Raw genomic sequence first — 57,671 nt, 5'->3', positions numbered from 1 at the left:
AATCGCTTCATGATGGCCGCAGTGGCTGCAGATATGCACGCTCATATTCTCCACTACCCCCAACACCGGCACATTGACCTTCTCAAACATCACAATGCCTTTACGTGCATCGATCAGAGCGATGTCCTGCGGCGTGGTCACTACAATTGCACCGGTAACCGGCACGTTCTGCGCCAGTGTCAGCTGAATATCGCCAGTGCCTGGCGGCATATCAAGAATCAGATAATCCAGCTCCGGCCACAGGGTTTCATTCAGCAGCTGCATCAGCGCCTTACTGGCCATCGGCCCGCGCCACACCATGGCGTTATCATCGGTCACTAAATAGCCAATTGAGTTGGTCGCCAGCCCGTGCGCCATAATCGGCGCCATATGGGTACCGTCGGGCGAGGTAGGTCGCTGATCTTCAGTGCCCAGCATATTGGGTACCGAAGGCCCGTAGATATCGGCATCAAGAATACCAACCTTCGCTCCTTCAGCGATTAACGCCAGCGCCAGATTGACCGCGGTGCTCGATTTACCGACGCCGCCTTTGCCGGAACTTACCGCAATAATATTTTTCACCCCGTTGACGCCAGCGTGGTTTTTCACCCGTTTCAGGGTGGCGATATTATGGCTTAAACGCCAGTTAATCGCGCTGGCGCCGGTTATCCGCAGTAAATCAGCGCTGCTGCGCTCCTTTAATACGTCAAACCCGCTCTGCCAGGCAAACGGCATGATCAGTTCGATATGCAGCGTGTTATCCATCAGCGCCACATGGTGCAATGCTTTCAGTTTGGTCAGAGTGTGTTGCAGCGTCGGATGTTCAAATGCGGTCAACACGCCCATCACCATGGCACGCAACCTCTCCGGCGTGTGCTGACCCTGGCTTCCTGAATTCATCCCGGCTCCTTGATAATCTGGTGGTAAATGTTGTTGCTGTTGCTAAGCATACCAGATGTGGCTGTAATGGCATGGCAAGCCATGGAAATTTAAGCTTTCCCCCCGACAGCTCAAACCCTTTGTTTACGCAGGGTCGGCCTTTCGGTTACCATCTAAAGCCCTTTTTAAACCAGAAGAAAGCAAGTTCTACTATGACTCAAGTCGCGAAAAAAATTTTGGTAACGTGCGCACTGCCGTACGCCAACGGTTCTATCCATCTCGGCCACATGCTCGAGCATATCCAGGCAGATATTTGGGTCCGTTACCAGCGAATGCGCGGCAATCAGGCTTATTTCATCTGTGCGGATGACGCACACGGCACGCCAATTATGCTGAAAGCACAGCAGATGGGCATTGAGCCAGAGCAGATGATCGCCGAAATGAGTCAGGAACATCAGACTGACTTCGCTGGCTTCAATATCAGCTATGACAACTATCACTCGACGCACAGCGACGAAAACCGTGAGCTGTCATCGTTGATCTATGGCCGTTTAAAAGAAAATGGTTTTATTAAGAACCGCACTATTTCACAGCTGTACGACCCGGAAAAAGGCATGTTCCTGCCGGATCGTTTCGTCAAAGGCACCTGCCCGAAATGTAAGGCGGTCGATCAATATGGCGATAACTGTGAAGTCTGTGGTTCGACTTACAGCCCAACCGAACTGATTGAGCCGAAATCGGTGGTTTCCGGTGCCACGCCGGTAATGCGCGATTCTGAGCACTTCTTCTTTGATCTGCCGGAATTCAGCGCCATGTTACAGGCGTGGACCCGTTCAGGTGCGTTGCAGGAGCAGGTCGCGAACAAAATGCAGGAGTGGTTCGAATCGGGCCTGCAACAGTGGGATATCTCCCGTGATGCGCCTTACTTCGGTTTTGAAATTCCTGATGCGCCGGGTAAATACTTCTACGTCTGGCTGGATGCGCCAATTGGTTATATGGGTTCATTTAAAAACCTGTGTGACAAGCGTGGCGACATCGATTTCGACGCGTTCTGGAATAAAGATTCCGATGCCGATCTCTATCACTTTATCGGTAAAGATATCGTCTACTTCCATAGCCTGTTCTGGCCAGCGATGCTGGAAGGCAGCAACTTCCGCAAGCCAACCAACCTGTTTGTGCATGGTTATGTGACGGTTAACGGCGCGAAAATGTCAAAATCGCGCGGCACCTTTATCAAGGCCAGCACCTGGTTGCAGCATCTTGATGCCGACAGCCTGCGTTACTACTACGCAGCGAAGCTCTCTTCACGCATCGATGATATTGATCTGAATCTGGAAGATTTCGTCCAGCGCGTGAATGCCGATATCGTCAATAAAGTGGTCAATCTGGCGTCACGTAATGCTGGCTTTATCAGCAAACGTTTCGGCGGCAAGCTCTCTGCTGAACTGGCGGATCCGGCGTTGTATAAAACCTTTACCGATGCCGCAACCAGCATTGGCGAAGCCTGGAACAGCCGTGAATTCAGCCGTGCGATCCGCGAAATCATGGCGCTGGCCGACCTGGCTAACCGCTATGTCGACGAGCAGGCGCCGTGGGTAGTGGCAAAACAGGAAGGCCGTGATGCTGACCTGCAGGCTATCTGCTCAATGGGGATTAACCTGTTCCGCGTGCTGATGACCTGGCTGAAACCGGTCGTGCCTTCGCTGGCCGAGCGCGTTGAAGCCTTCCTGAATGTGGAACTGAGCTGGGAAGGTATCCATCAGCCGTTGCTGGATCACGATATCGCCGGATTTAAAGCGCTGTACAGCCGTATCGAAATGGACAAAGTTAACGGCCTGATCGAAGCCTCGAAAGAAGATGCGGCCGCCGCTAAACCTGCCGTGACCGGTCCGCTGGCGGACGATCCGATTCAGGACACCATCAATTTTGATGATTTTGCCAAAGTAGATATGCGTATTGCGCTGATTCAGAAAGCAGAATTTGTTGAGGGTTCTGACAAACTGCTGCGTCTGTCACTGGATTTAGGTGGCGAAAGCCGTCAGGTCTTCTCCGGTATTCGCTCCGCTTATCCGGATCCGGCGGTACTGGAAGGTCGTCTGACTGTGATGGTGGCCAACCTCGCGCCGCGCAAAATGCGTTTCGGTATTTCTGAAGGCATGGTGATGGCAGCTGGTCCTGGCGGCAAGGATATCTTCCTGCTCAGCCCTGACAGTGGCGCACAGCCTGGTATGCAGGTTAAATAATCTTCGGTGAATTGCAGGCGGCGAAAACGCCGCCCTGCATGAGATTTTACCCAGGGGCGGCGTTTTCGCCGCCCGCTAAACTGTGACCGGTAGCACACCTGAAAATTTCATCGTATGATGAAGGCTTATAAAACAGGAGCCTGTCATGCTCAGCGTGCTATCTGTCGGCTGGCGTTATCTTCGCGCCTTCGCCATTATCTACCTCTGTCTCTATGCCGGAAACGGCCTTTCTGCCCTGCTGCCCATCACTATCCCTGGCAGTATTCTCGGCATGCTTATTCTCTTCGCGCTGCTGGCATCGCAAATTGTACCGGCGAAATGGGTAAAACCCGGCTGTCATCTGCTGATCCGCTATATGGCGTTGCTGTTTGTGCCGATTAGCGTTGGCGTGATGAGCTACACCGATATTCTCAGCGCCCAGTTTGGCCCGATTGTCGTCTCCTGCGTTGTCAGCACGCTGGTGGTGCTGGTGATTGTCGGCGTCTCATCCGAACGCATGCATAACAAGGCGCTCAGCAAGGAGAGCAAAGGTGACTGATTTCTGGTGGTCGCTACCCCTGACGCTGCTGGTGTTTTTTGCCGCGCGTCGGCTGGCGGCGAAGACGAAAATTTCGCTGCTCAATCCGCTGCTGGTGTCGATTGCGGTAATTGTGCCGATTCTGCTGCTGATCAATATGCCTTATGCGCGCTATTTTGCTGGTAGCGCAATCCTGAACCAGTTACTGCAACCGGCGGTGGTCGCGCTGGCGCTGCCGCTGTATGAGCAGATCCACCAGATTCGCGCACGCTGGAAATCGATTATCAGCGTCTGCTTTATTGGCAGCATCACCGCGATGATCTCCGGCACCGCCATCGCGCTGTGGCTGGGTGCCACGCCAGAAATCGCCGCGACCCTGCTGCCGAAATCAGTGACCACGCCGATTGCAATGGCGATTTCCGCGTCACTGCAAGGCATTCCGGCGATCAGCGCGATTTGCGTGTTGCTTGCCGGACTGCTTGGCGCGATATTCGGCCATATGATCTTGAATCTGCTGCGGATACGCAGTAAAGCGGCGCGCGGGCTGGCGATTGGTAATGCCTCGCACGCACTGGGCACCGCGCGTTGCGCCGAGATCAATTTTCAGGAAGGCGCCTTCAGCTCGCTGGCGCTGGTGATTTGCGGGATTATTACCTCACTGCTGGCGCCGTTTATCTTCCCGTTGCTGATGCGGATATGGGGCTAAAACTTGCGAGAGATCTCGCAATTTGAAATTTACTTTCATGGATTGCATTGATACAGCGATACAGATCACATATAACCTGCTGATAGCACCGTAAAATCGGTGGTCAACGACGCCAATAAGAGGCATTCAATGCATCCACGTTTTCACACCGCCTTTGCAGCCCTGACGCCCGAATTGCAGGTTGCGCTTAATCCGATTCTGACCGCGAGTGATTTCAGCGCCAGCTTTACTGCGCAACATATCGCCACCATCCGCCAGCAAACTGGACTGGATGAGGATGCGCTGGCCTTTGCCCTGCTGCCGCTGGCAGCGGCCTGTGCAGTTGCGCCCCTTTCCAGCTTTAACGTCGGCGCGGTAGCGCGCGGCAACAGCGGCAGCTGGTATCTGGGCGCCAATATGGAGTTTGTCGGCGCGACCATGCAACAGACGGTGCATGCCGAGCAGAGCGCTATCACCCATGCCTGGCTTAAAGGTGAAACCGCACTGCAAGCCATCACGGTGAATTACTCGCCCTGCGGCCACTGCCGCCAGTTTATGAATGAACTTAATAGTGGCACCGCGCTGCGCATCTGTCTGCCTGAGCGCGAACCGGCCACGCTGGGTGATTATCTGCCGTATGCTTTTGGTCCGCGCGACCTGGCGATTGAAACCCTGCTGCTGGACCCGGTCAACCATGGTTACACCCTGAGCGGTGATCCGCTGGAGCAGCAGGCGATAGCTGCCGCCAACCAGAGCCATGCGCCTTACAGCCATGCCCATAGCGGCGTGGCAATCGAAACCAGCAGTGGCCATATCTTTGCGGGTCGTTATGCGGAAAATGCCGCGTTTAACCCGAGTCTGCCGCCGTTGCAGGCGGCGCTGATCCTGTTAAATATGTTTGGCGAAAGCGGCATGCAGATTAAACGTGCGGTGCTGGCGGAAAGTACCGGCGCAAAGCTGAGACAACATGAAGCCACTGAGGCTACCCTGAAAGCATTAGGTTGCGATAATTTCCGCGCAATAGCGTTGCAAAAAACGTAACGGTTGCCACATTACCTCGAGAAAGTTCGCAGCTTTTGTTTTCAATAGTTAACAAAGGCTGTACTTCTGCGTGAATTCTCTTAGGATCCCTGGTCACAACATCACGAGCCAGGGGCTATTTTTAAATGGAACTCGAGTACGAGAGTAAAAGACCGCTATATATTCCTTACGCCGGACCTATTTTGTTAGAGTTTCCGCTGCTGAATAAAGGCAGCGCATTCTCAATCGAAGAACGTAATGACTTCAACCTGAACGGTCTGTTACCCGAAACCGTTGAGAGTATCGAAGAACAAGCTGAACGCGCCTGGCGTCAGTTTCAGGATTTCAAAAACGACAACGACAAACACGTCTACCTGCGCAACATCCAGGACACCAACGAAACACTGTTCTACCGCCTGCTGGACAACCATCTCGAAGAGATGATGCCAATCATCTATACCCCGACGGTCGGTGCTGCCTGTGAGCACTTCTCCGAAATCTATCGTCGCGCCCGCGGCCTGTTTATCTCCTATCCGAACCGCGCCAATATCGAAGATATGCTGCAGAACGCCACCAAACAGAACGTGAAGGTGATTGTGGTTACCGATGGTGAACGTATTCTCGGTCTCGGCGATCAGGGTATCGGCGGCATGGGTATTCCAATTGGTAAGCTGTCGCTGTACACCGCCTGTGGCGGCATCAGCCCGGCATATACCCTGCCGGTAGTGCTGGATGTTGGCACCAACAATCAGCAGCTGTTGAATGACCCGCTGTATATGGGCTGGCGTCATCCGCGCATCACTGGCGAAGAGTACGAAGAGTTTGTCCATGAATTTATTCTGGCGGTAAAAAGTCGCTGGCCAAACGTGCTGCTGCAATTTGAAGACTTTGCGCAGAAAAATGCCATGCCGCTGCTGGAACGTTATCGCGATGAAGTCTGCTGCTTTAATGATGATATTCAGGGCACAGCGGCGGTCACGCTGGGTACGCTGATTGCCGCCAGCCGCGCGGCGGGCAGTAAATTACGTGAGCAGACGGTGGTGTTCCTTGGCGCCGGTTCCGCCGGTTGTGGTATCGCCGAGCAGATTATCGCCCAGATGAAATCAGAAGGTCTGAGTGATGAAGAAGCGCGTGGCCGGGTGTTTATGGTTGACCGCTTTGGTCTGCTGACCGACAAACTGCCAAACCTGCTGAATTTCCAGGGCAAACTGGTACAGAAAAGCGAAAAACTGAGCGGCTGGGATGTCAGCACTGACTCACTGTCACTGCTCGACGTGGTGCGCAACGCGAAGCCCGATATTATGATCGGCGTTTCAGGTCAGCCAGGCCTGTTTAGCGAAGAAATCATTCGTGAAATGCATAAGCACTGTCCACGCCCGATTGTCATGCCGCTGTCAAATCCCACCTCACGTGTTGAAGCGACACCGCAGGATATTCTGGCCTGGACTGACGGTGCTGCGCTGGTCGCTACCGGTAGCCCGTTTGCGCCGGTGAGCTGGAAAGGGAAAACCTATCCGATTGCCCAGTGCAACAACTCCTATATCTTCCCGGGGATTGGCCTTGGTGTACTGGCATCGGGCGCAACCCGTGTGACTGACAGCATGCTGATGGCGGCAAGCCGTGCGCTGGCCGACTGTTCACCGCTGGTCAATGATGGCGTTGGTGCGGTGCTGCCGGAAGTGAAAGATATTCAGGGTGTTTCCAAGCTGATTGCGATGGCGGTAGGTAAAGCTGCGCAGCTGTCAGGCGTCGCGGTGGTCTCTTCAGAAGATGTGCTGTCGAAAGCTATCGCCAGAAACTTCTGGTTGCCGCAATACCGTAATTACCGTCGTACTTCAATCTAAACTCAGTTGCCGGGTACAAATGTGCCCGGCACTGCGCAAAAATGCGGCGTCCAACGGCGCTTTGCTTGCTTCGCAGCAGCGGGTCAAGTAGCCTTGAGTCACCCTGTTCCCTTGTCCGACTGAGCGCCCTGAAGCATGTTAAAACGCTTGATTTATGGTCTGATTATCATTATTTCACTGATGATAATAACTGCGCTCGGCCTGGATCGCTGGATTAGCTGGAAAACCACGCCTTATGTGTATGATGATTTAACCTCGTTGCCCCATCGCCAGGTGGGTGTGGTGCTCGGTACCGCCAAGTACTATCGCACCGGGGTAATTAATCAGTACTACCTGTATCGCATGCAGGGGGCGATCAACGCCTACAATAGCGGCAAGGTAAACTACCTGCTGTTAAGCGGCGACAATGCCCAGCAAAGCTATAACGAACCGATGACCATGCGCCGCGACTTAATCGCCGCCGGTGTGGAGCCTGCCGATATCGTGCTCGATTATGCTGGCTTCCGTACGCTGGATTCGATTGTGCGCACGCGTAAGGTGTTTGATACCAACGATTTCATTATTATTACCCAGCGTTTCCACTGTGAGCGCGCGCTGTTTATTGCCCTGCATATGGGGATTCAGGCGCAGTGCTATGCGGTGCCCTCGCCGAAAAATATGCTCAGCATCCGTTTGCGTGAAGTGGGCGCCCGTCTTGGCGCGCTGGCCGATCTCTATCTGATGAAGCGGGAGCCACGTTTTCTCGGCCCGTTAGTGCCGATTCCGGCATTGCATGAAGTACCGGAAAATACGCAAAGCTATCCGGCAGTAACCCCGGAGCAGCTGCTGGAGTTGCAGCAGAAGCTGGAGAAGCGGTAATTAACTGCCTAACGGTATATAAGGGCTGGGATTAATAAATCTGTTGGGTGCGAATTTATCATACCCTGCATTGCGACAGTACTCGATTAGCTGACTTAACGCGCTGACATTGGTTTTTTCATATATCGTCTGCAGATATTTTTCCACAGTTTTGTAGGAAATATTCAGCCGCCGCGCAATTTCTTTGGCACTTAATGATTGCAGCGCGAAGAATACCACATCAAACTCGCGGTCAGTAAACAGATCGGTAGGATTTCCGAACGATAAAGATTCCGGGCATTTATTATTTTCAAGATGATACATCGAATAGATTTCCAGCTTTTTGGCCCTGCCGACCACGCCAATTGATTTTCCGTCCTTAATCAGAGGTGTCACATCGGCCATAAAAGGCTGGATAAGCTTTTCTCTGCCGCCATACATAAAGGTAATCAGCGTTGGAATGACTTTCTGACTGTCCATCACATGCTTATCGTTAGCCTGAATGATATCAGCGATCTCTGACCAGTAAACCGGACATTCGCTGTCCAGCTTTCCTTCTACGTTAAATCCTTTCGGCAGGCCACTGTAGTGTAAGCCGTAGTCATTCATATAGATAAACCGTGATTCATGGTCTTTTATGTACCAGAATTCATTGCTGTTTTGCATATATGAGATCATGGCTTCAAAAGTTCGCGAGCGAATATCCATATCTTTATTAACTGAGAATTCCATATAATTGCTCTCCATAACATCCTCTTGTTGAGATTGATACGGAAATCATCCTACCACTCTTACCCCCCGGATAATCAGATACAGCTCTCTATTTGAGCGATAACAGATCCACGGCGATATGCCAGCATTGGCTCATGGCTGTCTGCTGGCATATCGCGCTGCAATTACTTTTTACGTGAATATTTCAGTGAATCCAGCGCTACGGCGAAGATAATAATTCCGCCTTTAATAATATACTGCCAGTAAGGGTTCACTCCAATATAAGTCAAACCGTAGTTAATTACCGTAAAGATAATTACCCCGGTCACTACACCTGCGACCGTACCCACACCACCGGCAAATGACACGCCGCCGACCACGCAGGCAGCAATCGCATCAAGCTCATACATAAAGCCGAGGTTATTGGTGGCGCTGCCGATACGGCCCGCTTCCAGCATACCGCCGAAGGCATAGAACACCCCGGACAGCGCATACACCATAATCAGGTTTAATGGTACGTTTACGCCGGAGACTTTCGCCGCTTCCGGGTTACCGCCGATAGCAAAAATGTTTTTACCGAAGCGTGTTTTATTCCACAGCACCCAGACGAAGATAATGGCGATAATCGCATAGAAGGTGATATAGGAGAGCTTAAAGTCACCAAAGCGCAGGAAGCCCTGAGCAAAGGTTGAAAAGCCTGAATCAAAACCGGCAATCGGTGATGCGCCAACATAATCATAATAGAGCGAGTTAACGCCATAAACGATAATCATGGTGCCAAGGGTGGTAATAAATGGCGTAACCTTCAGATAAGCGATAATAATACCGTTAATCAGGCCAATAAACGCACCGATAATACAGACGGTCAGAATAACCAGTGGAATCGGGATAGTATCAATATTCGGGAAGACTTTATTAACATTATCCATCGCCTGCAACATGGTAGCCGCGACCACCGCCGCCAGACCGACCTGACGTCCGGCTGACAGATCCGTGCCCTGGGTAACAATCAGTCCCGCCACACCAAGCGCAATAATCACACGCACGGAAGATTGCGTCAGAATATTACTTAAGTTCATTAAGCTGAGGAAGGTTGGATCCTGGAAAATAATAATTGCCAGCAGCACCAGTAATACGACATAGATACCGCCTTCTTTTAACCAGGTGAGCGCATTTTTCTTATTAACTGCTTTCATGGTAACAGCCCTTACATCATTAAAGGTGTAACGATGCCAAACGCAATATTTCGTTCTGCGTGGTGCTTTTCGTTTCGACAATGCCTGCAACCAGGCCATTACTCATTACCAAAATCCTGTCGGTAATCCCTAAAAGCTCCGGCATTTCGGAAGAGATGATAATAATCCCCTTCTCTTTCTTCGCCAGCTCAGCAATCAGCTGATAAATTTCAAACTTCGCGCCAACGTCAATCCCGCGCGTCGGCTCATCCAGCATTAAGATTTCTGGTTGAGTCAGTAACCAACGACCAATTATCACTTTCTGCTGATTACCACCGGAAAGCGAACCAATAGAGGTGTGATGACCGGGGGTTTTTACCCGCATCGCATCAATTACCCATTGGGTATCGCTTTTCATCCGGCTGTTATCCAGCAGACCAATGCTGTTTTTATATTTACGGATATTAGCGATTAGCGAGTTAAAGCCGATATCCAGATACGCATAAATACCGGTTGAGCGGCGCTCTTCCGTCACCAGCGCAAAACCGTGATTAATCGCTTCGTTGGCGCTGTGGTTATTAATCGCTTTGCCATGCAGCTTAATGGTGCCGCCTGATTTATCGCGAATACCAAACAGCGTTTCCACGATATCGGTACGTTTTGCCCCAACCAGACCTGCAATACCGAGGATCTCCCCTTTATGCAGATCAAAGGAGATATCACGAATCGACGGCTGGCTGCGGGAGGTTAAATTACGCACCTCCAGAATCACTTCGCCCGGCACGTTGCTCTTATCCGGGAAACGCTGGCTGAGTGAGCGTCCTACCATCATCGCGATGATCTTATCCATATCCAGCCCTTCCAGCGACTGGGTGGCAATCCACTGACCATCCCGTAAAATCGTAATTTCATCACACAGCTGGAAAATCTCTTCCATCTTGTGTGAGATATAGACGATGCCACAACCGCGATCTTTTAATTTACGGATAATGGTAAACAGATGGTTTACCTCTTTTTCCGTTAATGACGACGTCGGCTCATCCATAATCACGATTCTGGCGTTATACGAGAACGCCTTGGCGATTTCTATCATCTGCATCTGCGAAACGGACAGTGTCGCCACTTTGTCGCGCGGATCGATATCAATATCTAATTCGTCAAATATCGCTTTGGTATCGCGATACATTTTATCCTGGTCAACAAAAAAGCCTTTGCGCGGATAGCGGCCAAGCCACATGTTATCCATCACCGTACGCTGCAGCACCAGGTTTAACTCCTGATGCACCATTGATACACCGTTTTCCAGAGCCTCTTTGGCGCTGTTAAAATTGATTTCCTCACCCTGAAACAGAATGCTCCCCGAATCCTTACTGTAAATGCCAAACAGGCATTTTAATAACGTCGATTTACCCGCGCCGTTCTCGCCCATCAACGCATGAATAGAGTGCGGTCTGACTTTTAAATTGACGTTGTCGAGTGCCTTCACCCCTGGAAATGACTTATTGACGTTGGTCATTTCCAGCAGGAATTCTCGCTGTGGTGTCGTATTATCACTGGCCATAATTTACCTGGCTGAAAGAGTCAATCGGGCAACTGATGCATACGGGCGGCGAAAACGCCGCCCCTGCGTTGGGGTATTTCAGATTCCCCTCTGCTTTATTTCGCGAACTCGGACAGATTGTCTTTATCGACCGCAACATACGGCACGCGGACAATTTTGTTTTCCACTTTGTAGTCAGTGCCTTCAGCCGCTGGCTTGCCGTCAGCGAGGTTTTTCGCCATCAGGAAGGTGGCGCGCGCCTGGTTTTTCGCATCATTCAGCACGGTGCCGGCCATCGCGCCGGATTTCACCATCGCCAGCGCTTCTGGCAATGCATCGACGCCAAATACCGGAATAGAGGATTTATTATGGGCTTTCAGCGCTTCAACCGCACCCATCGCCATGGCGTCGTTGTTAGCGATAACCACTTCAATTTTGTTACCGTTCGGACCAGATAACCAGGCATCCATTTTATCTTTCGCCATTGCGGTATCCCACATCGCGGTATCTAAATGCAGCTGCTGGGTTTTCAGACCGTCTTTATTCAGGGTATCAATCACATATTTGGTTCGGGCTTCAGCGTCAGGATGGCCCGGCTCACCTTTCAGCAACACGAACTGAATCTGACCATCTTTATTCAGATCCCAGCCGGCATTGGCTTTCCAGTGTTTCTCAATCAGTTCGCCCTGCTTCACGCCAGACTCTTTTGAGTCAGTCCCGACGTAATAAGCTTTATCGTAACCGGCCAATACTTTCGCGTTAGGTTCTTTATTGAAGAAGACGATCGGCACATCGTTACCGCGCGCTTTATCGACAATCACCGCCGCCGCCGCCGGATCCACCAGGTTAATAGCCAGCGCTTTCACGCCTTTTGCCATCATCACATCAACCTGATCGTTCTGCGTTGACTGACTGTTTTGCGAGTCATTCATTAACAGCTGCACGCCGGAAACCTGTTTTGCTTCTTTCTCAATGTCTTTACGCACCACAGACATAAAGTTGTCGTCATATTTATAGATGGTGACACCGATACGGGTGTCTGCTGCATGAGCCGTTGCTCCAAACATCATACTGGCAACCAGGGCTGTGAGGGTAAAAGCCTTCTTATTCATAATATCTCCGGGTTTTTACAGGGTAAGGCAATAGATGATTAACACTCGGCAGCGGCATTGTTATCAATATGTTGCACGCCACCGACGGATTGCTAATACAAAACCTGACGTCCTTGTTGACTGATACTTCCGCAAAAGATGTTTGAAACTGTTTCGCAGCGGCGATATGGACACGTGAAGCCAGAAGAACCTCGCGTTACATTATGTTTCAGCCCCTGCATTGCGCTGTCATCATAGAGAGCGCGTTGTTAATTAACTGTGAATTTACTCACAGATTGGAAACGGTTACATGGGGGAATCGCTTGAATTAGTGACCGGCTCCACACTTTGCCGGACGGCTACTGAATGGCGACGCACCAGCGTTGGCATAAAACAGTGCTGCGCAGTGTGATCCTGCTGTCCGGCAGCGCCTTTCAGCGCCAGTTCGGTGGCCATTTTAGCCATGGAAACAATGGGATAACGGATGGTTGTCAATTGCGGATCGGTATAACGTGACATTGGAATATCATCAAACCCGACGATAGAAACATGCTGAGGAACGCGAATTCCGTTATCTTTCAATGCGGTTAGCGCGCCAGCCGCCATGCTGTCGTTGTAGGCAAACACCGCCGTCAGATGCAGATTGCGGCCCAGCAGTTCAACCATCGCTTCTTCACCGCCCTGCATATCGGGTTCACCACTGGCAATCCAGCCTTCCGGCGGTGTAATCCCCTGCTCTGCCAGCGCCTGCTGCCAGCCGTCACGGCGCTGCGCCACGTCCTCAATCGGATGGCTGGAGCCGAGATAACCAATACGAGTGTGACCCTGCTGTTGCAGCATACGCGTAGCCATCAGCGCGCCGCTGACATTGTCGAGGCAGACACAGCGATGGGCATAGCCCGGCACAATGCGGTTAATCAGCACCATACCCGGGATCTGGTCCATAAAGTGCGCCAGCTCGTCATCCGCAAGGGTTTTCGCATGCACAATTAAGGCGTTGCAGCGCTGCCGAATCAGCACCTCAATCGCATGGCGCTCTTTCGCCTCCTGATGCCAGGAATTGCTGATCAATACATGCTTATTCATCTGCTGCGCCACGGTATCGACCGCTTTCACCAGCGCGCCAAAGAAGGGATCGGAAACGTCCATCACCACCACGCCAATGGTGTCACTGACCTGGGTGGCCAGTGCCTGCGCGTTAGCATTGGGTCGGTAACCTAATGATTCTACAGCCTGTAGCACATTCTCGCGGGTTTCCGCCGTCACCGCGCTATTGTTATTCAGGACGCGAGAAACGGTTGCCACAGAGACGCCAGCAAGGCGTGCAACATCGCGGATGGTAATCATGGACGCCCGGCCTTGAAAATAGTTAATTGCATCGTTCTTCCCGACATCTGAAGGTGTTCTGTCGGCTATTTTGTCAGGGGCGGGAGGTTAGCAGCGTGAATCTCGTCACACAGATGAAAACGGTTACATACAATTCTGTAACCTTTGTGATGGCGGTCATTATCCGGCGCGGGAATTCTCAGGTTGGGAGCCAGCGGCAAGCGCGGTCAGTTTACGCCACAACCACTCCAGTGGCCCCTGGCGGAAATAACGCAGCCACAGCACGGAGAACAGGATATTGATTGCCCATACCGCCACCACTACCGCCAGCAGTTGCAGCCGGTCCAGCTGCATAAACCAGCCAAAGCGATAGAACAGTGTGGTACAGAGCAGAGTCTGCATCAGGTAATTGGTCAGCGCCATGCGCCCCACGCAGCTGATGGCGTGCGTGAATTTCAGTTTTGCCAGCTGCGGCCAGTAAGCAAAGCAGAGCGCGGCATAACCCAGCGCCTGCAACGGCCCGGCCAAATCACGTGGCGCCTGCAATAAAAAGCCGCACCAGCGGAAATCCCAACGCAGATACCATTGCAGATAAATGCCGGGGATCTGGATTACCAGCGCCAGGCTAATCAGTATTAATGCGGTGCGGCGATAGTGTCGCTGGCTGAATTCGCCTTTCAGCCAGCCGCTGCGCATCAGCGCGCCGCCCATCATCATCGCCCCCGCCAGCTGCCAGCCATACTGCGCGCCCAGCGCCAGCAGGCTGGAGGAGAGGTGATCGAGACGCGCCTGCGCCGCCAGCCAGCCACCGGACAGTTTCCAGAACGCCTCATATTGCAGATCGGCCGCGCCCGGCAACCAGGAGCTGTTCGGCTCGCCGCTGGAGATCATACTGAAGATAATCAGCACGCCGACGCCCACCAGGTACAGCAGCGCACCGGTATGGAACAGGGAGCGCGTGGAAGGCACATCGCGGATCATACGCCAGGCAATCAGGCCAACGATGGCGTAATCCAGCAAAATATCGCCTTCCCAGAAAAACACCGCATGGATAAAACCGATGATCGCCAGCCACGTCAGACGCGACTGTAGCCAGCGTTTGCCGCGTGGCAGCAGCATTTGCAGGCCAGCGCCGAACAGAATGGCAAACAGGGTCAGAAATTTAATCTGCGCAAACAGATCAATCGTCGCCCAGGTCCAGAAATCGGACGCCGACGGCATGCCGCGCCAGGCGGGATTGAGATAGGCAGCGGAGGGAAGCGCAAAACCACTGATATTAAGTAACAGGATACCGAGAACGGCGAGACCACGAATAAAATCCAGCGTGATATTGCGTTGCATTAAGGGTTCCCGTTAACAAATAACAGCCCTCTTACCAGCGGCAAGAGGGACAGAATCAGAGACAGGCGTCGCTAATTAGCTATGACGCACCGCGCGTAAAAATTCCTGGCGAGTATTCTGGCTGGATTTAAACAGACCACCCAGTGATGTGGTGGTGGTGGCGCTGGTGGCATCGCGAATACCACGTGCTTTCACGCAGTAATGTACCGCATCGATCGAGACGGCCACATTGCTGGTGCCGAGCAGAGTCTGCAACGCCACTAAAATCTGTTGGGTCAGACGTTCCTGCACCTGCGGACGTGAAGCAAAGAACTGCACAATGCGGTTGATCTTCGACAGACCAATCACCTTCTCTTTCGGAATATAGGCCACGGTCGCCTTACCGTCGATAATCACAAAATGGTGTTCGCAGGTGCTGGTCAGCGTGATATCACGTACCGTCACCATTTCATCGACCTTCATTTTGTTTTCAATCACGGTAATTTTCGGGAAGTTAGCGTAATCCAGACCGGAAAAGACTTCATCGACATACATCTTGGCGATGCGGTGCGGGGTCTCCGCCAGGCTGTCGTCTTCCAGATCCAGATTCAGCAACTGCATGATTTCCGTCATATGACCGGTGATCAGGCGCTTGCGCGTTTCGTCATCCATTTCACGCGCTGGCGAGCGTAATGGGGTTTCCAGCCCACGCGCGAGCAGCGCTTCATGAACCAGGGCAGCTTCCTGACTTAACGTCGTCATAATGATGATTTTCTCCAGCAGGTGTTTCACCCGCCCAATACAGCGATGTATCGGGCGGACAGTTTTCTGAAGGCGTATTCTGGAACACTCCGCCAGGTTAATCCAGTGAATCAATTTAATTGGCAGTGAAAGTGTTTCATTTACCCTTACGCACCACCAGCAATCCGGCGACTACCAGCCCGGCACCAGCCACATACAGCGCCGGTTCCAGCCGGTGGGTCAGCATGGTGGAGAGCGCAGACAGCATCGGTCCCACCAGCTGGCCGATGGCATAGCCGGTTGTCAGTAAACCCGCCAGATAGCGCGCATGTTTCGGCGCCAGCTCACGACCATACTGCAATGTCAGCTGCACCACGCTGAGGAAACCGCCGCCAATCAGCACAGCCCCCAGCACCAGACCACTCATCCCCGGCAGCAAATCAGCAGCAAAGACGCCCAGCGCCTGCGCCCACAGCGTGATGGCCAGACGGGTATTGGCGGAAGAGTAATGTCGGGTAAGGATCCCCAGCCCGATACCAATTACCGCTGCACCGCCAAAAATCGGCCAGACAAACTGTGCAAAGGCGCTATCCGGGAATCGCGCCGCTGCCATCTGTGACAAAAAGGTCGCTGGCAGGATATAACCAAAACCCGCCAGGCTGTAGCTCAGCACCAGACGTTTCAGCCGCGGTGTCAGTACCAGCGGTTCTGGCGCACTTTCCGGCCGGTGCAGCTGACCGCTGCGCGGCAGGAAACGCGCTATCAGTGCAATCAGGATCAGCGCCAGTAAACCATAGGCACCCCAGGCAAAGGCCGCACTGACGCCCAGTGCATGCAGCACAACCGCCAGCATCCCACTGATAAAAATCCCGGTACCCGGCCCGGCAAACACCGCCGCCGACAGCCCCGGACGACCGTGATGCAGCAACTGCTCATTACTCCAAGCCGCCACCAGCACCATTGCCCAGCCACTGGCCCAGCCAATTAAAAAGCGCACTACCCCATGCCACCACGGCCCCTCAATACAGGCGGAAAGCAGAGTCAGCACCACGGCTCCCCACACCCCGCCCTGCAGACGCCACTCCACCCGGCGGCTGGCGCGCATCGCGTCATAAGAACCGCACAGATAACCGAGATAATTAAATGCCGCGACTAATGCCGCGCTGGTTAAGCTGAGCTGATGCTCATTAATCATCAGCGGAACTTGCGGGGTGAAAGCAAAACGACCGATGCCCATTGCTACAACCAGCGATAAAAATGCGCTCAGTGCCACGCGCAGTGCCATAACTCTCTCCTTAAACGCCGGATGCTTGCTTGCATATCGGTAGTTTTTTTATGTCAGTCTCTCATAACGGTTGCCAGTATGATGCATGCTGGTTAAAATCACAAAAAGTGAATAATCATAAACAAGTTGCTTACGGAAAAAGAACGGATGGATTTAACCCAGTTACGCATGTTTTGTTCGGTAGCGGAAACCGGCTCGGTTGCACGCGCTGCGGAACAGCTGCATCGCGTGCCCTCTAACCTGACCACCCGACTGCGTCAGCTTGAGCAGGAATTGGGCACCGATCTGTTTATTCGTGAAAAACAGCGCCTGCGCCTGTCGCCAATGGGCCATAATTTTCTCTGCTACGCCCAGCGTATCCTTGCACTGAGCGAAGAAGCGCTGAGCATGACGCGCACCGGTGAACCGGCGGGCAACTTTGCCCTTGGCTCAATGGAGAGCACCGCCGCCACGCGCCTGCCAGCATTACTGGCCGCCTATCATCAGCGTTATCCGGCGGTGGCGCTGTCGCTGATTACCGGCACCTCCGGTGAAATTATCGAACGGGTACGCGCCGGTACGCTGGCCGCCGCCATGGTCGATGGCCCGGTCGCTTATGATGAGCTTAATGGCTGTATCTCATTTCGCGAACAGATGGTGCTGATCTCCAGTGTTGACCACCGTGCGATCCACAGCGCGGCCGATGCCAGCGGCGACACGCTGTTTGCCTTTCGCCACACCTGCTCCTATCGCCTGCGCTTCGAGTCGTGGTTTCGCGAAAGCGGCGTCCAGCCCGGCAATGTGATGGAGATTCAGTCCTATCACGCGATGATGGCTTGTGTGGCCAGCGGCGCCGGTCTGGCGATGATCCCCTGGTCAGTGCTGTCGCAGATGCCGGGTCAGGAACGGGTGCAGGTACATCAGTTACCGCCGCAGTATCGCGACAGCGCGACCTGGCTGATCTGGCGCCGCGATGCTTTTACCCCGAATGTGGAAGCGCTGAAATACCTGATTATTGAACAGTTCGACGATAAGCCAGAAAGCGCATAAATTTGGTCCATAATTATCTAATATTCTTAACCACTAAACTGACCAGGCGTTTACCGGCGCAGCCAGTTTGCTGACGGCCAGCGCGCAAAAACCGCAGCGTACACGTAGTACGTGAGGATTTTGAGCACTGCCCGGCGACAAAATGGCAAGTAAGGTAGCCTGGAGCAATGTCAAATATGAGGAAAAGCGAGTGGAAATGATTAAAACCAGGGCAGCAGTCGCCTGGGCGGCCGGTGAGCCACTGAAGATTGAAGAAGTGGATTTGATGCCGCCGCAGAAAGGTGAAGTGCTGGTACGTATCGTGGCGACCGGCGTCTGCCATACCGATGCCTATACCCTCTCCGGTAAAGATCCTGAAGGTGTGTTCCCGGCGATCCTCGGCCACGAAGGCGGTGGTATCGTTGAAGCGATTGGCGAAGGCGTTACCAGCGTGGCGATCGGCGATCATGTGATCCCACTGTACACGCCGGAGTGTGGCGAGTGTAAATTCTGTCGCTCCGGCAAAACCAATCTGTGCCAGGCGATCCGCACCACTCAGGGTAAAGGTCTGATGCCGGATGGCACCACCCGCTTCTTTAAAGACGGTAAGCCAATTTTCCACTATATGGGCACCTCGACCTTCTCTGAATACACCGTATTACCTGAAATCTCACTGGCGAAAATCAATAAAGAAGCGCCACTGGAAGAAGTGTGTCTGCTGGGTTGTGGCGTGACCACCGGTATGGGCGCAGTGATGAACACCGCGAAAGTGAAAGAAGGCGATACCGTGGCGATTTTCGGCCTCGGCGGTATTGGTCTTTCGGCGATTATTGGCGCCACCATGGCGAAAGCCGGTCGTATTATTGCTATTGATATCAATACCAGCAAGTTCGATCTGGCACGCAAACTGGGTGCAACCGACCTGATTAACCCGAAAGATTACGATAAGCCGATTCAGGATGTGATTGTTGAGCTGACTGATGGCGGCGTCGATTTCTCCTTCGAGTGTATCGGTAACGTCAATGTGATGCGTTCAGCACTGGAATGCTGCCATAAAGGCTGGGGCGAGTCGGTGATTATTGGCGTCGCCGCCGCCGGTGAAGAGATCTCCACCCGTCCGTTCCAGCTGGTAACCGGTCGCGTATGGCGCGGTTCCGCCTTTGGCGGCGTCAAAGGCCGTTCACAGCTGCCAGGTATTGTTGAGCGTTATATGCAGGGTGAGTTCCAGCTGAACGACTTTATTACTCATACGATGCCGCTGGAGCAGATCAACGACGCATTTGACCTGATGCATGAAGGCAAATCGATTCGTACCGTGGTGCACTTTAATAAGTAATCAGGAGGATTAATGCCATCCACGCTGGAGTTACTGGAAGAACATCGCATGTTTGGCGGCTGGCAGCAGCGCTACCGCCATCCATCATCGACGCTGAACTGCGCGATGACGTTCAGCATCTTTTTACCGGGTCCTAAGCGCGAGACACCACCGCCAGTGGTGTGGTTTCTCGCCGGGCTGACCTGTACCGATGAGAATTTCGCCACCAAGGCCGGGGCGCAGCGTATCGCCGCCGAACTGGGTCTGGTGCTGGTGATGCCGGATACCAGTCCACGCGGTGAAGGCGTGCCAAATGATGACGGCTACGATCTCGGTCAGGGCGCAGGTTTCTATCTGAATGCGACCCAGCCGCCGTGGGATCAGCATTTCCGCATGTATGATTACCTTAACGATGAGCTGTCGACGCTGATTGCGGATAATTTCAATGTCAGCGATCGTCAGGCGATTGCCGGTCATTCGATGGGCGGTCACGGCGCGATTATGCTGGCGCTGCGCAATCCGGGTAAATTCAGCTCGGCTTCGGCCTTTGCTCCGATTGTGAATCCGTGTCAGGTACCCTGGGGGCAAAAAGCCTTCAGTCACTATCTGGGGGATAACCCGCAGAGCTGGCTGGAGTATGACAGCTGCTGGTTGATGCGTCAGTCAGCGCCGGGCTTGCCGATTCTGATCGATCAGGGCGATAGCGATCAGTTCCTTGCCGATCAACTGCACCCTGAGCGTTTAGAGCAGGTGGCTGCAGATGTTGGCTGGCCGTTAACCGTGCGTATTCAGCCCGGTTATGACCATAGCTACTTCTTTATCGCCAGCTTTATCGAAGATCATCTGCGTTTTCATGCAAAACATTTGCTGGTGTAATTAGTGGGCGGCGAGAACGCCGCCCCTGCATAAGCCAGGGAATTTATCCAGGGGAGCCGTTTTCGGCTCCCTTCTTTTTACCCAATCAGAACGAATAGTCCATCGCGAGGAAGTAACGGCGTCCATCTTCACTGTAACTGTAGTCGTCGCGGTTCAGCTCTTTATCGACCAGGTTCAACACCCCGGCGCGCAGATTCACGGCTTTGGTGGCCTGCCAGCTGGCACCGGTATTCCACAACACATAACCCCCCGGAGTGGCGCCATCATTTGTCAGCGTGCGACGTTCACCTGAGTAGTTAGCCTGCAGATAGAACGACCAGTCCTGCAATGGCGTCCAGTCCAGCGTACTGTTAGCGGTATGCAGTGGCATCTCTTCCAGCGGTTTATTGCCGCCGCCACTTAAATCACGCCCATCGGTATAGGTGTAATTCAGCGTCAGCTTCCACTGATCGTTAAACGGCACTTTGAGCTCGGTTTCAATTCCTTTAATTCGCGCTTTATCGACATTGTAGTAGCGGAAAATCGGCCGCCCGCTGCTGTCAAACCCGACAAAGTTTGGATAACCTGGCGCCAGAGCCGCATCGGCGGTACGGGCAATATTGATCATATCGTCGACATTGTTCTGGAAAGCGGTAACGCTGCCAGTAACGCCGTCCAGCCAGCCTTCATCACCCGCATAGTAAAGACCCAGCTCAAAACTCTCACTGGTTTCCGGTTTCAGCTCCGGGCTGCCCACGACCGCACAACTGCCGCGACAGGAGTTGGTCTGCCAGTCAGGACTTAGCTGCAGCAGCGACGGCGCTTTAAACGCATTGGCCCAGCCGCCCTTGACGGTGACAGTATCAGTGGCGCTGTAAACCAGATAAACACGCGGGCTCCAGTGGTCGCCGTAGGTCTCATGGTCATCAAGACGCACGCCGGTGGTGAGCGCCAGCGGTTCAAAAATGCGCCACTCATCTTCGACAAACAGCGCGTACTGATTAGCTGAAGTACTGGTGCCGTTGCCACCGGTCAGGTTAACCGGGTCGCTTAACTTATCGTGACGCCATTCGCCGCCAAAGGTCAGCAGCTGATTGATATCGCCCAGCGGCAGCACCAGCTTGCCATCCAGTGAGCTGTTTTCGGAGGTAATGGTGCTGGTGGTGAAGTTATCCACTTTGTCGCCGTAGAAACGCAGCTCGGTATTACCAAAGTCCCAGCGCCCGTCGTGGCTGACCGAGTAGTTCTGACGTTCAAGGCGGTTTTTATCCAGCGAATCAGAATCACGATCCTGGCGGTTAAAACCATAACCGAGAGCGATATCCTGGTTGTCGGTCGGCGTCAGGGCAAATTCAACATTGCCATTACGCGCGGTAAAACCTTCGATTCCCGGGGTTAAGCCATTGGTGCCGGTATCGGATGGCTGCTGCTGATCTTTCTCACGCTTGCCAAGACCGCCGTAAAGCTTAACGCCGAGCAAATCATCAATCAGCGGCCCGCTGGTAAAGAAGTTGCCGTTATAACTGTCACCGCGATCGCGATGCTGCTGAAGGGTGGTATCCGCACTCAGAGTGCCGTGCCAGGCCTTACCCACTTTACGGGTAATAATGTTGACCACGCCACCCAGCGCGTCCGAACCATACAGGGATGACATCGGCCCGCGCACTACTTCAATACGTTCGATGGCGTCGGCCGGGATCCAGTTAAGGTCAAAATCGTTGTGGCGGAACACCGCATTACGCGAGTTAACCCGTTTGCCGTCGATCAGAATCAGCGTGTAGCTGCTGTCGAGGCCGCGCAGGCTGATGCCTTTACGGTTATCGCCTTCATTCGTGAGCTGTACCCCTGGTACTTCACGCAGCACATCACGCAGGTTTTGCACCGGCTTACGTTTAATATCGTCGGCGGTAATCACGCTGATACTGGCGGGCGCATCTTTCAGATTAACTTCTGTTGCCGAGGCGGTAACCACCATCGTCTCTTCATTCTCTTTCTCACTTTCAGCCGCCACCACCGGCAAACTTAAGGCGAGCGCGGACGCACAGAGGCCCCCGCGGACCACAGGATTTAAACGGAACATGCTTTTCTCCAAAAGGTAAAAATAAATATAAAATTGAACAGATTTGCGTTCAGGTGCCGTTATTTGCTCACAATAAGGCGGCGAGATAATCTCGCTTATTTTTTCCGGTTATATTCCGGATTAGGATAATAAAAGACAATTCTTTACATTAACGGGAGGGGTTTATCCCTCCCGAAACTAATGATGTTATTTTACGAATTCTGATTATCAGTGGTATTACTCTGGACTTTACAGTGCCGGTTCCGGTTCTGCTACCAGGCCATCAATCAGCACCTGCGGCGTGCCATGCGAGCAGCGCTCAATGCGCCCTCTCACGCCATACACCCGCGCCAGGCTCTCCGGTGTAATGACTTCGATCGGCTGACCGTCGGCAATTAATTCGCCGTTCTGCAGCATTAATACATGTTCACCATGACGCAGGGCGATATTAATATCATGCACCACCACCACGGTAACAATATTGCGCTGCTGTGTTTCGCGACGCACTAAGTCCATTACATGAAACTGGTAATTTAAATCCAGCGCACTTAATGGTTCATCCAGTAATAATAACTCAGGACGACGAATTAATGATTGCGCTAATCCCACCAGCTGTTTCTGCCCGCCGGAAAGTTGATCGAGATAACTCAGCGCCAGATGGGCAATTCCCAGCTGTTCCAGCAGCGCCATCACTTCGTTTTCGCTGCTGGCACTGCTGCGCCCGCCGGAAGCACGCTGCGCGACAATAATCGATTCCAGTACATGCAGATGCACCCCGGCGGGCAGCGACTGCGGCAGATAGACCACTTTATCGGCCCGACGCGCAAACGGCTGCGCCATCAGCTCTTCACCGTTCAGCCACAGTTCGCCCTGCGCGCGGTTCAGACCGGCGAGAGAGCGCAGCAGCGTTGATTTACCGCAGCCATTTGGCCCCAGCAATACGGTGATTTTTCCGCGTGGCAGCAAGGGGACATGCAGATTTTCAATAATCTTGCGTTTGGGGTAACCAGCATTAAAGCCGCGAATCGATAAACCCTGCATCAGACGCTCCCCCGATGACGTAAAATAATACTCAGGAAGAACGGCACGCCCACCAGCGAGGTGACGATGCCGACCGGGATAATGACGCCGGGTATAATATTCTTCGACGCCACCGAGGCCATCGACAGCACCAGCGCACCGGTCAGGGCGCTGGCCGGTAAATAGAAGCGGTGATCTTCACCAAATACCATACGTGCAATATGGGGCGCCACCAGTCCGATAAAGCCTATCGGGCCGACAAACGCCACCGCCAGCGCCGACAGAATACTGATACGCAGCAGCGTCGCCAGACGTAATCTGCGCACATCAATACCAAAACTGACCGCGCGATCTTCACCGAGCCGCAACGCCGTCAGCTTCCAGGAGCTCATCATTGAGAAAGGCACCACAATCAGCAGCGCCAGCAGCAGCACGCCAAGTTTCTCCCACGAGGCACGCGCCAGGCTGCCCATGGTCCAGAACACCAGGCCCTGCAAGGTATCTTCACTGGCGATAAACTGCATCATCGATACCAGCGCATTAAAGGTAAATACCAGCGCGATACCAAACAGCACCACGCCGGAGGTTGCCACCCGCGTCCAGCGCGTCACGCCATCCAGCATCAGTGCGGCAAACAGCGCGAAAACAAAAGCATTGGCAGAGATAAACCACTGATCGGGAATGCCAGGAATACCAATACCCAGCACAATCGCCAGCGCCGCGCCAAAAGCCGCCGCCGAAGAGACGCCAAGGGTAAACGGACTGGCCAGCGGGTTATTCAGGATAGTCTGCATCTCAGCACCGGCCAGTCCCAGCGCCATGCCAACCACTATCGCCATCAGGGCGTAAGGTAAACGGATATCCCAGACGATCACCCGCGTACCGGCATCGACGGTAGCTGGCTGCATCAGCGCATGCCACAGGGTTTGCAGGGAAAGGCCTGAAGGACCGAGGGTAAAATCCAGGATCAGCGAGGCGAGGATCGCCAGCAGCAGCACGCCCATAATCATCAGGCGGTGACGTAACAGTTGTTGATAGCGTCCCATCACGCTCTGAACCGGGTTTTTCTTCGCGTACGGCATGGGCTCGTGAGTCACACTCATTATTCTTCTCTGTCTTCTTTTGCCCGGCTGAAATCCTGCTGCCAGAGCAAGTTGAAAAAGTAACGGCTGTCACGATAACGAAAATGATAATGGTTATCAATATAATTAGCACACCTAAAAAAGGCGCGGAAACCGCGCCTTAATTGCATTCACCGCAACATTCAGTCTTTAAAGGTCGGGAATTCCATTTCACTGTATTTAACAAAGTGACTGCCGCGGCTCAGCTTGTAACCAAACCAGATAATCAGGAACAGTGGAATACCAATATAGGTCGCCGCTACGCCATACCAGTCAATACGGTCGGCGAGAAATGCCTGATAGTTCTGACCCAGGGTGATGATTAAGCAGAGCACAAAAGCAAAGATCGGCCCGAGCGGGAAGAAACCGGAACGGTATGGCAGATCGGCAATATTATGCCCCTGCTTGACATAACCACGACGGAAACGGTAATGGCTGATGGCAATCCCCAGCCAGGCGATAAAGCCGGTCATCCCCGAGGTATTCAGCAGCCACAGATAGACTTCCTGGTTGCCAAACATCGAGGTAAAGAAGCACAACATCGCCACCACCGTGGTGGCATACAGCGCGTTGCGCGGTACGCCGCCTTTGGACAATTTGGCGAAGATACGCGGCGCTTTGCCTTCTGACGCCAGGGTATACAGCATACGGGTGGAAGCATACATGCCGGAGTTACCGGCCGAGAGCACCGCCGTCAGGATCACCGCATTCATTACTGCCGCCGCTGACAGCAGACCAGCGTGCTCAAATACCAGGGTAAACGGACTGACGCTGATATCTTTTACATCGTTGCGCAGCAGGCTCGGGTCGGTGTAAGGAATAATCAGGCTGATAATCAGAATCGCAAACACATAGAACAGCAGAATACGCCAGAACACCTGACGCACCGCACGCGGGATATTTTTCGCCGGCTCTTCCGATTCGCCAGCGGCGATACCAATCAGCTCGGTGCCCTGGAAAGAGAAGCCGACAATCATCGCCACGCCAATCATCGCGGCAAAGCCACCCGCGAATGGCGCTTCACCCACCTGCCAGTTATGCCAGCCCGCGCTTTCCGCGCCGCGCATAATACCGCTGATCATCAGCACGCCAACCACAATAAAGATGATGACGGTCACCACTTTTATCAGCGAGAACCAGTATTCCGCTTCACCGAAGCCTTTGACTGAGATGTAGTTCAGCAGGAACATCAGACCAAGGAACAATGCACTCCAGATCCAGCCCGGCGTATCCGGGAACCAGTAATTCATTACCAGTTGTGACGCCACCAGATCGACCGCAATGGTGACCGCCCAGTTGTACCAGTAGTTCCAGCCCAGCGCGAAACCAAAGCCCTCTTCCACGTATTTGGAACCATAGGTCGAGAAGGAACCGGAAACCGGCATAAAGGCGGCCAGTTCGCCGAGGCTGGTCATCAGGAAATAGACCATCAGCCCGATCAGCATATAAGAGAGCAGCGCCCCACCCGGCCCCGCCTGGGAAATCGTGGCGCCGGAGGCGACAAACAGGCCGGTACCGATCGATCCGCCGATGGCGATCATCGTCAGGTGACGGGCTTTTAACGCGCGTTTTAACGCAGGCTGTTGTGTTGTTTTTGTGTCCTGAATCATGAAGAAACGCTGTCCTGGGTAAAAATGAGGCGCGATTGTAGCAAATCCCCCCCTCAGGTATAGCGATACCGCGAGGTTATAAGTTAGCTTCATAATCCGGCGCGGATCATTAAAAATTCAGAGCAAGATGTTATCAACCTGTAAGGGCGACGTTATCGCCGCCTGCAATTATCGCCGCCCGCATCCGTTATTCCACACAATAACTCAGGAAACGCAGCAGCGCTTTTGACATATGTTTCTGCCGGTGCCGGATACGGTAGAGCGTGCGTGACAGCGTCGGCAGCGGGATCTTCACCTCGACCAGCGAGCCAGCCGCCAGCTGATCGGCAATCACCCGGCGCGATAAACAGCTGATGCCCATCCCATGGCGTACCGCATGTTTAATCGCCTCGGAATTGCCCAGCTCCATCGCCAGCTCAAAACGTGGCAGATGCGACAGCAGCAGATAATCGACAATTTCGCGGGTACCGGAGCCATGCTCGCGCAGGATCCACTGCATCGCCGACAGGGTTTCCAGCGTCACCGGCTGTTGCAGAATCGGCGCATCGGGCGCGGCAAACACGACCAGCTCATCCTGCAGCCACGGCTCGCTAATCAGCTCGGTCATATGGCAAGGCCCTTCAATCAGCCCGACATCGACGCGAAAATCCGCCACCGCATTAATAACGTCCTGACTGTTGCCGACACTGAGTTCCAGCGGCAAATGCGGAAAATCACGGCGATAACCAGCGATCATCCCCGGTAGCAGATAGTTGCCGATAGTACTGCTGGCGTAGATACGGATGGCGCCATTATCTTCGCGGAACAGCTGTTCAATCTCTCCCGCCTGTTCCAGCAGACCCACCGCACGCGGATAGAGCAGGCGGCCATGCTCATTAACCACCAGCCGCTTACCCACGCGATCGAAAAGCTGAACGCCTAACTGCCCTTCGAGATCCGCCAGCGCGGCGCTGACTGCCGACTGCGACAGCGCCAGAACCTGCGAAGCCTGGGTGGTTGATCCACTCTTCAGCACTTCGGTAAATACTTCAACCTGACGCAACGTGATATGCATCGTGATTCCTTACGACATCCAGTGAAATATGGCATACCCCAGCAGCAGCAGCCAAAGTACCAGCATAACCAGCAGCGTGGTGGTCAGCCCTTTTCTTTTATTAGCGGGCGTAGCCTGACGTCGCCTCGCATCGCTACGCACCTCTTCCGGCAGCAGCTTCAGCAACATCGCCATACCCAGCGGCACCACGATGGCATCGTCCAGCCAGCCGACCAGCGGGATAACATCAGGGATCAGATCCAGCGGACTGATCAGATACACCACAATCGCGCCCATCAGGCCTTTAATATACAGCGGCGTGCGGGGATTGCGGCAGGCATACCACATCATGATCAAGTTGTTTCTGAACTTCGCGATACGTCTGAACATCCTGCGGCCGCCTTATCACCTATTCCGGTTAATTATAAATATATAATCAATTTCTCTTTTAAGCCAGTTAACCCCACACTAGCCGTAATGAAATCGGAGGTTAACCATGGCTGAACTTACTCTCCCGGCAACTCATCGCGCACCCGGCAGGCATCTGCCAGGCTTACTGCTGGCAGCGGCTATTGCCGGTACGGCCATCTGGCTGGGCAATCAGCCAGCAATCGCCGCGCTAGGTCTGGGTGCGCTGACGCTGGCGATTGTGGTCGGGATGCTGGTTGGCAATACCGTCTGGCCGCGTCTGCAACCGGTGTGCGATCCCGGCATTCTGCTGGCAAAACAGCGTCTGTTAAGGCTGGGTATCGTGCTGTACGGCTTTCGTCTTACCGTGCAACAGATCGCTGATGTCGGCCTGAGCGGCGTAGTGATCGATGTGATAACGCTCTGCTCCACCTTTGCGCTGGCGTGCTGGCTCGGTCGCCGGGTATTTGGCCTTGATCGCCAGACCCGCTGGCTGATTGGCGCTGGCAGCAGCATCTGCGGCGCAGCGGCAATTCTGGCAACCGAACCGGTGATCAAAGCCGATTCCGCCAAAGTGGCGGTGGCGATTGCCACGGTGGTGATTTTTGGCACCCTGGCGATCTTTATCTATCCGCTGCTGTATCCGCTGGTGCTGGCATGGTTTCCCGCAGTAACGCCAACCGCATACGGTATTTATACTGGTTCAACTCTGCACGAAGTGGCACAGGTCGTGGCTGCGGGTCACGCCATCAGCCCGGAAGCCGAAAATGCCGCAGTGATTGCCAAAATGCTGCGCGTGATGATGCTGGCGCCTTTTCTGTTGTTTCTTGGCGCGCTGATGCGTCGCGGCGGCAACATCGCGCGCGGCGCGATCAGTTTTCCGTGGTTTGCCCTGCTGTTTATTGGCGTGGCACTGTTTAACTCGCTGCATCTGCTGCCGCCATCGCTGTTGCAGAATATTAACCAGCTGGACAATTTGCTGCTGGCAATGGCGATGGCGGCGCTGGGTTTAACCACCCATATCAGCGCCCTGAAGCGCGCAGGAGTAAAACCGTTACTGATGGCACTGCTGCTGTTTATCTGGCTGATTGTCGGTGGCGGTGCGATCAATCTGCTGGTTCAGCACTTGATGGGCTAGTCGCTTCGGTTATCATGGAGGGCTTACGGCATCGCAAAGCCATCTACAGGAGAACGGCATGAAATATATCGGCGCCCACGTCAGCGCAGCAGGCGGCGTAGACCAGGCAGTCATTCGCGCGCACGAACTTGAAGCCACAGCCTTCGCGCTGTTCACCAAAAATCAGCGCCAGTGGCGCGCGTCCCCGCTGAGTGCTGAAGTGATTTCCGCTTTTCGCGCCGCCTGTGAGAAATATAACTACAGCTCACAGCAGATTCTGCCGCACGACAGCTATCTGATTAATCTTGGCCATCCGGTAGAAGAAGCGCTGGAAAAATCGCGCGAAGCCTTCCTCGATGAGATGCAACGCTGCGAGCAGCTGGGCCTGTCACTGCTGAATTTCCATCCCGGCAGTCATCTGCATCAGATTGAGGAGGCCGAGTGCCTGCAACGTATTGCCGAGTCGATTAACATCGTGCTGGATAAAACCCAGGGTGTGACCGCGGTGATTGAAAATACTGCCGGTCAGGGCAGTAACCTTGGTTTCCGTTTTGAGCATCTGGCGGCGATTATTGCCGGTGTGGAAGATAAATCACGCGTCGGCGTCTGTATCGATACCTGCCATGCTTTTGCCGGCGGCTATGATCTGCGTAGCGAAGAAGAGTGCGTAAAAACCTTTGCCGAGTTTGAGCGCGTGGTCGGTTTCCAGTATCTGCGTGGTATGCACCTGAATGATGCGAAAAGTGAATTTAACAGCCGCGTCGACCGCCATCACAGCCTTGGTGAAGGCAATATCGGTAAAACAGTATTCAGCTGGCTGATGAAAGATAGCCGCTTCGACGGTATTCCGATGATCCTCGAAACCGTTAATCCGGATATCTGGAAAGATGAAATTGCCTGGCTGAAGTCAGAGCAAAAATAGTCAGGGTGCCGGGATGTTAACCGTGCCTGCTATCTGAGCGGGAGCCGAAAACGGCTCCCCTACAAGTTTCAAATATCCCACAGCAGGGACGGCGTTCTCGCCGGCCGTATCAGGCTTTTCACTGTGCTACCGGGTTCTCTCTAACCACGTCTTATAATGCGATGGCCACTGCATCGTCGCGGTCCCTGCCCTGCCCATGCCAAAGCCATGCCCGCCATCGGCATAGCGATACATCTCAACCGGCACTGCGGCCTTCCGGCAGGCGGCGGACATGATCAGCGTGTTATCCGGATTTGAAATCGGATCGTCCAGCGCCTGCACCAGAAACAGCGGCGGCGTATGCGCGTTAACATAATTTTGCACCGACCAGGCGGCATTATCCGCTGCAGAAGCATGCGGCCCCACCAGCAGGCGATGCGTGGAGCTGTGGCTGTAAGGTTTTTCCAACGTAATAATCGGGTAAATCAAAGCCGCACGATCGGCATACGCAGGCAGGCTGTCCAGCTTGTCCTGTGGAGCATAAGAGGCAAAACCGGTACGCGTTATCGCCAGCCCCAGCAGATGGCCACCGGCGGAAAAACCCAGCACGCTAAGGTGCTGTTCGCGCTGCCGGATAATCCGCAATGCCCGCTGCGCATCCTGTAATGACACCATGTTGCCATCCACCCAGCCTTCATGCGGCAGCCGATAACTGAGAATATAAGCGGTATAACCACGTGCCGCCAGCCATTGCGCGGCTGGCCACGCCTCGCTCGCCATCTGGATGCGCTTATAGCCTCCGCCAGCTGCGATCAGCACCGCATGACCGTTGGGATCTTCGGGCGTCAGTACGGTCAGTGCAGGCACCGCGATATTGCTCAGCGCCCCCTTTGCGGAAAGGATAGCGCTACCGGACGGTCCGCCGCCGCCGGGAGCCATCCGCGGCCATAACGGCAGCGTAGTTTGCTGATAATTAACCGCGCTGACGTGTCCGCTGCGTAAAGCAACCACGCTGGCGGCGACACCGCAGAGAAAATCACGACGATTGATCATTTAGCCTGTACCGTCCTATTTCCAGGGATTTGAAGCAGTCGCATTCAGATCGATACGGGGCATTACCGGCGTTCTGGCATCATAGTAAAAAGCCGAGTTAGAAAAGGAGTACACCTTACCCGTCAGCTTTACCAGCACGTGGTCGCCAATAGCCGTAACGGTGGCATCACCGCTATCTGCCTGAAGAAACGGGCCGCTTTTCTGCAGCACCTTCATCGGATCGCTGAGATGTTTATTCAGATAGTAACGATAAACGTCAGAGTCAGTGGCAGCGGCATCCTGATATTGGGTAACGTACAGCCAGACACTTTCTGATAACTGTTTCTGACTGACTAAGCGGTCATCGCGAGGAGCATTCCCGGAATACCATACTAAGCCGCCCACTATTACCATAAGTAACAAGACGATCGTTAGCGCCCTGTGTGCCCATTTAATAGCTGTGCTGATTGACATAATCTATTCCCTGTTGAATCCAATACTGATCGCGCGGATCATCCCCGTATGGAATGTCTCTGTACCAGTGCCCCCACCGGGGATCAGTGGTGCCCGCCCTGCTTTGCGCCCAACCCGCCCCCCGTAACAATACGTCTTCGGGTATTCCTGCAACAACGCCCGTTGCACCATAGTTAAAATCGCCGAAATTCTGGTAGCTTGCTCCTTGCTGTTTGTAATCCCACGGCCCCTTATTACGGACTTTCTGATAAAACCAGTAGTAAACTGGCGGAGAGGCCATGTTGCGCGGCATCCCACGGTGGCGGGCTTCCTGAAGATTCGTTGCTAAGAGAGAGAAGCCCCCCCGGGGGCATTAGCGGAATAACAGCCATAATATTGAGTCCTCCTGACAGAATAAAAAAGCCGAATTAACCCTATCAAAAAGTCGTGTGGCATTACATGCTGGCGTACATCAGAAACATAAAAAAAGGCGCGGAAGCCCGCGCCTTTTTATCATCAGGGTGACGCTAATCAGGCTTTCGCCAGCTCAGCTTCCGCTTCCGGACGTTTCAGGATCGCATAACCCAGACCCGCCAGCAGCGTACCGGCAATAATCGCCAGCAGATAACCCACCACCGGGGTGATAGCGCCAGGGATCAACAGCACAAACAGACCGCCGTGTGGCGCCATCAGTTTCGCGCCAACCGCCATCGAGATCGCGCCGGTCACTGCGCCGCCAACGATACAGCATGGCAGTACGCGCATCGGATCACGCGCCGCAAACGGAATCGCACCTTCAGAGATAAAGCACAGACCAAGCACCAGCGCAGCTTTGCCGCCTTCCTGCTGTCCTTTATTAAACTTACGACGCGCAACCAGCGTTGCCAGACCCATTGCCAGCGGTGGCACCATACCGGCCGCCATAATCGCCGCCATCGGCGCATAGGTTTGCGAACTGAGCAGACCAACCCCAAAGGCATAGGCCACTTTGTTCACCGGACCGCCCATATCGGTACACATCATGCCACCGAGGATTGCGCCCAGCAGTACCGCATTCGCTGTGCCCATATTCGCCAGCCAGCTGGTCAGGCCGCTCATAATGCCTGCAACAGGTTTGCCTACCACATAGATCATCAGTAAGCCGGTGATCAGGCTGGCAAACAGCGGGATAATCAGAATTGGCTTCAGCGCTTCCATACTTTGCGGCAGTTTAACCTTGCCGCTAATCAGTCTGGCGGCGTAACCGGCAATAAAACCAGCAATAATACCGCCGAGGAAACCGGCATTAATGCTGGTAGCCAGCATCCCGCCAATCAGACCCGGGGTCAGACCCGGACGGTCGGCAATCGAGAACGCGATATAACCCGCCAGCACCGGCACCATTAAGGCAAAGGCGCTGCCACCGCCGATTTGCATCAGCGCAGCGGCCAGCGTTCCCGGCTCTTTAAAGGCAGTAATACCGAACGCAAAGGAGAGCGCGATACACAGACCGCCCGCTACCACCATCGGTAACATATAAGAGACACCGGTGAGCAGATGACGGTAAGCACCTGCGCTTTCCTGCTTCTGCTCGCCCTGCGAAGCCTGGTTGCCGCCCTTCGGCTGATACGGTTTGGCTTCAGCCACTGCTTTATCCAGCTCCTGCGCTGTTTTCTTCAGCGCCAGGCCGGTTGAAGTGCGATACATCGGTTTGCCAGCAAATTTCGCCAGATCCACTTCGATATCCGCCGCCACAATCACCAGATCGGCCGCCGCCACTTCTTCAGCGGTAATCGCATTACCAGCGCCGACGGAGCCGCGGGTTTCCACTTTTACCCACCAGCCACGTTTGGTTGCTTCGGTCTGGATCGCTTCCGCTGCCATAAAGGTGTGCGCCACACCGGTAGGACAGGCGGTAATCGCCACAATACGTTTCGGGCCAGCCTCTGAGTGAGTCGCTACTGGCGCCACAGCAACAGCTGCCGGCGCCTGGTACGGTTTAGCCTGCGCTTGCGCGTTAGCGAGGAACGCTTCCGGCTGACGCAGCGCCTGTTCGATATCGCCGAGATAGACCGCTTTGCCGTTGAGCGCGCCGTCAGCAGGTACAGTTTTACCCGCAACCGCCACCAGCTCTGCGTCTGCCGGATTATCCGTCAGCGTCAGGCCAGTTTTTGCCGCAGCCGCGGTGAGTAAATTTTTTGCCAGGTAGCTGGTTGCCAGACCCAGCGAGGTATCGATTATCAGCAGCGTTTTCATTTTGCCTTCTCCTGCTGTTAGTGAAAGGGTTTCAGGTCGACGCGCGCCATCATTGCGGCCAACTGGGTACGATCGGTAACACCAACATTACTTTGACTGACGGCCATCGCCGCAACGGCAGTTGCCAGGCGCAGCGTATGCTCGCTGGACTCACGCATCAGCAGGCCATAAATCAGGCCACCTACCATCGAATCGCCAGCACCGACGGTACTGACCACTTCACAGGCTGGCGGTTTAGCAATCCACTCGCCGGAGGCATTCACCCACAGCGCGCCTTCGGCACCGAGTGAAATCACCACATGCGCAATGCCCTGCTCGCGCAGTGCATGGGCAGCTTCAATCACATCCTGCAGCGTCGGCAGTTTGCGGCCGGCCCAGATCTCCAGCTCACGACGGTTAGGTTTCACCAGCCATGGCGCCGCTTTCAGTCCCGCCACCAGCGCTTCACGGCTGCTGTCGAAAATAATGCACGGGCACAGGGTGCGCAGGGTCGTCATCCATTCGGTAAAAGCTTCAGGCGCCACGCCAGCCGGTAAACTCCCGCTGACGCAGACCATATCAAACTGGCCGAGCCAGCTTAATGAATCGGCGCTAAAGCGCTCCCAGTCTTGTGCACTGACGTCAAAACCAGAGAAGTTCAGGTCAGTCACATCGCCGCCTTTCTCGGTCAGTTTGACGTTGATGCGGGTACGGCCAGGCACCACCTGAAAGCGGTTAGCAATACCTAACTCACTGAACAGCTGCTGGAAGCCATCCTGGTTATCTTTGCCGAGGAAGCCGCCGACGGTGACGTCAATGCCCAAATCTTTCAGCACTTTCGCTACGTTAATCCCCTTGCCTGCCGCATGCAGACCGGTGGTTTTCACCAGGTTAACTTCACCGCGTTCGATCTCATCGGTATAACCTACCAGGTCATAAGCCGGATTCAGGGTAATAGTCGCGACGCGTCTGCTCATGCTGCCCCCTCGCCCAGACCGGCGGCGATGGCTGCTTCAATCGCGTTCAGTGCCTGTTGCGCATCTTCACCGCTGGCGGTAAAGCGCAGGCGATGACCTTTTTTCACGCCCAGCGCCACCACTTTCATCAGGCTGCGACCATTAGCCGGTTTACCGCTGCCATCAAGGTTGGTTACGGTGATATCACTGTTAAATTGCTTGATGATGCTGACCAGCGCGGTGCCCGGACGCGCATGCAAACCATGTTCGTTGCGGATAGTAAATTCTGCAGTCAGCACATCAGCCTGCTCGTCGACTTCGCTGGTTAACAGCGCCAGTACACCGGCGGCATCGGCGTTCAGCAGACGTTCGGCTTTCTGATTGATCAGCAGATCGCTTAAATAGTTCAGCACCTTCAGCGGCTGCTCGTCGGTGACGGCAACGGTAATCAGCAGCGCAGCTTTTTCACCCGCCACATCAAAAGCGTTAGCGGCGCGACTGACGGCCACGGCGCTGACCAGGTTACCGACAGTGCTGTCGCTCAGCCAGATACCCTGTCCCAGATTCAGCGGCTGAGCGGAGATCACACTGCTGACAAAGCTGGCGTCCACCGCGCCCGCCTGTTGCAGACGACCGGCGTTCAGCGCCTGCAGCGTCATCAAATCGCCTGCCGCGACATCAAGCGCGATCAGGCTGTTATCGAATTTAAATTCCGCAGCCTGTTTTTCGCCCATCAGGATGCTGCGCAACTCTTCAGCGGACGTGGTGGTTTTCAGCTGTTCAGCGACGCTGTCATCGCTCAGCACGTGAGTCAGCTGACGCAACAGCGCCAGGTGCTCATCGGAGCGTGCGGCAATACCGATGGCGACATACGCGGTTTGGTCTTCTCCCCAGGCAATACCCTGCGGGAACTGGAATACCTGCACCCCGGTTTCCAGCACTAAATCGCGGGTATCGGTGGTGCCATGCGGAATGGCGATACCGTTACCAAGATAGGTTGAAGTCTGGGTTTCGCGCGTCAGCATGCCGTCAACATAGGCTTCGCTGACGTTGCCGGCAGCAGCCAGCGCGGCGGCAACCTGACGGATGGCGTCTTCTTTATTCGTGGCGCTGGCGCCGGTATGAATGGCTTTCAGATCTAGCTGGAACATAGTTCTCCTCTCCTGCCGAAATTGAATCGTTTCAGCTATTATGAGAAAAAAAGCGTGATCTCCTGACGGGCAACCGGTTGAGACAACGCTGAAACGTTTCAATGAGTTTGGTACAGTCACTGCAGTACTGGCAAGATTTACCGCAAACGGTGTAGCAGATTTTTGACGTCACGCACATTTCACTTAACTTTTTCAGAGAAATGCCGCAGGTGCCGATAACGTTGCTGAAGCGAATTTGACTTAGAGCACTTTTTAACCCAACGCGGTCAGCAACTTCAGCTTTCCAGTGGCAATGGTGCAAAAAATGCGGAAGAGGAATATCCCCTCCCCTCTATTTTTAAAACAGGTTTTTAAAAAACAGCGTAGCGGCGTAGAATTCCCCGTCCCTCTCTGCCGGTTAACTCTCATATATGCAAACATCTGGTGCCACTCTTCGCCGCCTGCCCGACCTGCGTTCAGCTGCCTTTCTGCTGGTCGCGTTTCTCTCCGGCATCGCCGGGGCGCTGCAAACGCCAACGCTTAGTCTGTTTCTCTCGACGGAAGTGCATGCGCGTCCATTTATGGTGGGACTGTTTTTTACCGGCAGTGCGGTGATTGGCATTGTGGTGAGCCAGCTGCTGGCGGCGCGTTCCGACCGCCAGGGCGATCGCAAAACGCTGATCTTTCAGTGCTGCCTGCTGGGCGCTCTCGGCTGCATTTTGTTTGCCTGGAATCGTAATTACGTCGTCTTACTGCTGGTCGGTGTACTGCTCTCCAGTTTTGGCTCGACCGCCAACCCGCAGATGTTCGCGCTGGCGCGTGAACATGCCGATAAAACTGGCCGTGAAGCGGTGATGTTCAGCACTATTATGCGTACCCAGGTTTCGCTGGCATGGGTGATTGGCCCGCCGATTGCCTTTGCGCTGGCACTGGGGTTTGGTTTTCAGGTGATGTACGCCTGTGCGGCGGTGGCGTTTGTCTGTTGCGCGGTGATCGTCCGCTATCTGTTGCCCTCAATGCGCAAAACCGCGGTGAAAACCACTGCCACTTTGCAGGCGCCGACACGCAACCGTCGCGATACGCTGTTGCTGTTTATTGGCTGCACCATGATGTGGGCCTGTAATAATATCTGGCTGATCAATATGCCGCTGTATGTGGTGCATGAGCTGCATCTGCCGGAGAAACTGGCGGGGCAATTAATGGGGCTGGCGGCCGGACTGGAAATCCCGGTGATGCTGATTGCTGGCTATTACGCCCGGCGCTTCAGCAAACGCGCGTTGATGCGCTGCGCTGCCGTCTGCGGGCTGCTGTTTTACAGCGGGGTGCTGCTTATTCACAGCGCCATGCCATTACTGCTGATTCAGGGGCTGAACGCCATATTTATCGGCATTCTGGCCGGTATTGGCATGATCTATTTTCAGGATCTGATGCCAGGCCAGGCGGGCGCGGCGACAACGCTGTTCAGCAACTCTACTCGCGTCGGCTGGATCCTCGCCGGATCGCTGGCCGGGCTGGTGGCGGAATTCTGGAGCTACCATGCGGTGTTTTACTGCGCGTTGCTGATGAACGTCGGCACCCTTTACTGCATGTGGCGGATTAAAAACGCCTGACGCTCGCTTAGCTGGAGGTATCCGCTTCCAGCTGTAACAGCCAGGTCATCGCCTGCTGACGACTGTCGCCACACATTTCCGCTTCCGGTTGTAATCCCGCACAGACTTTTGGCCGCAATGGCGAGCCGAAAATTTTGCAGCGCTGCCGGTCGTCAAGCTGTACGCATGGCGTATTCGCCGGTTTGCCGTGCGGCATACCGGGAATCGGGGAAGAGATCGAGGGGGCCGTGCAACAGGCACCACAATCAGGACGACACTGCATCAGCACGCTCAGGAGCAACGTAAAGCGCGACAATAGCAGTGGCGAAAGGTGAAAGCTATACTCAAAATAATTCAAGCTGCAGATCTTGCCTGAAGGTCGCGCCGCGAGTAACTTGTCGCGATTAATTCCGCACAGGCTTATTGAGAACCTACCATGGCAAGAGCAAACGAAATCAAGCGCGGCATGGCCGTGAGCTACAACGGCAAATTACTGCTGGTAAAAGATATTGATGTGCAAAGCCCCAGCGCCCGTGGCGCCTCTACCTTATACAAAATGCGTTTTACGGATATCCGCACTGGGCTGAAGGTGGAAGAGCGTTTTAAAGGTGACGATATTATCGACACCATCGCCCTGAGCCGTCGCCAGGTCACCTTCTCGTATATTGATGGTGACGAGTATGTGTTTATGGATGACGAAGATTACACCCCTTATAACTTTAAGCAGGAACAGATTGCTGAAGAGCTGCTGTTTATTCCTGAAGGGGGAATGCCGGGTATTCAGGTATTAACCATGGATGGCCAGATTCTGGCGCTGGAGCTGCCACAAACGGTAGATATGGAAATTGTCGAAACCACACCGGGCATTAAAGGGGCGTCCGCCAGTGCGCGCAGTAAACCCGCTAAAATGGCTACCGGCTTAGTGATTCAGGTGCCTGAATATCTCAGTAGTGGCGATAAGATCCGCATTCATATTGCTGAACGTCGTTATATGGGACGCAGCGAATAATCGCTCTGCTCTCTATCCGGCGATGAGGGTGTGCATCGCCGGCAATGTTATGTTATAACAATTCGTAGCAGCGGTTATCAGTAGTAATTCACCGTAAGCATCCCCAGCAATTTAGTGCGATTAATCCACGCAAACTGGCTGGTGCCCTGACTTAATGGCAGTTTTTGTTGCTGCATAACATTAAGCATGGTGGTGCTGGTAGCCACCCTGCCGTTCTGATAACAGGTTGTGTTCAGCCTGTCCTTAACACCGGAGCTGATAACACAGCCGCCGTCAACGATACTGCCAGAAAAACGAATAATGCCTGAGCTGGCTGATGCTGTACCACTCCCGGCGATGACGCTGCTCGTCCATGAGGTAAAAAGCATTATCAAAACAGCTGATGTAATGCAGTTCATATCAACCTCACTTATTGACCAACTACAGGTTAAAGGTAGCTGTTTTATTGTCCTGATGATTAAAATCGGCCAGCAATAGCCTGAACTTTAATTTCAGCACCTGAATACCCTGATGGAGGAAAAACCTGTGACAAAGGTCAATCTGATTACTGGCTTTCTGGGCAGCGGAAAAACCACTACCTTGCTTCACCTGCTGGCGCAGAAGCCTGAAAATGAAAAATGGGCGATTCTGGTCAATGAATTTGGTGAAATTGGCATTGATGGCGCTCTGCTGAAAGATCGTGGCGCAGTATTAAAAGAGATCCCCGGCGGCTGCATGTGTTGCGTTAATGGACTGCCAATGCAGGTGGGGCTGAATATGTTATTAAAGCAGGCGAAACCCGATCGACTGCTGATAGAGCCCACGGGTCTTGGCCATCCAAAGCAGATTATCGCCATGTTAAGCGATGCGGTGTATCAGCCCTGGCTGACGCTGAATGCCACGCTGGCGCTGCTGGATCCGCGCCAGCTTAGCAACAGCAAAATCACCGACAATGAGAACTTCCGCGATCAGCTGGCAGTGGCGGATATTATTATTGCCAATAAACAGGATCGCTGGCAGCAGAGCGATCGTCAGGCGCTGAGCGCCTGGCAACAACAGCATCTGGCTGAACGCCAGTGCCTGGAAGCTGAGTTTGGCAATATCGATGCTGCCTTGCTGGACATGCCACGCCTTAACCTGCGCGAGCTGCCGGATGCCCGTCACCATACGCACAGCAATGCGAAATCGGGGCTGGCCGCCCTGCGCCTTGACAGTAACGTCCGCTGGCGCCGCGCGCTGAATCAGGGCCAGGGCTACTATGCCTGCGGCTGGATCTTCGATGCCGATACGGTTTTTGACACCATTGGTGTGCTGGAGTGGGCACGGCTGGCGCCGGTGAGCCGGGTCAAAGGCGTGCTGCGCATTGCCGAAGGGCTGCTTAGTATTAATCGCCAGGGCGAGGATCTGCAGATCGAAACCCGTTCGTCTGCCCCGCCGGACAGCCGTATTGAACTTATTAATGAAAATGATACGCAATGGAATGATTTGCAAGCTGATCTGTTGAAGCTTCGTTTAGAGAGCGTGGCTTAGGCTACGCTGTTATTTTTAACCCGACAGATTCCCCCCTATGAATGCAAAGCGCTTAGCGATCATCCTTGCCTTAAATATTGCCGGCATCGCCCTGTTTTTATCCTGGTACCTTCCGGCTAACCATGGCTTTTGGTTTCCGATCGATAAATCGATCTTTTTCTGGTTTAACGATCATATGGTGAACAGCAAACCGCTGCTGTGGCTGATTGCGATTACCAACTTCCGTGGTTTTGATGCCGTCTCCCTGCTGGCAATGGGGTCGCTCTATATGAAATTCTGGCTGCGCGAAACAGCAGAAGGGCGCCGCCGCCTGATCACTATTGGCGTTACCATGCTGATTACGGCCGTGGTTCTGAACCAGCTTGGCCATTTGCTGCCGGTGAAACACGCCAGCCCTACTCTGTTCTTTGACAATGTGCATCGCGTCGCCGAGCTGACCGGCATTCCGGCCAAAGATGCTTCGCGTGACAGCTTCCCCGGCGATCACGGTATGATGCTGATGATCTTCGCCTGCTTTATGTTGCGCTATTTTGGTAAGGGCGCGTTTCTTACCGCCGCGCTGATCTTTGTGGTATTCGGCCTGCCGCGCGTAATGGCCGGGGCACACTGGTTTACCGATATTGCCGTCGGTTCGCTGTCGGTGGTTATGGTGGGCCTGAGCTGGTGGCTACTGACGCCAGCCAGTGATTATTTAGTCAACTGGCTGCATCGAACATTACCGGGAAAATATAAACCGCTGCGTTAAACGCTATTCCGTAATTAAGCCAAATTGTATTAATTGATTACCACGCGGAATGGCGACGGATTGATAATTAGCACACTAAGTATTTCTCTGTGAAAAGAAAATATGATGATAAACGGGGCGGGAAAATGCCTTTCCTGCCCCCCTGTCTATTGGGATTACGCTTATTTCTTCTCCTATCCCCGGAAATAGCCGCTTAAATTGCCCTTAATCCAGCGATTATCGACTGCTAATTGTTGATAATTTAACCTAAGTGTTACCCAATTGTTTCTCATCAAAAAAACCTATAAGAAAGACGCTAAAACCCCTCGCCACGGGGCTTTTAATCGGGTAATCTCAATTCGGATTAGGCAAAAACGGTGATTTTTTTCCTTTTTTACAATTAAAATGTGCTCGTTAACACATTTTAATGATTTAGGAATTGTCTCACGCGCCTGCACTAATTAATCTCATTTTCGTTTCGCAACTTTGCTAACGACCTCTGTCGTTAAGGACCCCAAGGGATAACAAACATAATGGTCAAGTCTCAACCTATCCTGAGATATATTCTGCGGGCCATACCCGCTGTCGCACTCGCGACACTGCTTTCGGCATGTACTACCAGTAACGGTCACAACGCACAAACTGAGACCCATGCAGTTAAAAGCCAGAATGGTTTTTTACTTCAAGCGTCTCAGGATGAATTCGAACAGATGGTTCAGAGCGTGGATATTAAATCACGTATCATGGATCAATATGCTGACTGGAAAGGCGTTCGTTATCGTCTTGGCGGCACCAACAAACGTGGTATCGACTGCTCCGCTTTTGTTCAGGTGACCTTCCGTGAACAATTTGGTCTGGATCTGCCGCGCTCAACCTCAGAGCAGCAGGACAGTGGTAAAAGTATTCAGCGCAGTAAGTTACGCCCCGGTGATCTTGTGCTGTTCCGCGCCGGTTCGACAGGACGACATGTTGGCATTTACCTCGGTAATGACAACTTTGTTCATGCCTCGACCAGCAGCGGCGTAATGATTTCCAATTTGAATGATTCATACTGGAAAAATCGTTACCGTGAAGCAAGACGCGTACTGAGTCGTACACAAAGCTGATTCTTATCCCTGAAGTCTGCGAAATGAGAATAGGAAAAACGCTGCTCCGGCAGCGTTTTTTTATGCCTGAAATATGCCTGACTACGCGCTGACGATTTGAGATGCTTCAGGACAATCAGCCAGCCGTCGCGACAAAAATAGTATTGCTTATCATAATAATATCGAGACAGGACCCCCGACGACGTTATATCCTGCTGTACTTATTCCCGGAAAATGGCAGTGCATAATTCCAACAAAAAAACAGGCTAAAGCGGGAGATAAAACGCAATGCCACTATCAACACTGGTTAAACACCCGCTGACCAATGCGCGCAAAATTGCGTGGGTCAGCGTGGCGGTTGGTTTGATCTTTTTTTTGTTTTTTACTGCCATCACTATGAGCATCGCCTGGCATAAACGCGCCAGGGGCAATGACCAGCTGCTGTTATATACGCAGAATTTTATTCTCAAGGGTTTTGGCAATCTGCGAACGTCGCTGGATCCGCTGCGCACCCTGACGATGTCAGAGTGTTCACAGGTTAATAACCAACTCACTTCACGCGCAGCATTTATTAATGAAGTCCGTGCCATTCTGCTGGTGCGTAACGGCATCGCCTATTGCTCCTCCGCCACCGGCGCCTTCAGCCTGCCGGTCAGTGCTATCTCCGCACAGAGTGATTTGAATAAAGATTTCGACCTGACGATGATCGCCGGGACACCGATGCTGCCAAAGCAACCGGCGATTGTGATGTGGGTGAAGCAGCCCGGCTCTGACCGCAGCGGCGTTCTTACCACCCTGAACCTGAATATGACGCCTTATCTGCTGCTGGCATCGCGCCAGCTGGAAATCAGCGGCATGGCTTTAGCCAATAAAGAAAATGCGGTCACCACCTGGAGCGAGGCGATGATCCACACCAGCCAGCTGCCCGCCAGCCCGCTGCGTATGACCAATGTTCCCGGTTATCCTCTCAGCTTCTACCTGTATGGCAATAATCTGCCGCAGCGCGACATTCATATTATTCTGCTTACCGCACTGTTGCTGGCAGTGCTGGTTACCTCAGGCTGTTTTTTGATCCTGACGCTTCAGGTGCGTCCGGGAAAAGAGATTATGCAGGCGATCAAGCGCGGTGAGTTTCATGTCGAGTATCAGCCGCTGGTGGAAGCGGCCAGCGGTAAGGCCTATGGCCTGGAGGCGCTGCTGCGCTGGGTGCATCCCGTCGCCGGTAATATTCCGCCCGATCTGTTTATCAGCTATGCCGAAGGACAGAATTTAATTATTCCCCTGACACGTCATTTATTTGAACTGGTGGCGCGCGATGCACATAAAATCCGGCAGGTGATCCCGGTGGGCACCAAAATGGGGGTTAATCTGTCACCGCTGCATCTGTCGTCTGACAGTTTCCGCGATGACGTTAACAGCTGGATCCGGGCAATGCCGGAAAAACATTTCGGTTATATCTTTGAGATTACTGAGCGCACCATGGTATCCGGTGGCAATACCAGCGAAGTATTCGACTGGCTCCACGATCAGGGCTATAAAATCGCCATTGATGATTTTGGCACCGGACACAGCGCGCTGATTTACCTGGAGAAATTTAAATTCGATTATCTTAAAATCGATCGCGGATTTGTGCAGAGCATTGGTATGGAAACCGTGACCTCACCGGTACTGGACGCAGTGCTGAATCTGGCGAAGAAATTGAATCTCAGCACCGTCGCCGAAGGGGTGGAAACCGAAGAGCAGGCAGTATGGCTGGTCAACCGTGGAGTAAGTCATATGCAGGGCTACTTCTTTGCCCGGCCAATGAATGTTTCGCAGCTGATTGCGTGGTTTCAGACGCGTCAGCCCGCATGATCCCGATCGCCGTGTAATGACATAATACTCTGGCAAAAACCAGCCAGAAACAGAGCCTGGCGGTGAATACTGCTACGCTGAATGAAAACTGTTTTACTTTTTCGCTGTGGGAGCCAACCAACACGATGCTATTGCGCCTGGTTACACTTATGCTGCTCAGTGCTGTCGGCTTATCAGCACAGGCAGAAAAAATCAACGAGAGCTATGCGTTCTCGAAGCTGGGCGAACCAAAGTACGCCACCCATTTCACCCATTACGATTACGTTAATCCTGCCGCGCCAAAAGGCGGAAAGATGACGCTGACGGTGGTGGGCACCTATGACAACTTTAACCGTTATGCTTCCCGTGGTTATCCGGGTATCGCCACCGATGGCTTATATGACTCGCTGTTTACCACTTCCGATGATGAGATTGGCAGTTACTATCCTCTGATCGCTGAATCGGCGCGCTATCCTGATGATTTTAGCTGGATGGAAGTGACCATTAATCCCAACGCCCGTTTCCAGGACGGCTCACCGATTACTGCCAGCGATGTCGCCTTTACCTTTACTAAATTTATGACTGAAGGCGTGCCGCAATTCCGTGTCGCCTATAAAGGCGTTACGGTTAAAACCATTGCGCCGCTGACGGTACGTATTGAGCTACCCAAGCCGGATAAAGACCAGATTCTCGGCCTGTTCTCTCTGCCGGTACTGTCGCAGAAATTCTGGCAGAGCCGCAAATTTAATGAGCCGCTCGGCTATCCGCCACTTGGCAGCAGCGCTTACCGTGTCAGTGGCTATAAAGTCGGTCAGTACATTACCTATTCACGGGTAAAAGATTATTGGGCGGCCAATCTGCCGGTCAACCGCGGACGGCACAATATCGATACGCTACGCTACGACTACTATCTTGACGATAATGTCGCCTTTGAGGCGTTTAAAGCCGGTGCTTTTGATTTCCGCACCGAAGGATCAGCAAAAAAATGGGCCACTCAGTATCGCGGCAAGAATTTCGAAAATAATCAGATTGTCAAAGACGCCAGACCTAATACGGTGGCCACCGATACCCAGTGGCTGGCGTTTAATACCGAAAAAGCGCTGTTCAGTGACCGCAAAGTACGTGAAGCGCTTAGTCTGGCCTTTGATTTCCAGTGGATGAACAAGGCACTGTTCTACAACGCTTATAAACGCACCGACAGCTATTTCCAGAATACCGACTATGCCGCCAGCGGCTACCCGGACGCCAGGCAGCTGGAAATTCTGGCGCCGCTAAAAGGCCAGATTCCCGATGAGGTCTTTACCTCGCGCTATCAGCCGCCGGTATCGGATGGCAGCGGTTACGATCGTAAAAATCTGCTGAAAGCGCTGGAGCTGCTGAAACAGGCGGGCTGGGAGCTGAAAAACAAACAGCTGGTCAATACCACCAGCGGCAAACCCTTCCGCTTTGAGCTGCTGCTGAACAGTAGCAGCAGCAGTAGCATTCAGTGGGTGCTGCCGTTCCAGCATAATCTGCAACGGCTGGGAATTACGCTGGAAATTCGCCAGGTGGACAGCTCGCAGTATCTGCGGCGTATGCGCGAGGGGGATTACGATATGATCCCGTCGCAATATTACGCCCAGCCATCACCGGATCCGTCGCTGCGTATTATCTGGGCTTCACAATATATTGAATCCAGCTGGAACCGGCCACGGGTGAAAAGTCCGCAGGTGGATAGCCTGATTGAGAAAATATTGCAACATCAGGGTGATAAAGCCGCACTGCTGCCGCTTGGCCGCGCCCTCGATCGGCTGCTGCTGTGGAACTACTATATGATTCCGATGTGGTATAACGCTGACGATCGCTACGCGTACTGGAATAAATTCTCCATGCCGGCCATTGCGCCAACCTATGCCCTTGGCACTGACACCTGGTGGTACGATGTTAACAAAGCCGCACAGTTGCCGGCCCAACGCCGCTAAGGAGTAGATTTGGGCGCTTATCTTATTCGTCGACTTTTGCTGATCATCCCTACCCTGTGGGCGATTATCACCATTAACTTTTTTATCGTGCAGATTGCACCTGGTGGTCCGGTGGATCAGGCGATTGCCAGTGTCCAGTTTGAGCGCAGCTCCGGCCTGCCCGGTGGCGATACCGGCGTCAGCAGCGGACGCAACGCATTAAATAACAATAATCCTGGTGACAGCCAGTATCGCGGCGCGCGCGGGCTGGATCCTGAAGTGATTGCCGAAATCACCAAACGCTACGGCTTCGATAAACCGCTGCATGAGCGCTATTTTAAAATGCTGTGGGATTATGCGCGCTTTGATTTCGGCGACAGCCTGTTCCGCAGCGCCTCGGTGATTCAGCTGATTAAAGAGAGTCTGCCGGTCTCCATTACCCTCGGTCTGTGGAGTACGCTGATCATCTATCTGGTGTCGATTCCGCTCGGGATCCGCAAGGCAGTGCATAACGGCAGCGCCTTCGACATCTGGAGCAGCACCATGATCATCGTCGGCTACGCCATTCCCTCGTTCCTGTTCGGGGTGATGCTGATTGTACTGTTTGCCGGCGGCAGTTATCTCGACTGGTTCCCGCTGCGTGGATTAACTTCGCCGCAGTTTGACGCCCTGCCCTGGTACAGCAAGATCACTGACTATCTCTGGCATATCACCCTGCCGGTACTGGCGACGGTGATTGGCGGTTTTGCCACGCTGACCATGCTGACCAAAAACGCCTTTATGGATGAGATCCGCAAACAGTATGTGGTAACCGCGCGCGCCAAGGGGCTGGATGAGAAAAAGATTCTCTATCGCCATGTGTTCCGTAACGCGATGCTGCTGGTGATTGCCGGATTTCCGGCCACCTTTATCAGTATGTTTTTTACCGGCTCGCTGCTGATTGAAGTGATGTTCTCGCTGAACGGCCTTGGCCTGCTGGGTTATGAAAGCACCATTCAGCGCGACTATCCGGTGATGTTTGGCACGCTGTATATTTTCACCCTGATTGGCCTGCTGCTGAATATCGTCAGTGATATTACCTATACGCTGGTTGACCCGCGCATTGATTTTGAGGGACGCCAATGAGCCGCCTGAGTCCGATTAATCAGGCCCGCTGGGGCCGTTTCCGTCATAACCGCCGTGGTTACTGGTCACTGTGGATCTTTGCCGCGCTGTTTGTGCTCTGCCTGTTTGCCGAGCTGCTGGCGAATGATAAACCGCTGGTGGTGCATTATAAGGATCGCTGGTACGCGCCGGTGCTGTTTGACTATACCGAAACCGATTTCGGCGGCCCGCTGGCCACCAGTGCCGACTATCAGGATCCGTGGCTGCGGCAGCGCCTGGATAACCAGGGCTGGACCCTGTGGGCGCCGATTCGCTTTGCCGACAGTACCATTAACTTCGCCAGCAGTGACCCTTTCCCGTCACCGCCATCGGCTAAAAACTGGCTCGGCACCGATGCCAATGGCGGCGACGTGCTGGCGCGCATTCTTTACGGCACGCGTATCTCGCTGCTGTTTGGTCTGATGCTGACCATCGTCTCCAGCGTGATTGGCGTCGGCGTCGGTGCCGCTCAAGGCTATTTCGGCGGCAAAGTCGATCTGATCGGTCAGCGCTTTATCGAAATCTGGTCGGGTATGCCGACGCTGTTTCTGATTATTCTGCTCTCCAGTGTGGTTCAGCCCGGTTTCTGGTGGCTGCTGGCGATCACCGTAATCTTTGGCTGGATGAGCCTGGTGGGCGTGGTGCGCGCCGAGTTTCTGCGCGCAAGAAACTTTGATTATATCCGCGCCGCTCAGGCAATGGGCGTCAGCGACAGCCGCATTATGCTGCGCCATATGCTGCCGAATGCGATGGTGGCGACGCTGACCTTCCTGCCGTTTATTCTTTGTGGCTCCATCACCACCCTGACCTCGCTGGACTTCCTTGGTTTCGGTCTGCCGCTGGGTTCGCCTTCACTGGGCGAGCTGCTGTTGCAGGGCAAAAATAACCTGCAGGCGCCGTGGCTGGGGCTGGCCGGATTCTTCTCGCTGGCGATTTTACTGTCGCTGCTGATTTTTATTGGCGAAGCCGTGCGTGACGCCTTCGATCCCAGCAAGGTGCATTGATATGAGTACGCCACTTCTTACCATTAAGGATCTCAGTATTGCCTTTCGCCAGGGTAGCGTGCAGCAACAGGTGGTTAATCGCCTGTCACTGTCGCTGGAAGCTGGCGAAACACTGGCGCTGGTGGGGGAATCAGGATCCGGCAAAAGCGTCACCGCACTCTCCGTTATGCGACTGCTGCCAACGCCGCCTGCCCTATACACCGGCGGTGAGATTCATTTCGGCGGTCACAATGTGCTGCAGGCCGATGAACGCACTCTGCGCGGACTGCGCGGCAACCGGATGGCAATGATTTTTCAGGAACCGATGGTGTCGCTGAATCCGCTGCACAGCATTGAAAAACAGCTGTATGAAGTGCTGTCACTGCATCGCGGCATGCGCAAAGAAGCCGCGCGCGGTGAAATGCTTAACTGTCTCGATCGCGTCGGCATTCGCAACGCCAAAAGTCGTCTGAATGATTATCCCCATCAGTTATCCGGCGGTGAGCGCCAGCGCGTGATGATCGCCATGGCATTGCTGACTCAGCCGGAACTGCTGATCGCAGATGAGCCGACCACCGCGCTGGATGTCACGGTGCAGGCGCAGATCCTGAAACTGCTGCAAGAGCTGAAGCAGGAGCTGAATATGGGGCTGCTGTTTATTACCCATAATCTGAATATTGTGCGTCAGCTGGCAGATAACGTTACGGTGATGCAAAACGGCGAGGTCGTGGAGCAGAGCAGCACTCACCAGCTGTTTAACGCCCCGCAGCACAGCTACACGCAAAAATTGCTGGATGCCGAACCGGAAGGCCGCCCTTCCCCGGCAGATAGTGCAAAAGCGCCGCTGCTGCGCGTGGAAAACTTACAGGTCTCTTTTCCCATTAAACGCGGTCTGTTACGCCGGGTTGTCGATCACCATCATGCACTGAAAGCGCTGAGTTTTGAGTTACGACCGGGGGAGAGCCTCGGGCTGGTGGGTGAGTCAGGATCGGGAAAAAGCACCACCGGGCTGGCGTTGCTGCGCCTGATACAGTCCCGGGGCGATATCTGGTTTGATGGCCAGCCGATTCACGGCTGGAACCGCAAGCAGATGCTTGCAGTGCGTCCGCGTATCCAGGTGGTGTTCCAGGATCCCAACTCGTCGCTGAATCCACGGCTGAACGTGACGCAAATTATTGCCGAAGGATTACAGGTGCATCGCCCGCAGCTGTCGGAAGCGCAGCGCGATCAGCAGGTGATCGCGGCGATGCAGGAAGTAGGACTCGATCCTGCCAGCCGTCATCGCTATCCGGCGGAATTCTCCGGCGGTCAGCGTCAGCGTATTGCCATTGCGCGCGCGCTGATCCTGCAGCCAGAGCTGATTATTCTTGATGAACCGACCTCTTCGCTCGATCGCTCGGTGCAAAAACAGATTCTGACGTTGCTGAAAGATTTACAGCACCAGCATCGGCTGGCGTATGTGTTTATCAGCCACGATCTGCAGGTGGTGCGATCATTATGTCATCAGGTTGTGGTGCTGCGTCAGGGAGAGGTGGTGGAACAGGGCGACTGCGAGCAGATTTTTGCCGCACCACAACAGGAATATACCCGCCAGTTGCTGGCGCTGGCCTGAGCGGGTTTCAGAAAGGATTGCTGGCGGAAAAGGCTTCGGCAATGGCGACGCCCTGATTTTTCAGGCGGCAGTTGGTCGCGCTTTCATCATTGCGATGCACAAACAGGCAAGGTTCGCCTTGCCATTCCACTACCGCGCATTCCACCTGGATTTCGTTCAGCGCCGTTTTTAATATCTGCATGATATCCCACGCCGACTCGCCGTTATGGCTTAATAATTTCAGGCCAATCAGGTCGTTATCATTGGTTAATCCGCTGATCTCCAGTGGCTCAATGGTTCCGCCACTCAGACCAGACGACCAGCGATAGCTTTGCGGCAGGCGATGGACAACTGAAAGCTGTAACCTATTCAAATCAAATCCCCAGAACGTTGAGCAAGAGATACGGCTGTCTGGCTGCGTGAAGCAGCGACCCGAATCCCTGGTCAGCAACTGCAATAAGCATCAATGCAAACCGTCGCGTTTTTAAACATTTCATATTTACGAGGTCGTTTTTGAGAGTTAGCTCTCATTTTATTGTTATATGTACCGCGTTCATAAAGTGATCACAACCCTTATTGCTGCAATATTGTTACTTTTATATGCGCTAAATTTCACAATAAAGCAACATTACTGTTACGGAATAGCGGAATAAAGGCGGGATGGGCGGCGAGTTATGATGTTTTTGTCGGGGCGGCGTTCTCGCCGCCCCCAGACAATGCCATCGCCGACGATATTTACGCGGTATGCCGTGGCCGGCTGGCATAGAGGAAAAGCAGCAGCGAGACTGTGGCGCACAGCGCAATCGCCCACACCATCGGCCAGGCGCTGGTAAAGGTCGCATTCGACAACAGCATGCCTGCCAGTGCGCCAACACCAAAACGCAAAGTGCCCGCCAGTGACGACGCGGTGCCCGCGATATGCGGAAATTCGTCGAGGATCACCGCCATCGCATTGGAGGAGACCATCGACACGCAGCCGATAAACATCGCCACGCCAAATACCAGCGGCAGAAAGCCGAGATTCAATGCACTGACCACCAGCAACCAGATGCCCATCGCAAACTGAATCAGCAGGCCGAAGCGGAACATCGCCAGCGGGCCAAAACGGCGCACCGAGCGGCTGTTAATCAGTGTCATCACAAACAGGAAGACAATATTCAGTGCAAAGTAATAACCAAAGTGCTGCGGCGAAATATGGTTGATTTCGATATAAACGAAAGGTCCGGCGTTAAGAAACGAAAACAGACCGGCAAAGGAGAAGCCACTGGCCAGCATATAGCTGAAGGCGCGCTTATGGCGGAACAGTGAGAGAAAGTTACCCAGCATGGTGCGCAGATGAAATTTCTGGCGCTTCTCCGGCGGCAGCGTCTCTTTGATTTGCGTGACAACCAGCACCGTGGTCACCACCGCAGCGGCAGAAATCACCCAAAAAATAGCGTGCCAGCTCCAGAACAGCAGCAACCAGCCGCCGACAATCGGCGCCAGCAGCGGCGCGATGGTGGTGACCAGCATCACAAATGACATCATGCGCGAAAACTCCTCTTTCGAGTAGCTGTCACGCATCAGGGCGCTGATCACCACGCTGCCTGCGGCCGCCGACAGACCATGCAGCAGACGCATATTGATCAACTGATCGATGGTTTGCGACATGGCGCAGGCTGCGGCGGCAATGGCGAAGATCAGAGTGCCGAACGTAATCACCGGCTTACGGCCAAAGCTGTCAGCCATCGGACCATAAAACAGTTGCCCCAGGGCAAAACCCATAATGTAAATGTTAAGCGTCATCTGTACGCTGCCCGCCGATACGCCAAACTCTTTGGCGATTTGCGGCAGTGCCGGCAGATACATATCGATTGATAACGGCATCAACATGGCCAACAGGCCGAGAATAACCACTAATCCCAGTGAAGAGTTCTTATCCTTCCGCACCCATTGCCCCTTACTTGTTATTATTTGCGATTAACCGCAGTGCCCGTTATCAGCACGGGCGGCGAGAACACCGCCCCTACAAATGACGCTATGAAATTTTGTAGGGGAGCCGTTAACGGCTCCCGTCTGAATGGCAGGCACAATGTAAATCTTCAGCAAGGGCGGCGAGAACGCCGCCCTTACATTGGTATCACTACACTGGCAATCTCTTCAGCAGTCAGCGCGCGGTATTCACCCGGCTCCAGATCGTCATCCAGCGCAATTTCGCCGATGCGCTCACGATGCAACGCCACCACCCGGTTGCCCACTGCGGCAAACATGCGTTTTACCTGATGATAACGCCCTTCACTAATGGTCAGACGTACCTGGTGCTCGCCGATCACTTCCAGCGTCGCGGGTCTGGTCAGGTTTTTCTCGTTATGCAGCTGGACGCCATCGGCAAACTGCTGCGCCGTATCATCAGCCAGCGGCAGCTCCAGCGTCACCAGATAGGTTTTCTCACAGTGATGGCGCGGAGAGGTAATGCGATGTGACCACTGACCATCATCGGTCATCAGCACCAGACCGGTGGTATCAATATCCAGTCGCCCTGCAGCATGCAATTTGTAAGCGGTCGGCTCTTCGAGGAAGTACAGCACCGTAGGATGATCGGGATCGTCCGTCGAGCAGACATAGCCTTCAGGTTTATTCAGCATAAAATAGCGCGGTCCGAACTGCTGTTGTAACGGATTGCCGTCATATTCAACCTGGTGCTCGGGTTCCAGCTTAAACGAAGTGTCACGCACAATTTCGCCATCAATGGTCACGCGTTTCGCGCGAATTTCGCGTGCGGCGATTGCCCGGCTAATTTCCAGTTGCTGAGATAAAAATTTATCGAGTCGCATTAAATCTGCTTTGCCTGTGTTCTTGAAATGAAATCCGACGTCATCTTACGATAACGTTTGAAAAGCGCCTGCGCGCCCGGGAAGGTATTGCTGAACAGTATAGCGACTGTTAAGCGCGCCTGACAGAGGGGATCGCACCGTTCAGCGGCTTTCATGGCATAATGCGACCCTGTTTCCACAATCGTACCTTGTTATGTCGTTTACTCTTCGTCCTTATCAGCAGGAAGCAGTGGATGCCACGCTCACTTACTTCCGTGGCTCTCAGCAACCGGCAGTGATTGTGCTGCCTACCGGCGCGGGCAAAAGCCTGGTGATTGCCGAACTGGCAAGGCTGGCGCGTGGACGGGTGCTGGTGCTGGCCCATGTGAAAGAGCTGGTGGCGCAGAATCACAGCAAATATCAGGCTTACGGGCTGGATGCCGATATCTTTGCCGCCGGACTGCAACGTAAAGAGAGCCACAGCAAAGTGGTGTTTGGCAGCGTACAGTCAGTGGCGCGTAATCTGGCGCAATTTGACAGCGCGTTTTCGCTGCTGATTGTCGATGAATGCCACCGTATCAGCGACGATGACGACAGCCAGTATCGTCAAATCCTTACTCATCTGCGTCAGCATAATCCGCAGCTGCGCCTGCTGGGGCTGACCGCTACTCCTTACCGGCTGGGTAAAGGCTGGATCTATCAGTTCCACTATCACGGTATGGTGCGCGGTGATGAAAAGGCGCTGTTTCGTGACTGCATTTATGAATTACCGCTGCGCTATATGATTAAGCATGGCTTCCTGGTGCCGCCAGAACGGCTGGATATGCCGGTAGTGCAATACGATTTCAGTCGCCTGAGCGCGCAGGCAAATGGCCTGTTTAGTGAAGCCGATCTTAATCGCGAACTGAAACAGCAGCAGCGCGTGACGCCGCATATTATTCAGCAGATTGTTGAGTTCGCTGCCGACCGCAAAGGGGTGATGATCTTTGCCGCTACCGTCGAACATGCTAAAGAGATCCTGGGTCTTTTGCCGGATGGCAAAGCTTTAATCAGCGCCGACACCCCGGCGGCGGAGCGCGACGCCACGATTACCGCGTTTAAAGCGCAGCAGCTGCGCTTTATGGTTAATGTGGCGGTGCTGACTACCGGTTTTGACGCCCCTCATGTCGATTTGATTGCTATTCTGCGCCCTACCGAGTCCGTCAGCCTGTATCAGCAGATCGTTGGCCGCGGTTTACGCCTGTGTGAAGGGAAAAGCGACTGTCTGATACTCGACTATGCCGGCAATCCGCACGATCTCTACACCCCGGAAGTGGGCGCGCCAAAAGGCAAAAGCGACAATCAGCCGGTGCAGGTGTTCTGCCCTGCCTGCGGCTTTGCCAATACCTTCTGGGGCAAAGCCACCGCCGATGGCACCATCATTGAACACTTTGGCCGTCGTTGTCAGGGCGTGATGGAAGATGACGACGGCGAGCGCGAGCAGTGCGACTACCGTTTTCGCTTTAAAAGCTGTCCGCACTGCAATGCCGGGAACGATATCGCCGCACGCCGCTGCCATCAGTGCGACGCGGTGCTGGTTGATCCTGACGATATGCTAAAGGCCGCGCTAAAGCTGAAAGATGCGCTGGTGCTGCGCTGCGGCGGGATGGAGCTGACGCACGGCAGCGATGAAAAAGGCGAATGGCTGAAAGCCAGTTATTTTGACGAAGATGGCACCAGCGTGAGCGAGCGTTTCCGCTTAAAAAGCGCAGCGCAACGTAAGGCTTTTGAACAGCTGTTTATGCGTCCGCATCAGCGCGCGCCGGGCGTACCGCTCGGCTGGCAGACCGCCGCTGATGTGGTGGCGCTGCAACCGCTGTTGCGCCACCCTGATTTTGTTGTCGCCCGTCAGCAGCGCCATTTCTGGCAGGTGCGAGAGAAAATTTTTGATTATCAGGGCCGCTTCCGTCGCGCCAACGAGCTGCGTTAGCGACAGTATTGTTTGCCCGCACCGGCAAACGCGGCTATAATGCCGCCCGCTTTTGCGAAAGCCTGAGCGACTATAGTACGAACAATCCAACCTGTTACTGGGTCGCCTGTAGCAGGAACATTTATTGAATGAGAAATAACAATGTTCACTATCAATGCAGAAGTACGTAAAGAGCAGGGTAAGGGTGCGAGCCGCCGCCTGCGTACAGCTAACAAATTCCCGGCAATCATTTATGGTGGCGCGGAAGCAGCTGTAGCTATCGAACTGGATCATGACTCTGTGATGAACCAGCAGACCAAACCAGGCTTCTACGATGAAGTTCTGAACCTGGTTGTTGATGGCAAAGAAGTTAAAGTTAAGATCCAGGCTGTTCAGCGTCACCCGTTCAAGCCTAAACTGCACCACATCGACTTCGTTCGCGCTTAATCGCTTACGAGTTGAAGAAAAAACGCCGCATATGCGGCGTTTTTTTTTGCCTTATTTACCGCCAGTGCGGCGCTGCAGCTGATCGCGCAGATTAGGCGGCGTGCCTTTGATGGTCAGCGTATCGGTCGCCGGATCCCAGAAAATGCGCTCACCCAACAGCATAGCGTCAAAATTCAGGGTTAATCCACCGCCGCTGCCGGCAAATTTGGTCAGCTGACGCAGGGTGCTGCGGTCCGCCGGGAAGGTCTCTTCCAGCTCATAGCCCTGATCCTGCGTAAACGCCTGGAAACTCTTCTCACCTAATGGCGGCAGTTCGTTGGAGAGCTCTTCCAGCGCAATCTCTTCACCGGCCTGCAACTGCTCATTGCAGTAGCTGTAAACCTGCTGGCGATAGTTCTGGCGCTCGCCTTTATCCAGCTCGGACTCCGCGCAGTAGTCATCCACTGCCTGCAACAGACCACGGTTCTGCGCCTTGGTATCCAGACCGACGCTGGCACCGAGGAAATCCATAAAGAAGTCGGCGACTTTACGCCCCACGCGTCCGCGCAGGAAAGTCAGATAACGGGTCGATTGCGGATTGGTTTCCCACTCGGTCAGATCGATACGCGCCACAATATCCGCATGGTTAATATCGAGGTAGTGCGTGGAGCTGATATCCAGCTCTTCATTTACACGCATACTGTTCTGACTGCTCAGTACCGCAATCAGCAGATACTCCACCGCCAGGTAGCGATAGTGGCAGAACAGCACCACGCCGCCTTCGGCAAACGGATATTTGGCCAGTTCATCACGCAGGCGTCCGGTGGCGGCGCGGCTAAAAGCGAGAAAATCATCCTCGCCTTTGCGACAGTTACGCAGCGCATCGGCCAGCTCGCTCTCTTCGTTAAACAAGCCGTAGGCTTTGCTTTTGGCGCTATAAACGCGGTGTAACTCCTCCACCATCGCCTCAACCGTGGCGTTAGCAGGCAGCAGTGACGCGCGCAAAACCAGCTCCAGCGTCTGTTCATCGCGCTTAATCAGCTGGTGAAGGGCAATCTGCTCGATATCCAGACTCATGGTAAACTCTCCTTAATGGCTCAGGCGCGTATTCAATCACTGCGCGCCGTCGCGATCAACCAGCATTAACATAGTGCTTACGATAAAAATGCGGAAAAAATCGCGCTGATACGGTAAGATACCGCCCTTTAATACTTGAATAATTCGACGTTATGCCACAATCATCCCGTTATAGTGACGAACGCGTGGAGAAAATCCTCGCAGAAATGGTCCAGGTGCTGGAAAAAAACCAGACGCCAACCGATCTTTCCCTGATGATCCTGGGAAATATGGTGACCAATTTAATCAATACCAGCGTGGCGCCCGCACAACGCCATGTGCTGGCACGTTCCTTCGCTGATGCACTTCAGGCTTCTGTTCGCGAAGATAAAGCCCATTAATGCGATGATCCAGACCCCATTATGGTAACCAACCGGCAGCGCTACCGTGAAAAAGTCTCCCAGATGATTAGCTGGGGGCACTGGTTCGCTCTGTTTAATATCATTTTTGCCTTTATCTTAGGCAGCCGCTTCCTGTTGCTTGCCGACTGGCCTTCATCGCTGGGCGGTCGTATTTACGCCTTTACCAGCTGGATTGGTCACTTCAGCTTTCTGGTGTTCGCCGGTTATCTGCTGATTATCTTCCCGCTGACGTTTATTGTGATGTCGCAACGGCTGATGAGGCTCCTCTCCGCCATTGTCGCCACCGCCGGGATGACACTGCTGCTGGTCGACAGCGCGGTGTTCAGCCGTTTCCATCTGCACCTTAATCCGGTGGTGTGGGAACTGGTGGTCAATCCCGATCAGAGTGAAATGGCGCGTGACTGGCAGCTGATGTTTATCAGCCTGCCGCTGATTTTCCTGGTGGAGATGCTGTTTGCCACCTGGAGCTGGCAGAAGCTGCGCAGTCTGAATCGCCGCAGCTTCGGTAAGCCGCTGGCGGCGCTGTTTATCTCCGCCTTCTTTACCAGCCATCTGATGTATATCTGGGCTGATGCCAACTTCTATCGCCCAATTACCATGCAGCGCGCTAACCTGCCGCTCTCCTATCCGATGACCGCACGTCGCTTCCTTGAGAAGCATGGTTTGCTGGATGCGCAGGAGTATCAGCGTCGTCTGGTGCAGCAGGGGAATCCGGAAGCACTGTCGGTGGCCTATCCGTTAAGCGATATCAGCTTCCGTGACAGCGGCACGCGCAATAATCTGTTAGTGATTACCGTCGATGGTCTTAATGAAGCGACCATGGCGAATGCGCTGCCTAATCTGCAGCAGTTTGCGCAGCAAAACGTACGCTTCAGCCAGCACTTTAGCGCTGGCAGCTCGGATGATGCCGGACTGTTTGGCCTGTTCTACGGTATCTCACCAAGCTATATGGATGGTGTACTGTCCTCGCGTATCCCGTCAGCGCTGATGAATGCACTGAGTCAGCAGGGTTATCAGTTTGGCCTGTTTGCCTCGGATGGCTTCAGTTCACCGCTTTACCGTCAGGCACTGCTGGCAGATTTCTCCCTGCCCTCTTCCGAGAATCAGCCAAACACGCAAACCACCAGGCAGTGGCAGCAGTGGCTGGATGGCCAGAAAGAAAATAGCGCGCCATGGTTCTCCTATATCTCTTACGATGGTCTGAGCGATCTGGCGGATAATGGTCAGGATAGCAACCGTCGTTATCTGCGCGGCGCGGCGCGGGTCGATCAACAGATTCAGCAAGTGCTGGATCGCTTAAAAGAGAAAGATCTGCTGAAAAACACCGTGGTGGTGATTACCGCCCAACGCGGTGTGTCGCTGGATGACAATGACAGTGACGGCAACCGTGCGCGGTTACAGGTACCGCTGGTGGTGCACTGGCCCAATACGCCAGCGCAGCAGGTTAATAAACTGACCGACCATCAGGATGTAATGACCACGCTGATGCAACGCCTGCTACATGTCAGTACCGCGCCTGGTGAGTATTCACAAGGTGAGGATCTGTTTGCTGCGCAGCGCCGTCATAACTGGGTGGCCAGCACAGAAGATCGTCAGCTGGTGATCACCACGCCGCAGACCACGTTGATCCTTGATAATAACGGCAGCTATCAGGCATTTGATCAGAATGGCAAGCCGCTGAAGGACCATAAACCACAGCTGGCGTTGTTGTTACAGGTGCTGACGGAAGAGAAAAGATTCATTGCTAACTGATTATTTTTAAAGCGGTTAACGCATCAGTAGCTTGCAATCAAAAACGAAAACGGTACTATTATTGTACTGTGTCGGCACGTAGCGCAGCCTGGTAGCGCACGGTCATGGGGTGTCCGGGGTCGGAGGTTCAAATCCTCTCGTGCCGACCAAATTATCCCAACGTTTTGTCTGGTGATGTCCAGAGAAAACCATAAAAAACAGTTTAAACAGTGCGTTGTTGAAACCTGCTGTTTTATGTTGTCTAGTGAAATCCTGATTGATACAGTGGAATCCACCTGATTTAGGCATACCCATGGGCATACGTTTCTAAAACTGCCTTTTTGATATGCCTAAGCCTTCCAAGGAACAGAATGGAGACTGCTCATGGCAAGACAGACCAAGCCCCTAGACAATACCGAAGTTAAGAACGCTAAAGCTACTGAGCGGGCATTGGTTCTTTATGAT

The 57,671-nt window shown here is 53.7% G+C and carries 53 protein-coding genes, 1 tRNA gene and 1 pseudogene (2 of these 55 cut by a window edge); 28 read left to right on the top strand and 27 right to left on the bottom strand.

Going from position 1 to position 57,671, the window contains the following annotated elements; all coding sequences use genetic code 11:
• Positions 1-879 carry the 5' portion of an iron-sulfur cluster carrier protein ApbC gene (apbC, locus tag N5923_RS14915; protein ID WP_267142555.1) on the bottom strand. It extends 234 nt beyond the left edge of the window, so the window shows 879 of its 1,113 coding nt (coding positions 1-879); its start codon is at positions 877-879; its stop codon lies off the left edge, out of view.
• Between the two features lie 191 nt (positions 880-1,070).
• Between apbC and metG the strand changes: the two genes are divergently transcribed.
• The 6 genes from metG to sanA all read left to right on the top strand — a co-directional run bounded on the left by metG (position 1,071) and on the right by sanA (position 8,025).
• On the top strand, positions 1,071-3,101 hold the full coding sequence (metG, locus tag N5923_RS14910) for a methionine--tRNA ligase (RefSeq protein ID WP_267142554.1): 2,031 nt from the start codon (positions 1,071-1,073) through the stop codon (positions 3,099-3,101).
• A gap of 145 nt (positions 3,102-3,246) precedes the next feature.
• The gene (locus N5923_RS14905) at positions 3,247-3,639 is read left to right on the top strand and encodes a CidA/LrgA family protein (RefSeq protein WP_267142553.1); all 393 of its coding nucleotides are present in this window, start codon (positions 3,247-3,249) and stop codon (positions 3,637-3,639) included.
• A complete protein-coding gene (locus tag N5923_RS14900) occupies positions 3,632-4,324 on the top strand; it encodes a CidB/LrgB family autolysis modulator (RefSeq protein ID WP_267142552.1) in 693 nt (230 codons plus the stop codon). The genes N5923_RS14905 and N5923_RS14900 overlap by 8 nt, the downstream gene beginning before the upstream one ends.
• A gap of 129 nt (positions 4,325-4,453) precedes the next feature.
• On the top strand, positions 4,454-5,344 hold the full coding sequence (cdd, locus tag N5923_RS14895) for a cytidine deaminase (RefSeq protein ID WP_267142551.1): 891 nt from the start codon (positions 4,454-4,456) through the stop codon (positions 5,342-5,344).
• A 125-nt stretch (positions 5,345-5,469) separates the two neighbouring features.
• Positions 5,470-7,167: an NAD-dependent malic enzyme gene (locus N5923_RS14890; RefSeq protein WP_267142550.1), complete on the top strand. Its 1,698-nt coding sequence runs from the start codon at positions 5,470-5,472 to the stop codon at positions 7,165-7,167.
• A gap of 135 nt (positions 7,168-7,302) precedes the next feature.
• Positions 7,303-8,025 carry an outer membrane permeability protein SanA gene (gene sanA, locus N5923_RS14885; RefSeq protein ID WP_267142549.1) on the top strand — a complete coding sequence of 241 codons (723 nt, stop codon included), beginning with the start codon at positions 7,303-7,305 and terminating at the stop codon, positions 8,023-8,025.
• Here sanA and N5923_RS14880 read toward each other — a convergent pair whose 3' ends face one another.
• The 8 genes from N5923_RS14880 to N5923_RS14845 form a co-directional block, all read right to left on the bottom strand.
• Positions 8,026-8,751 carry a helix-turn-helix transcriptional regulator gene (locus N5923_RS14880; protein WP_267142548.1) on the bottom strand — a complete coding sequence of 242 codons (726 nt, stop codon included), beginning with the start codon at positions 8,749-8,751 and terminating at the stop codon, positions 8,026-8,028.
• A 149-nt stretch (positions 8,752-8,900) separates the two neighbouring features.
• On the bottom strand, positions 8,901-9,911 hold the full coding sequence (gene mglC / locus N5923_RS14875) for a galactose/methyl galactoside ABC transporter permease MglC (RefSeq protein ID WP_267142547.1): 1,011 nt from the start codon (positions 9,909-9,911) through the stop codon (positions 8,901-8,903).
• 19 nt (positions 9,912-9,930) lie between these two features.
• Positions 9,931-11,451, bottom strand: a complete 1,521-nt coding sequence (gene mglA, locus N5923_RS14870; protein ID WP_267142546.1) for a galactose/methyl galactoside ABC transporter ATP-binding protein MglA — start codon at positions 11,449-11,451, stop codon at positions 9,931-9,933.
• A gap of 95 nt (positions 11,452-11,546) precedes the next feature.
• Positions 11,547-12,542 (bottom strand): galactose/glucose ABC transporter substrate-binding protein MglB, encoded by a 996-nt coding sequence (mglB, locus tag N5923_RS14865; protein WP_267142545.1) that lies wholly within the window; start codon positions 12,540-12,542, stop codon positions 11,547-11,549.
• A gap of 285 nt (positions 12,543-12,827) precedes the next feature.
• Positions 12,828-13,868, bottom strand: a complete 1,041-nt coding sequence (gene galS / locus N5923_RS14860; protein WP_267142544.1) for an HTH-type transcriptional regulator GalS — start codon at positions 13,866-13,868, stop codon at positions 12,828-12,830.
• A 159-nt stretch (positions 13,869-14,027) separates the two neighbouring features.
• Positions 14,028-15,188, bottom strand: a complete 1,161-nt coding sequence (gene yeiB / locus N5923_RS14855; protein WP_267142543.1) for a DUF418 domain-containing protein YeiB — start codon at positions 15,186-15,188, stop codon at positions 14,028-14,030.
• Between the two features lie 75 nt (positions 15,189-15,263).
• Positions 15,264-15,929 carry a GTP cyclohydrolase I FolE gene (gene folE, locus N5923_RS14850; RefSeq protein WP_267142542.1) on the bottom strand — a complete coding sequence of 222 codons (666 nt, stop codon included), beginning with the start codon at positions 15,927-15,929 and terminating at the stop codon, positions 15,264-15,266.
• A gap of 136 nt (positions 15,930-16,065) precedes the next feature.
• Entirely contained in the window at positions 16,066-17,193 is a 1,128-nt protein-coding gene (locus tag N5923_RS14845; protein ID WP_267142541.1) for a YbfB/YjiJ family MFS transporter, read from the bottom strand.
• A 147-nt stretch (positions 17,194-17,340) separates the two neighbouring features.
• Here N5923_RS14845 and ptrR point away from each other — a divergent pair, with 147 nt between their 5' ends.
• The 3 genes from ptrR to fghA all read left to right on the top strand — a co-directional run bounded on the left by ptrR (position 17,341) and on the right by fghA (position 20,392).
• Positions 17,341-18,222, top strand: a complete 882-nt coding sequence (gene ptrR / locus N5923_RS14840; protein ID WP_267142540.1) for a putrescine utilization regulator PtrR — start codon at positions 17,341-17,343, stop codon at positions 18,220-18,222.
• Between the two features lie 190 nt (positions 18,223-18,412).
• Positions 18,413-19,537 (top strand): S-(hydroxymethyl)glutathione dehydrogenase/class III alcohol dehydrogenase, encoded by a 1,125-nt coding sequence (locus N5923_RS14835; RefSeq protein ID WP_323372719.1) that lies wholly within the window; start codon positions 18,413-18,415, stop codon positions 19,535-19,537.
• A 12-nt stretch (positions 19,538-19,549) separates the two neighbouring features.
• Positions 19,550-20,392 carry an S-formylglutathione hydrolase gene (gene fghA, locus N5923_RS14830; RefSeq protein WP_267142539.1) on the top strand — a complete coding sequence of 281 codons (843 nt, stop codon included), beginning with the start codon at positions 19,550-19,552 and terminating at the stop codon, positions 20,390-20,392.
• A gap of 85 nt (positions 20,393-20,477) precedes the next feature.
• Here fghA and cirA read toward each other — a convergent pair whose 3' ends face one another.
• From cirA to N5923_RS14800, 6 genes are all read right to left on the bottom strand, one after another.
• Positions 20,478-22,451: a catecholate siderophore receptor CirA gene (gene cirA, locus N5923_RS14825; RefSeq protein WP_267142538.1), complete on the bottom strand. Its 1,974-nt coding sequence runs from the start codon at positions 22,449-22,451 to the stop codon at positions 20,478-20,480.
• A gap of 228 nt (positions 22,452-22,679) precedes the next feature.
• Positions 22,680-23,471 (bottom strand): ABC transporter ATP-binding protein, encoded by a 792-nt coding sequence (locus tag N5923_RS14820; RefSeq protein ID WP_267142537.1) that lies wholly within the window; start codon positions 23,469-23,471, stop codon positions 22,680-22,682.
• Complete coding sequence (locus N5923_RS14815) at positions 23,471-24,553, bottom strand: FecCD family ABC transporter permease (RefSeq protein WP_267142536.1); 1,083 nt, start codon at positions 24,551-24,553, stop codon at positions 23,471-23,473. Before N5923_RS14815 ends, N5923_RS14820 begins: the two co-directional genes overlap by 1 nt.
• 161 nt (positions 24,554-24,714) lie before the next feature.
• A complete protein-coding gene (locus N5923_RS14810) occupies positions 24,715-26,181 on the bottom strand; it encodes an amino acid permease (RefSeq protein ID WP_267142535.1) in 1,467 nt (488 codons plus the stop codon).
• A gap of 187 nt (positions 26,182-26,368) precedes the next feature.
• Positions 26,369-27,235, bottom strand: coding sequence for a DNA-binding transcriptional regulator YeiE (gene yieE, locus N5923_RS14805; protein ID WP_267142534.1), 867 nt, complete (start codon positions 27,233-27,235; stop codon positions 26,369-26,371).
• Between the two features lie 9 nt (positions 27,236-27,244).
• Complete coding sequence (locus tag N5923_RS14800; RefSeq protein WP_267145242.1) at positions 27,245-27,565, bottom strand: YkvA family protein; 321 nt, start codon at positions 27,563-27,565, stop codon at positions 27,245-27,247.
• 145 nt (positions 27,566-27,710) lie between these two features.
• Between N5923_RS14800 and N5923_RS14795 the strand changes: the two genes are divergently transcribed.
• Positions 27,711-28,760: a YeiH family putative sulfate export transporter gene (locus N5923_RS14795; RefSeq protein WP_267142532.1), complete on the top strand. Its 1,050-nt coding sequence runs from the start codon at positions 27,711-27,713 to the stop codon at positions 28,758-28,760.
• 58 nt (positions 28,761-28,818) lie between these two features.
• The gene (nfo, locus tag N5923_RS14790; RefSeq protein WP_267142531.1) at positions 28,819-29,661 is read left to right on the top strand and encodes a deoxyribonuclease IV; all 843 of its coding nucleotides are present in this window, start codon (positions 28,819-28,821) and stop codon (positions 29,659-29,661) included.
• Between the two features lie 126 nt (positions 29,662-29,787).
• On the opposite strand, the gene N5923_RS14785 is transcribed toward nfo, so the two are convergent.
• The 6 genes from N5923_RS14785 to fruB all read right to left on the bottom strand — a co-directional run bounded on the left by N5923_RS14785 (position 29,788) and on the right by fruB (position 35,446).
• Positions 29,788-30,693, bottom strand: a complete 906-nt coding sequence (locus N5923_RS14785) for an alpha/beta hydrolase (protein WP_407704466.1) — start codon at positions 30,691-30,693, stop codon at positions 29,788-29,790.
• 15 nt (positions 30,694-30,708) lie between these two features.
• Positions 30,709-31,086 (bottom strand): hypothetical protein, encoded by a 378-nt coding sequence (locus N5923_RS14780; RefSeq protein WP_267142573.1) that lies wholly within the window; start codon positions 31,084-31,086, stop codon positions 30,709-30,711.
• Positions 31,087-31,123: 37 nt separating this feature from the next.
• Complete coding sequence (locus tag N5923_RS14775; RefSeq protein ID WP_267142530.1) at positions 31,124-31,426, bottom strand: polymorphic toxin type 44 domain-containing protein; 303 nt, start codon at positions 31,424-31,426, stop codon at positions 31,124-31,126.
• A gap of 230 nt (positions 31,427-31,656) precedes the next feature.
• Positions 31,657-33,360 carry a PTS fructose transporter subunit IIBC gene (gene fruA, locus N5923_RS14770; protein ID WP_267142529.1) on the bottom strand — a complete coding sequence of 568 codons (1,704 nt, stop codon included), beginning with the start codon at positions 33,358-33,360 and terminating at the stop codon, positions 31,657-31,659.
• A 17-nt stretch (positions 33,361-33,377) separates the two neighbouring features.
• Positions 33,378-34,316, bottom strand: a complete 939-nt coding sequence (fruK, locus tag N5923_RS14765; protein ID WP_267142528.1) for a 1-phosphofructokinase — start codon at positions 34,314-34,316, stop codon at positions 33,378-33,380.
• A complete protein-coding gene (gene fruB / locus N5923_RS14760) occupies positions 34,313-35,446 on the bottom strand; it encodes a fused PTS fructose transporter subunit IIA/HPr protein (RefSeq protein ID WP_267142527.1) in 1,134 nt (377 codons plus the stop codon). The genes fruK and fruB overlap by 4 nt, the downstream gene beginning before the upstream one ends.
• A gap of 410 nt (positions 35,447-35,856) precedes the next feature.
• On the opposite strand from fruB, the gene N5923_RS14755 reads away from it, so the two are divergent.
• Entirely contained in the window at positions 35,857-37,035 is a 1,179-nt protein-coding gene (locus tag N5923_RS14755; protein WP_267142526.1) for a sugar efflux transporter, read from the top strand.
• 7 nt (positions 37,036-37,042) lie between these two features.
• On the opposite strand, the gene N5923_RS14750 is transcribed toward N5923_RS14755, so the two are convergent.
• Complete coding sequence (locus N5923_RS14750; protein WP_267142525.1) at positions 37,043-37,297, bottom strand: YkgJ family cysteine cluster protein; 255 nt, start codon at positions 37,295-37,297, stop codon at positions 37,043-37,045.
• A gap of 153 nt (positions 37,298-37,450) precedes the next feature.
• On the opposite strand from N5923_RS14750, the gene yeiP reads away from it, so the two are divergent.
• Entirely contained in the window at positions 37,451-38,023 is a 573-nt protein-coding gene (yeiP, locus tag N5923_RS14745) for an elongation factor P-like protein YeiP (protein ID WP_267142524.1), read from the top strand.
• A gap of 77 nt (positions 38,024-38,100) precedes the next feature.
• Here the strand turns inward: yeiP and N5923_RS14740 are convergent, their stop codons facing one another.
• Positions 38,101-38,229, bottom strand: a complete 129-nt coding sequence (locus N5923_RS14740) for a hypothetical protein (RefSeq protein WP_267142523.1) — start codon at positions 38,227-38,229, stop codon at positions 38,101-38,103.
• A gap of 94 nt (positions 38,230-38,323) precedes the next feature.
• Between N5923_RS14740 and N5923_RS14735 the strand changes: the two genes are divergently transcribed.
• The 9 genes from N5923_RS14735 (at position 38,324) to yejF (ending at position 48,852) form a co-directional block, all read left to right on the top strand.
• On the top strand, positions 38,324-38,500 hold the full coding sequence (locus N5923_RS14735) for a hypothetical protein (RefSeq protein ID WP_267142522.1): 177 nt from the start codon (positions 38,324-38,326) through the stop codon (positions 38,498-38,500).
• Positions 38,501-38,548: 48 nt separating this feature from the next.
• Entirely contained in the window at positions 38,549-39,532 is a 984-nt protein-coding gene (locus tag N5923_RS14730) for a CobW family GTP-binding protein (protein ID WP_267142521.1), read from the top strand.
• A gap of 37 nt (positions 39,533-39,569) precedes the next feature.
• Positions 39,570-40,277 carry a phosphatase PAP2 family protein gene (locus N5923_RS14725; protein ID WP_267142520.1) on the top strand — a complete coding sequence of 236 codons (708 nt, stop codon included), beginning with the start codon at positions 39,570-39,572 and terminating at the stop codon, positions 40,275-40,277.
• Positions 40,278-40,789: 512 nt separating this feature from the next.
• Positions 40,790-41,362, top strand: coding sequence for a bifunctional murein DD-endopeptidase/murein LD-carboxypeptidase (mepS, locus tag N5923_RS14720; RefSeq protein WP_267142519.1), 573 nt, complete (start codon positions 40,790-40,792; stop codon positions 41,360-41,362).
• Positions 41,363-41,629: 267 nt separating this feature from the next.
• On the top strand, positions 41,630-43,195 hold the full coding sequence (locus N5923_RS14715) for a cyclic di-GMP phosphodiesterase (RefSeq protein ID WP_267142518.1): 1,566 nt from the start codon (positions 41,630-41,632) through the stop codon (positions 43,193-43,195).
• 125 nt (positions 43,196-43,320) lie between these two features.
• Positions 43,321-45,135 (top strand): extracellular solute-binding protein, encoded by a 1,815-nt coding sequence (locus tag N5923_RS14710; protein ID WP_267142572.1) that lies wholly within the window; start codon positions 43,321-43,323, stop codon positions 45,133-45,135.
• Positions 45,136-45,144: 9 nt separating this feature from the next.
• Complete coding sequence (locus N5923_RS14705; RefSeq protein ID WP_267142517.1) at positions 45,145-46,239, top strand: microcin C ABC transporter permease YejB; 1,095 nt, start codon at positions 45,145-45,147, stop codon at positions 46,237-46,239.
• Entirely contained in the window at positions 46,236-47,261 is a 1,026-nt protein-coding gene (locus tag N5923_RS14700) for a microcin C ABC transporter permease (protein WP_267142516.1), read from the top strand. The genes N5923_RS14705 and N5923_RS14700 overlap by 4 nt, the downstream gene beginning before the upstream one ends.
• A 1-nt stretch (position 47,262) precedes the next feature.
• Positions 47,263-48,852: a microcin C ABC transporter ATP-binding protein YejF gene (gene yejF, locus N5923_RS14695; protein WP_267142515.1), complete on the top strand. Its 1,590-nt coding sequence runs from the start codon at positions 47,263-47,265 to the stop codon at positions 48,850-48,852.
• A gap of 7 nt (positions 48,853-48,859) precedes the next feature.
• Here yejF and N5923_RS14690 read toward each other — a convergent pair whose 3' ends face one another.
• From N5923_RS14690 to rsuA, 3 genes are all read right to left on the bottom strand, one after another.
• On the bottom strand, positions 48,860-49,204 hold the full coding sequence (locus tag N5923_RS14690) for a YejG family protein (RefSeq protein WP_267142514.1): 345 nt from the start codon (positions 49,202-49,204) through the stop codon (positions 48,860-48,862).
• 362 nt (positions 49,205-49,566) lie between these two features.
• The gene (locus tag N5923_RS14685; protein ID WP_267142513.1) at positions 49,567-50,760 is read right to left on the bottom strand and encodes a Bcr/CflA family multidrug efflux MFS transporter; all 1,194 of its coding nucleotides are present in this window, start codon (positions 50,758-50,760) and stop codon (positions 49,567-49,569) included.
• A 179-nt stretch (positions 50,761-50,939) separates the two neighbouring features.
• Positions 50,940-51,644: a 16S rRNA pseudouridine(516) synthase RsuA gene (gene rsuA / locus N5923_RS14680; protein ID WP_267142512.1), complete on the bottom strand. Its 705-nt coding sequence runs from the start codon at positions 51,642-51,644 to the stop codon at positions 50,940-50,942.
• 193 nt (positions 51,645-51,837) lie between these two features.
• Between rsuA and N5923_RS14675 the strand changes: the two genes are divergently transcribed.
• Positions 51,838-53,592: a DEAD/DEAH box helicase gene (locus N5923_RS14675; RefSeq protein ID WP_267142511.1), complete on the top strand. Its 1,755-nt coding sequence runs from the start codon at positions 51,838-51,840 to the stop codon at positions 53,590-53,592.
• A gap of 141 nt (positions 53,593-53,733) precedes the next feature.
• On the top strand, positions 53,734-54,018 hold the full coding sequence (gene rplY / locus N5923_RS14670) for a 50S ribosomal protein L25 (protein WP_267142510.1): 285 nt from the start codon (positions 53,734-53,736) through the stop codon (positions 54,016-54,018).
• Between the two features lie 51 nt (positions 54,019-54,069).
• On the opposite strand, the gene yejK is transcribed toward rplY, so the two are convergent.
• Positions 54,070-55,074, bottom strand: a complete 1,005-nt coding sequence (yejK, locus tag N5923_RS14665; protein WP_267142509.1) for a nucleoid-associated protein YejK — start codon at positions 55,072-55,074, stop codon at positions 54,070-54,072.
• 152 nt (positions 55,075-55,226) lie between these two features.
• Between yejK and N5923_RS14660 the strand changes: the two genes are divergently transcribed.
• The 4 genes and pseudogenes from N5923_RS14660 to N5923_RS14645 form a co-directional block, all read left to right on the top strand.
• Positions 55,227-55,454 (top strand): YejL family protein, encoded by a 228-nt coding sequence (locus tag N5923_RS14660; RefSeq protein ID WP_267142508.1) that lies wholly within the window; start codon positions 55,227-55,229, stop codon positions 55,452-55,454.
• A gap of 21 nt (positions 55,455-55,475) precedes the next feature.
• Positions 55,476-57,227, top strand: coding sequence for an LPS biosynthesis-modulating metalloenzyme YejM (gene yejM, locus N5923_RS14655; protein ID WP_267142507.1), 1,752 nt, complete (start codon positions 55,476-55,478; stop codon positions 57,225-57,227).
• 72 nt (positions 57,228-57,299) lie between these two features.
• Positions 57,300-57,376, top strand: a tRNA-Pro gene (locus N5923_RS14650).
• Positions 57,377-57,590: 214 nt separating this feature from the next.
• Positions 57,591-57,671, top strand: a pseudogene (locus tag N5923_RS14645) (integrase domain-containing protein); it runs 1,126 nt beyond the window's last position.

The organism is Winslowiella arboricola, from assembly GCF_025527015.1.
In the GTDB taxonomy this organism is placed as follows: Bacteria; Pseudomonadota; Gammaproteobacteria; order Enterobacterales; family Enterobacteriaceae; genus Erwinia; species Erwinia arboricola.
This window is presented reverse-complemented; position numbering and strand designations above follow the sequence as displayed.

Bases quoted from the DNA above. Each gene is read 5' to 3' on its own strand.
- N5923_RS14795 (WP_267142532.1), top strand. From the start codon at position 27,711: ATGGCTGAACTTACTCTCCCGGCAACTCATCGCGCACCCGGCAGGCAT.
- N5923_RS14750 (WP_267142525.1), bottom strand. From the start codon at position 37,297: ATGCAGTGTCGTCCTGATTGTGGTGCCTGTTGCACGGCCCCCTCGATC.
- rsuA (WP_267142512.1), bottom strand. From the start codon at position 51,644: ATGCGACTCGATAAATTTTTATCTCAGCAACTGGAAATTAGCCGGGCA.
- fruB (WP_267142527.1), bottom strand. From the start codon at position 35,446: ATGTTCCAGCTAGATCTGAAAGCCATTCATACCGGCGCCAGCGCCACG.
- fruK (WP_267142528.1), bottom strand. From the start codon at position 34,316: ATGAGCAGACGCGTCGCGACTATTACCCTGAATCCGGCTTATGACCTG.
- mglC (WP_267142547.1), bottom strand. From the start codon at position 9,911: ATGAAAGCAGTTAATAAGAAAAATGCGCTCACCTGGTTAAAAGAAGGC.
- mepS (WP_267142519.1), top strand. From the start codon at position 40,790: ATGGTCAAGTCTCAACCTATCCTGAGATATATTCTGCGGGCCATACCC.
- yejF (WP_267142515.1), top strand. From the start codon at position 47,263: ATGAGTACGCCACTTCTTACCATTAAGGATCTCAGTATTGCCTTTCGC.
- N5923_RS14780 (WP_267142573.1), bottom strand. From the start codon at position 31,086: ATGGTAATAGTGGGCGGCTTAGTATGGTATTCCGGGAATGCTCCTCGC.
- yeiP (WP_267142524.1), top strand. From the start codon at position 37,451: ATGGCAAGAGCAAACGAAATCAAGCGCGGCATGGCCGTGAGCTACAAC.
- N5923_RS14785 (WP_407704466.1), bottom strand. From the start codon at position 30,693: ATGATCAATCGTCGTGATTTTCTCTGCGGTGTCGCCGCCAGCGTGGTT.
- rplY (WP_267142510.1), top strand. From the start codon at position 53,734: ATGTTCACTATCAATGCAGAAGTACGTAAAGAGCAGGGTAAGGGTGCG.
- N5923_RS14710 (WP_267142572.1), top strand. From the start codon at position 43,321: ATGCTATTGCGCCTGGTTACACTTATGCTGCTCAGTGCTGTCGGCTTA.
- mglB (WP_267142545.1), bottom strand. From the start codon at position 12,542: ATGAATAAGAAGGCTTTTACCCTCACAGCCCTGGTTGCCAGTATGATG.
- ptrR (WP_267142540.1), top strand. From the start codon at position 17,341: ATGGATTTAACCCAGTTACGCATGTTTTGTTCGGTAGCGGAAACCGGC.
- folE (WP_267142542.1), bottom strand. From the start codon at position 15,929: ATGACGACGTTAAGTCAGGAAGCTGCCCTGGTTCATGAAGCGCTGCTC.
- N5923_RS14675 (WP_267142511.1), top strand. From the start codon at position 51,838: ATGTCGTTTACTCTTCGTCCTTATCAGCAGGAAGCAGTGGATGCCACG.
- N5923_RS14820 (WP_267142537.1), bottom strand. From the start codon at position 23,471: ATGCAGGGTTTATCGATTCGCGGCTTTAATGCTGGTTACCCCAAACGC.
- metG (WP_267142554.1), top strand. From the start codon at position 1,071: ATGACTCAAGTCGCGAAAAAAATTTTGGTAACGTGCGCACTGCCGTAC.
- N5923_RS14890 (WP_267142550.1), top strand. From the start codon at position 5,470: ATGGAACTCGAGTACGAGAGTAAAAGACCGCTATATATTCCTTACGCC.
- N5923_RS14660 (WP_267142508.1), top strand. From the start codon at position 55,227: ATGCCACAATCATCCCGTTATAGTGACGAACGCGTGGAGAAAATCCTC.
- yejM (WP_267142507.1), top strand. From the start codon at position 55,476: ATGGTAACCAACCGGCAGCGCTACCGTGAAAAAGTCTCCCAGATGATT.
- N5923_RS14905 (WP_267142553.1), top strand. From the start codon at position 3,247: ATGCTCAGCGTGCTATCTGTCGGCTGGCGTTATCTTCGCGCCTTCGCC.
- N5923_RS14700 (WP_267142516.1), top strand. From the start codon at position 46,236: ATGAGCCGCCTGAGTCCGATTAATCAGGCCCGCTGGGGCCGTTTCCGT.
- yieE (WP_267142534.1), bottom strand. From the start codon at position 27,235: ATGCATATCACGTTGCGTCAGGTTGAAGTATTTACCGAAGTGCTGAAG.
- N5923_RS14755 (WP_267142526.1), top strand. From the start codon at position 35,857: ATGCAAACATCTGGTGCCACTCTTCGCCGCCTGCCCGACCTGCGTTCA.
- N5923_RS14810 (WP_267142535.1), bottom strand. From the start codon at position 26,181: ATGATTCAGGACACAAAAACAACACAACAGCCTGCGTTAAAACGCGCG.
- N5923_RS14735 (WP_267142522.1), top strand. From the start codon at position 38,324: ATGCCTGAGCTGGCTGATGCTGTACCACTCCCGGCGATGACGCTGCTC.
- cirA (WP_267142538.1), bottom strand. From the start codon at position 22,451: ATGTTCCGTTTAAATCCTGTGGTCCGCGGGGGCCTCTGTGCGTCCGCG.
- N5923_RS14725 (WP_267142520.1), top strand. From the start codon at position 39,570: ATGAATGCAAAGCGCTTAGCGATCATCCTTGCCTTAAATATTGCCGGC.
- mglA (WP_267142546.1), bottom strand. From the start codon at position 11,451: ATGGCCAGTGATAATACGACACCACAGCGAGAATTCCTGCTGGAAATG.
- fghA (WP_267142539.1), top strand. From the start codon at position 19,550: ATGCCATCCACGCTGGAGTTACTGGAAGAACATCGCATGTTTGGCGGC.
- N5923_RS14880 (WP_267142548.1), bottom strand. From the start codon at position 8,751: ATGGAGAGCAATTATATGGAATTCTCAGTTAATAAAGATATGGATATT.
- N5923_RS14800 (WP_267145242.1), bottom strand. From the start codon at position 27,565: ATGATGTGGTATGCCTGCCGCAATCCCCGCACGCCGCTGTATATTAAA.
- N5923_RS14715 (WP_267142518.1), top strand. From the start codon at position 41,630: ATGCCACTATCAACACTGGTTAAACACCCGCTGACCAATGCGCGCAAA.
- fruA (WP_267142529.1), bottom strand. From the start codon at position 33,360: ATGAAAACGCTGCTGATAATCGATACCTCGCTGGGTCTGGCAACCAGC.
- yejK (WP_267142509.1), bottom strand. From the start codon at position 55,074: ATGAGTCTGGATATCGAGCAGATTGCCCTTCACCAGCTGATTAAGCGC.
- galS (WP_267142544.1), bottom strand. From the start codon at position 13,868: ATGATTACCATCCGCGATGTTGCACGCCTTGCTGGCGTCTCTGTGGCA.
- N5923_RS14845 (WP_267142541.1), bottom strand. From the start codon at position 17,193: ATGGCACTGCGCGTGGCACTGAGCGCATTTTTATCGCTGGTTGTAGCA.
- sanA (WP_267142549.1), top strand. From the start codon at position 7,303: ATGTTAAAACGCTTGATTTATGGTCTGATTATCATTATTTCACTGATG.
- cdd (WP_267142551.1), top strand. From the start codon at position 4,454: ATGCATCCACGTTTTCACACCGCCTTTGCAGCCCTGACGCCCGAATTG.
- N5923_RS14775 (WP_267142530.1), bottom strand. From the start codon at position 31,426: ATGGCCTCTCCGCCAGTTTACTACTGGTTTTATCAGAAAGTCCGTAAT.
- nfo (WP_267142531.1), top strand. From the start codon at position 28,819: ATGAAATATATCGGCGCCCACGTCAGCGCAGCAGGCGGCGTAGACCAG.
- N5923_RS14815 (WP_267142536.1), bottom strand. From the start codon at position 24,553: ATGAGTGTGACTCACGAGCCCATGCCGTACGCGAAGAAAAACCCGGTT.
- yeiB (WP_267142543.1), bottom strand. From the start codon at position 15,188: ATGCAACGCAATATCACGCTGGATTTTATTCGTGGTCTCGCCGTTCTC.